Annotated in this window: 51 protein-coding genes and 3 tRNA genes (1 of these 54 running past the window's edge); 27 read left to right on the top strand and 27 right to left on the bottom strand. The window is 45.8% G+C overall.

Annotated elements, in window-relative coordinates; all coding sequences use genetic code 11:
* The 3 genes from C943_RS21195 to C943_RS00265 form a co-directional block, all read left to right on the top strand.
* Positions 1–3,377, top strand: the 3' portion of a protein-coding gene (locus C943_RS21195; protein WP_008623226.1) for an ATP-binding protein. It extends 1,963 nt beyond the left edge of the window; 3,377 of the gene's 5,340 nt are visible here — the last part of the coding sequence; its start codon lies beyond the left edge, outside the window; its stop codon occupies positions 3,375–3,377.
* The gene (locus C943_RS00270) at positions 3,374–6,742 is read left to right on the top strand and encodes a sensor histidine kinase (protein ID WP_081610425.1); all 3,369 of its coding nucleotides are present in this window, start codon (positions 3,374–3,376) and stop codon (positions 6,740–6,742) included. The genes C943_RS21195 and C943_RS00270 overlap by 4 nt, the downstream gene beginning before the upstream one ends.
* Before the next feature lie 429 nt (positions 6,743–7,171).
* Positions 7,172–9,265: a tetratricopeptide repeat-containing sensor histidine kinase gene (locus tag C943_RS00265; RefSeq protein WP_245545486.1), complete on the top strand. Its 2,094-nt coding sequence runs from the start codon at positions 7,172–7,174 to the stop codon at positions 9,263–9,265.
* Between the two features lie 79 nt (positions 9,266–9,344).
* Here C943_RS00265 and C943_RS00260 read toward each other — a convergent pair whose 3' ends face one another.
* On the bottom strand, positions 9,345–10,244 hold the full coding sequence (locus tag C943_RS00260) for a Ppx/GppA phosphatase family protein (RefSeq protein WP_008623218.1): 900 nt from the start codon (positions 10,242–10,244) through the stop codon (positions 9,345–9,347).
* A gap of 133 nt (positions 10,245–10,377) precedes the next feature.
* Entirely contained in the window at positions 10,378–10,659 is a 282-nt protein-coding gene (locus C943_RS00255; RefSeq protein ID WP_008623216.1) for a DUF202 domain-containing protein, read from the bottom strand.
* A 151-nt stretch (positions 10,660–10,810) separates the two neighbouring features.
* On the opposite strand from C943_RS00255, the gene C943_RS00250 reads away from it, so the two are divergent.
* Positions 10,811–11,974, top strand: coding sequence for a THUMP domain-containing class I SAM-dependent RNA methyltransferase (locus tag C943_RS00250; RefSeq protein ID WP_008623214.1), 1,164 nt, complete (start codon positions 10,811–10,813; stop codon positions 11,972–11,974).
* A gap of 106 nt (positions 11,975–12,080) precedes the next feature.
* Here C943_RS00250 and C943_RS00245 read toward each other — a convergent pair whose 3' ends face one another.
* A complete protein-coding gene (locus C943_RS00245) occupies positions 12,081–14,180 on the bottom strand; it encodes a M28 family peptidase (RefSeq protein ID WP_008623212.1) in 2,100 nt (699 codons plus the stop codon).
* A 445-nt stretch (positions 14,181–14,625) separates the two neighbouring features.
* Here C943_RS00245 and C943_RS00240 point away from each other — a divergent pair, with 445 nt between their 5' ends.
* Positions 14,626–15,381: an NUDIX hydrolase gene (locus tag C943_RS00240; RefSeq protein WP_008623209.1), complete on the top strand. Its 756-nt coding sequence runs from the start codon at positions 14,626–14,628 to the stop codon at positions 15,379–15,381.
* Between the two features lie 38 nt (positions 15,382–15,419).
* Entirely contained in the window at positions 15,420–16,511 is a 1,092-nt protein-coding gene (locus tag C943_RS00235; RefSeq protein WP_008623207.1) for an AI-2E family transporter, read from the top strand.
* Positions 16,512–16,573: 62 nt separating this feature from the next.
* On the opposite strand, the gene C943_RS00230 is transcribed toward C943_RS00235, so the two are convergent.
* The 3 genes from C943_RS00230 to C943_RS00220 form a co-directional block, all read right to left on the bottom strand.
* Positions 16,574–16,654, bottom strand: a tRNA-Leu gene (locus tag C943_RS00230).
* Positions 16,655–16,722: 68 nt separating this feature from the next.
* Positions 16,723–16,796 (bottom strand) — tRNA-Pro (locus C943_RS00225).
* A 65-nt stretch (positions 16,797–16,861) separates the two neighbouring features.
* A tRNA-Ser gene (locus C943_RS00220) sits at positions 16,862–16,950 on the bottom strand.
* 504 nt (positions 16,951–17,454) lie between these two features.
* On the opposite strand from C943_RS00220, the gene C943_RS00215 reads away from it, so the two are divergent.
* From C943_RS00215 to C943_RS00205, 3 genes are all read left to right on the top strand, one after another.
* A complete protein-coding gene (locus C943_RS00215; protein ID WP_008623203.1) occupies positions 17,455–17,727 on the top strand; it encodes a hypothetical protein in 273 nt (90 codons plus the stop codon).
* A gap of 255 nt (positions 17,728–17,982) precedes the next feature.
* Entirely contained in the window at positions 17,983–19,290 is a 1,308-nt protein-coding gene (locus C943_RS00210) for a PAS domain-containing protein (protein WP_040478352.1), read from the top strand.
* A 66-nt stretch (positions 19,291–19,356) separates the two neighbouring features.
* A complete protein-coding gene (locus C943_RS00205; RefSeq protein WP_008623199.1) occupies positions 19,357–19,773 on the top strand; it encodes a LytR/AlgR family response regulator transcription factor in 417 nt (138 codons plus the stop codon).
* A gap of 25 nt (positions 19,774–19,798) precedes the next feature.
* Here the strand turns inward: C943_RS00205 and C943_RS00200 are convergent, their stop codons facing one another.
* A complete protein-coding gene (locus C943_RS00200) occupies positions 19,799–21,022 on the bottom strand; it encodes an S-adenosylmethionine:tRNA ribosyltransferase-isomerase (protein ID WP_085988924.1) in 1,224 nt (407 codons plus the stop codon).
* A 33-nt stretch (positions 21,023–21,055) separates the two neighbouring features.
* Between C943_RS00200 and C943_RS00195 the strand changes: the two genes are divergently transcribed.
* The gene (locus C943_RS00195) at positions 21,056–22,153 is read left to right on the top strand and encodes an o-succinylbenzoate synthase (protein ID WP_008623196.1); all 1,098 of its coding nucleotides are present in this window, start codon (positions 21,056–21,058) and stop codon (positions 22,151–22,153) included.
* A 62-nt stretch (positions 22,154–22,215) separates the two neighbouring features.
* Here the strand turns inward: C943_RS00195 and C943_RS00190 are convergent, their stop codons facing one another.
* Positions 22,216–22,407 (bottom strand): cold-shock protein, encoded by a 192-nt coding sequence (locus C943_RS00190; RefSeq protein WP_008623186.1) that lies wholly within the window; start codon positions 22,405–22,407, stop codon positions 22,216–22,218.
* A gap of 195 nt (positions 22,408–22,602) precedes the next feature.
* Between C943_RS00190 and C943_RS00185 the strand changes: the two genes are divergently transcribed.
* Positions 22,603–24,057, top strand: a complete 1,455-nt coding sequence (locus C943_RS00185) for a hypothetical protein (RefSeq protein ID WP_040478444.1) — start codon at positions 22,603–22,605, stop codon at positions 24,055–24,057.
* A gap of 36 nt (positions 24,058–24,093) precedes the next feature.
* On the opposite strand, the gene C943_RS00180 is transcribed toward C943_RS00185, so the two are convergent.
* From C943_RS00180 to C943_RS00145, 8 genes are read right to left on the bottom strand one after another with little or no spacing between them, the layout of a single operon-like run.
* Complete coding sequence (locus tag C943_RS00180) at positions 24,094–25,257, bottom strand: lactonase family protein (protein WP_245545485.1); 1,164 nt, start codon at positions 25,255–25,257, stop codon at positions 24,094–24,096.
* Positions 25,226–25,633, bottom strand: coding sequence for a monovalent cation/H(+) antiporter subunit G (mnhG, locus tag C943_RS00175; protein WP_008623180.1), 408 nt, complete (start codon positions 25,631–25,633; stop codon positions 25,226–25,228). Before mnhG ends, C943_RS00180 begins: the two co-directional genes overlap by 32 nt.
* Positions 25,630–25,902, bottom strand: coding sequence for an MrpF/PhaF family protein (locus C943_RS00170; protein WP_008623177.1), 273 nt, complete (start codon positions 25,900–25,902; stop codon positions 25,630–25,632). Before C943_RS00170 ends, mnhG begins: the two co-directional genes overlap by 4 nt.
* A complete protein-coding gene (locus tag C943_RS00165) occupies positions 25,899–26,378 on the bottom strand; it encodes a Na+/H+ antiporter subunit E (RefSeq protein ID WP_008623175.1) in 480 nt (159 codons plus the stop codon). The genes C943_RS00170 and C943_RS00165 overlap by 4 nt, the downstream gene beginning before the upstream one ends.
* On the bottom strand, positions 26,375–27,898 hold the full coding sequence (locus C943_RS00160) for a proton-conducting transporter transmembrane domain-containing protein (protein ID WP_008623173.1): 1,524 nt from the start codon (positions 27,896–27,898) through the stop codon (positions 26,375–26,377). Before C943_RS00160 ends, C943_RS00165 begins: the two co-directional genes overlap by 4 nt.
* A complete protein-coding gene (locus C943_RS00155; RefSeq protein ID WP_008623166.1) occupies positions 27,895–28,248 on the bottom strand; it encodes a Na+/H+ antiporter subunit C in 354 nt (117 codons plus the stop codon). The genes C943_RS00160 and C943_RS00155 overlap by 4 nt, the downstream gene beginning before the upstream one ends.
* Before the next feature lies 1 nt (position 28,249).
* Positions 28,250–28,660, bottom strand: coding sequence for a Na+/H+ antiporter subunit B (locus C943_RS00150; RefSeq protein WP_008623164.1), 411 nt, complete (start codon positions 28,658–28,660; stop codon positions 28,250–28,252).
* Position 28,661: 1 nt separating this feature from the next.
* Positions 28,662–30,965 (bottom strand): putative monovalent cation/H+ antiporter subunit A, encoded by a 2,304-nt coding sequence (locus C943_RS00145; protein WP_040478439.1) that lies wholly within the window; start codon positions 30,963–30,965, stop codon positions 28,662–28,664.
* Between the two features lie 227 nt (positions 30,966–31,192).
* On the opposite strand from C943_RS00145, the gene purL reads away from it, so the two are divergent.
* A complete protein-coding gene (purL, locus tag C943_RS00140; RefSeq protein WP_040478432.1) occupies positions 31,193–34,873 on the top strand; it encodes a phosphoribosylformylglycinamidine synthase in 3,681 nt (1,226 codons plus the stop codon).
* A gap of 430 nt (positions 34,874–35,303) precedes the next feature.
* Here purL and C943_RS00135 read toward each other — a convergent pair whose 3' ends face one another.
* Positions 35,304–36,203, bottom strand: coding sequence for a TolB-like translocation protein (locus tag C943_RS00135; RefSeq protein ID WP_008623160.1), 900 nt, complete (start codon positions 36,201–36,203; stop codon positions 35,304–35,306).
* 50 nt (positions 36,204–36,253) lie between these two features.
* On the opposite strand from C943_RS00135, the gene C943_RS00130 reads away from it, so the two are divergent.
* The 6 genes from C943_RS00130 to C943_RS00100 all read left to right on the top strand — a co-directional run bounded on the left by C943_RS00130 (position 36,254) and on the right by C943_RS00100 (position 42,034).
* Positions 36,254–37,339, top strand: coding sequence for an oxygenase MpaB family protein (locus tag C943_RS00130; protein WP_008623158.1), 1,086 nt, complete (start codon positions 36,254–36,256; stop codon positions 37,337–37,339).
* A gap of 109 nt (positions 37,340–37,448) precedes the next feature.
* Positions 37,449–37,754, top strand: a complete 306-nt coding sequence (locus C943_RS00125; RefSeq protein ID WP_040478430.1) for a DUF2752 domain-containing protein — start codon at positions 37,449–37,451, stop codon at positions 37,752–37,754.
* On the top strand, positions 37,747–38,133 hold the full coding sequence (locus C943_RS00120; RefSeq protein ID WP_008623151.1) for a TM2 domain-containing protein: 387 nt from the start codon (positions 37,747–37,749) through the stop codon (positions 38,131–38,133). The genes C943_RS00125 and C943_RS00120 overlap by 8 nt, the downstream gene beginning before the upstream one ends.
* Positions 38,126–39,097: a DUF4097 family beta strand repeat-containing protein gene (locus tag C943_RS00115; protein WP_008623149.1), complete on the top strand. Its 972-nt coding sequence runs from the start codon at positions 38,126–38,128 to the stop codon at positions 39,095–39,097. The genes C943_RS00120 and C943_RS00115 overlap by 8 nt, the downstream gene beginning before the upstream one ends.
* A 431-nt stretch (positions 39,098–39,528) precedes the next feature.
* Positions 39,529–41,178, top strand: a complete 1,650-nt coding sequence (locus C943_RS21190; protein WP_008623146.1) for an Ig-like domain-containing protein — start codon at positions 39,529–39,531, stop codon at positions 41,176–41,178.
* Positions 41,179–41,428: 250 nt separating this feature from the next.
* Positions 41,429–42,034: a hypothetical protein gene (locus tag C943_RS00100; protein ID WP_008623142.1), complete on the top strand. Its 606-nt coding sequence runs from the start codon at positions 41,429–41,431 to the stop codon at positions 42,032–42,034.
* 56 nt (positions 42,035–42,090) lie between these two features.
* Here the strand turns inward: C943_RS00100 and C943_RS00095 are convergent, their stop codons facing one another.
* From C943_RS00095 to moaA, 5 genes are all read right to left on the bottom strand, one after another.
* Positions 42,091–43,305, bottom strand: coding sequence for an arginine deiminase (locus C943_RS00095; RefSeq protein WP_040478344.1), 1,215 nt, complete (start codon positions 43,303–43,305; stop codon positions 42,091–42,093).
* Positions 43,306–43,427: 122 nt separating this feature from the next.
* On the bottom strand, positions 43,428–43,658 hold the full coding sequence (locus tag C943_RS00090; RefSeq protein WP_040478426.1) for a MoaD/ThiS family protein: 231 nt from the start codon (positions 43,656–43,658) through the stop codon (positions 43,428–43,430).
* A gap of 38 nt (positions 43,659–43,696) precedes the next feature.
* A complete protein-coding gene (locus C943_RS00085) occupies positions 43,697–44,434 on the bottom strand; it encodes a sulfite exporter TauE/SafE family protein (RefSeq protein ID WP_008623138.1) in 738 nt (245 codons plus the stop codon).
* Between the two features lie 3 nt (positions 44,435–44,437).
* Positions 44,438–45,631 (bottom strand): molybdopterin molybdotransferase MoeA, encoded by a 1,194-nt coding sequence (locus C943_RS00080; protein ID WP_008623137.1) that lies wholly within the window; start codon positions 45,629–45,631, stop codon positions 44,438–44,440.
* The gene (gene moaA / locus C943_RS00075) at positions 45,628–46,608 is read right to left on the bottom strand and encodes a GTP 3',8-cyclase MoaA (protein WP_040478342.1); all 981 of its coding nucleotides are present in this window, start codon (positions 46,606–46,608) and stop codon (positions 45,628–45,630) included. Before moaA ends, C943_RS00080 begins: the two co-directional genes overlap by 4 nt.
* A gap of 156 nt (positions 46,609–46,764) precedes the next feature.
* On the opposite strand from moaA, the gene C943_RS00070 reads away from it, so the two are divergent.
* The 8 genes from C943_RS00070 to C943_RS00035 all read left to right on the top strand — a co-directional run bounded on the left by C943_RS00070 (position 46,765) and on the right by C943_RS00035 (position 53,432).
* Positions 46,765–47,208, top strand: a complete 444-nt coding sequence (locus C943_RS00070) for an RrF2 family transcriptional regulator (RefSeq protein WP_008623134.1) — start codon at positions 46,765–46,767, stop codon at positions 47,206–47,208.
* Between the two features lie 141 nt (positions 47,209–47,349).
* On the top strand, positions 47,350–47,904 hold the full coding sequence (locus tag C943_RS00065; protein ID WP_008623132.1) for a fasciclin domain-containing protein: 555 nt from the start codon (positions 47,350–47,352) through the stop codon (positions 47,902–47,904).
* Positions 47,905–48,045: 141 nt separating this feature from the next.
* Complete coding sequence (locus C943_RS00060; RefSeq protein ID WP_040478340.1) at positions 48,046–48,798, top strand: DUF6503 family protein; 753 nt, start codon at positions 48,046–48,048, stop codon at positions 48,796–48,798.
* Between the two features lie 31 nt (positions 48,799–48,829).
* Positions 48,830–49,867 carry a glycoside hydrolase family 113 gene (locus C943_RS00055; RefSeq protein ID WP_008623127.1) on the top strand — a complete coding sequence of 346 codons (1,038 nt, stop codon included), beginning with the start codon at positions 48,830–48,832 and terminating at the stop codon, positions 49,865–49,867.
* Positions 49,868–50,158: 291 nt separating this feature from the next.
* Positions 50,159–50,632 carry a DUF2062 domain-containing protein gene (locus C943_RS21185; protein WP_008623119.1) on the top strand — a complete coding sequence of 158 codons (474 nt, stop codon included), beginning with the start codon at positions 50,159–50,161 and terminating at the stop codon, positions 50,630–50,632.
* Positions 50,633–50,800: 168 nt separating this feature from the next.
* Positions 50,801–51,010, top strand: a complete 210-nt coding sequence (locus C943_RS00045; RefSeq protein WP_008623117.1) for a YgaP family membrane protein — start codon at positions 50,801–50,803, stop codon at positions 51,008–51,010.
* A 157-nt stretch (positions 51,011–51,167) separates the two neighbouring features.
* The gene (locus C943_RS00040) at positions 51,168–52,577 is read left to right on the top strand and encodes a Gfo/Idh/MocA family protein (protein ID WP_008623115.1); all 1,410 of its coding nucleotides are present in this window, start codon (positions 51,168–51,170) and stop codon (positions 52,575–52,577) included.
* A gap of 255 nt (positions 52,578–52,832) precedes the next feature.
* Positions 52,833–53,432 carry a hypothetical protein gene (locus C943_RS00035; RefSeq protein ID WP_081610424.1) on the top strand — a complete coding sequence of 200 codons (600 nt, stop codon included), beginning with the start codon at positions 52,833–52,835 and terminating at the stop codon, positions 53,430–53,432.
* Between the two features lie 18 nt (positions 53,433–53,450).
* Here the strand turns inward: C943_RS00035 and C943_RS00030 are convergent, their stop codons facing one another.
* From C943_RS00030 to C943_RS00010, 5 genes are read right to left on the bottom strand one after another with little or no spacing between them, the layout of a single operon-like run.
* Positions 53,451–53,909 (bottom strand): DUF4268 domain-containing protein, encoded by a 459-nt coding sequence (locus tag C943_RS00030; protein WP_008623105.1) that lies wholly within the window; start codon positions 53,907–53,909, stop codon positions 53,451–53,453.
* A gap of 3 nt (positions 53,910–53,912) precedes the next feature.
* Entirely contained in the window at positions 53,913–54,776 is an 864-nt protein-coding gene (locus C943_RS00025; protein WP_040478337.1) for a ChaN family lipoprotein, read from the bottom strand.
* Positions 54,769–55,134: a dihydroneopterin aldolase gene (folB, locus tag C943_RS00020; protein WP_008623100.1), complete on the bottom strand. Its 366-nt coding sequence runs from the start codon at positions 55,132–55,134 to the stop codon at positions 54,769–54,771. The genes C943_RS00025 and folB overlap by 8 nt, the downstream gene beginning before the upstream one ends.
* Positions 55,134–55,991 (bottom strand): DivIVA domain-containing protein, encoded by an 858-nt coding sequence (locus C943_RS00015; protein ID WP_008623098.1) that lies wholly within the window; start codon positions 55,989–55,991, stop codon positions 55,134–55,136. Before C943_RS00015 ends, folB begins: the two co-directional genes overlap by 1 nt.
* Positions 55,992–55,997: 6 nt before the next feature.
* Positions 55,998–56,906, bottom strand: a complete 909-nt coding sequence (locus tag C943_RS00010; RefSeq protein ID WP_008623096.1) for a WD40 repeat domain-containing protein — start codon at positions 56,904–56,906, stop codon at positions 55,998–56,000.
* 38 nt (positions 56,907–56,944) lie between these two features.
* Between C943_RS00010 and C943_RS00005 the strand changes: the two genes are divergently transcribed.
* Positions 56,945–57,574 (top strand): 4'-phosphopantetheinyl transferase family protein, encoded by a 630-nt coding sequence (locus C943_RS00005; RefSeq protein ID WP_008623095.1) that lies wholly within the window; start codon positions 56,945–56,947, stop codon positions 57,572–57,574.
* The last annotated feature ends 97 nt before the right edge of the window (positions 57,575–57,671 follow it).

Here is a 57,671-nt window from a genome sequence, read left to right as displayed (position 1 = left end):
GGTACATGCGGGGACTGCCTGTCGTGGGAGAGATTTTGGATTCCATTATAGAAGCAGGGCATCCATTACCCACCTTTCAGATCATGCATCAGGCTTATTTCTCCAAAGGGTTTCTGCTTTTTATTACCTATGAACCAGTTCCGGAATCGCATGATGTTTTCAAGCGTTTTGCCAAAGTCTTTGACCAAACTTACACCCGCTTTCTCGATCTCCAAAAAGCTGAGGCGCAGGCACGAGAAGCACAGATTGAAGCGGCCTTGGAACGGGTGCGAAGTAAAGCCATGGCCATGCACAACAGTTCCGATTTGCCTTCCACTGCCATTATTGCATTTTCTGAATTAAAGAAACTCGGGTTTGTACCCATCCGTGGTGGCATTAGCATCCAAAACAAAGAGAATAGAAAGAACCTGCTCTATTCCGCAACCAGTTCTGATAAAGCTGATAACCTTTCAGTAGTCGGTTGGGCTACCTTGGATAATCACCCCATCCTTTCTGAGATTTATAATCAATGGCTACTTGGCAATGATTACTATCCCTCCATGAAAGGAAAAGTCTTGCAAGCCTATTACAAGCAAATACAACCCACCTTCAACATTCCGCTTCAATTTCCGGACGAAGAGCAATTTGGCTACTTCATGCACTTTACGCACGGTACATTTTACGGCTGGTGCAAACAAGCGGTGACCGAAGAAGAAAAGAAATTGCTGAAGCGTTTCGCTGCTGTGGTTGACCTTACCTTTAAGCGCTATTTTGACCTCCAAAAAGCCGAGGAGCAAGCAAAGGAAGCAAAAATAGAAGCCGCTCTAGAAAGAGTCAGGGCAAAAGCCATGGCCATGCATTCTTCGAATGAATTGCGTGAAGTAGTGCATGAATTGAGGAAGCAGATGGGTATTCTCGGTCAAAAGAACCTTGAAACCTGCGTCATCCATCTGCACGATGAATCCCATGAGTATATCCAATCATGGGCAGGGATCAAGCCACCTGACGAAGAAGGGGATATTTTGGAGTCCATAGCCAATGTTCCTAAAAGGGGCTTGAGCATTATTGAAGAAGCATTGGATGCCTACAATTCCAATCTTCAGGATTATGTTCTCCTCAATGAAGGCGAGAAACTCAGGCAATGGTTTTCATTTTTGGAAAGGGAATCGCCGGAGGGATTTACCAAGCTAGTGGACTCTGTTCATGGAAATATTGAGGAGCTGCGGTCCTATTGGTCGTTTGCGGATTTTGCCGGAGGATCCTTGCTGATGGTTACCCGGGATGGGCCGGATGAGCTTACAAGGGGCCTGCTTCGAAGATTTTCCAATGTCTTTGGTCTTGCCTACCGAAGGTTTGCCGATTTGAAAAATGCCGAAGCCCAGGCAAGGGAAGCGCGAATAGAGGCGGCACTGGAGCGGGTGAGAAGCCGCTCTATGGCCATGCACAAGAGTGAGGAGCTGAAGGAAGTCATTCAGGTCGTATATGAACAAATCGTTCAATTGAAGATCCCAACCGAGCATGCGGGTTTTATCATGGATTACAAAAGAAGGGATGATTTCGATTCCTGGATAGCGGACCAGTTTGGAAGCCCCTCACAGCTCACGATCCCATATTTTGACTGCATTTATTACAATCGATTCAATGAAGCAAAGGCGAAAGGCGAAGATTTCTTTACCACCATTCTTTCTTTCGAAGAAAAGAACCGATTTTACGAAGAACTTTTTGAGCACATTCCAAACTTTCCGGAGGAGTCAAAAAACATCATTTTCAGTCAACCGGGTTTTACCATCTCCACAGTATTATTGGAGAACGTAGCACTGTACATTGAGAACTTCACAGGCATTTCATTTTCAGAGGAAGAAAATGCCATTTTGATGCGCTTTGGCAAGGTTTTCCAGCAAACTTACACCCGCTTTCTTGATCTCCAAAAAGCAGAAGCACAGGCAAGAGAGGCTGAAATCCAGTTGGCCTTGGAACGTGTGAGAGCAAAAACTATGGCCATGCAGTCCTCCGAGGAATTGGCTGATGCGGCCTACGTGCTTTTCGAGCAGTTGAGGTCGCTGGGTGTCACCCACGAACGCATCAATATTGGGATCGTCAACGAAGAAAGTCAAACGATTGATTTTTGGATAACAGAACAAGGCGGGGACAAGCTGAACACCAAATTCTCAGGCCGCATTTCTGAGCCTACGACGCTTTCCAAAGCCTATACAGCTTGGAAGAATGGAGAGAAATCCCTGATGATTGATTTGCAGGGAGATGCGTTGAAAAGCTGGTTATCCTATCTGAGCGATGAAATCAAAATCCCCTTCAACAAAGCATTCCTGCATGACAGGCGTGTGCAGACCGCGGGATTTTTTTCGAAAGGAATGCTCATTTTGACCAGTCCCGAACCCTTGCAGCAAGAGGCCCTGTACCTTTTGGAAAAGTTTGCAGGCGTCTTCGACTTGACATACACCCGCTTTTCCGATTTGAAACTGGCAGAGGCTCAGGCCCTTCAGGCCGAGAAGGATTTGATTGAAATCAAGATCGCAAGACAAAAAGCGGAAGAGGCCCTCGCCGAACTCAAATCTACCCAAGCCCAACTTATCCAGCAGGAAAAGCTCGCCTCGCTTGGCCAACTTACCGCGGGCATCGCCCACGAGATCAAGAACCCGCTGAATTTTGTGAATAACTTTTCGGAAGTGAGCATTGAGATGATTGAGGAGGTAATAGATTCAAGACTCAAGACTCAAGATACAAGACCCAAAACGGAGGCTGATGAAATAGAGGATGAGATTTTGGAGGATATAAAGGCCAATTTGGAGAAAATCCATGAACACGGCAGCCGTGCCAATGGCATCGTCACCTCCATGCTGCAGCATTCCCGCGGAGGTTCGGGCAAAAAGGAACCCACCGATCTCAATCCATTGATTAAGGAATATGTTAACCTGAGCTTTCACGGCATGCGGGCCGGCAAGAACCCGATCGATGTGGAGATTGCCTTGGAATTGGCTGATACGATCAGGGAGATTCCCTTGGTCCGGGAAGATTTTACCAGGGTTATTATCAATCTGTGTAACAATGCCTTTGATGCGATGAGAGGGAAAACCCATTCTGAATTCAGAATTCAGAATTCAGAATTTTATCACCCCAAACTCACCGTCCGCACCAATTCCGAAAAGGACCATATACTCATTTCAGTTGCCGACAATGGCCCCGGCATTCCCGATGAAATCAAGGACAAAATCCTGCAGCCATTCTTTACCACCAAGAAGGGGACAGAAGGAACCGGTCTTGGGCTGAGTATTACGCATGATATCGTTAAGGCGCATGGGGGAGAGTTGAAGATTTTGACAAAAGTCGGTGAGGGGACTGAATTTCAGATACTGTTACCTTTTAATCAAACCGAAAAATGAGGTCAACATCTAAGGGAATAATATTTAGAACGAGCATTCTGCTTGCGATGCTGGTGCTTATGTGCACCCAAGCAGCCTATTCCCAACTTTCCGTGAAAAACCTGACCTGGTACACCGAAAAGGATGGATTGCCAGGCACCCAGGTAAATAAGATCATTGTTGACCGATTTGGGTATGTATGGATCGGAACCATCAATGGTTTGGCGCGCTATGACGGTTACAGTTTCAAACGCTTTTACCAAAATCCCAATGACCCGGGATCTATCAAAGGACTGGTGGTCTGGTCGATTTTCGAAGACAGCAAGGGGAGGATTTGGGTGGGTTCGCAGGCAGGGGTTTTAAACCTTTATCATCCTTCCACACAATCATTTCGCAATTTCACCTATGGGGATTTGTTTGATTCGGAAGCGAATGTCGAGGCAGGGATTGTCGATATCGTGGAGGATAAGTCAGGAAGGATATTCTTTGGATTGACATCCACCTATGGGGAGAGCATTACTTCCACGGTGCTCTACTTTGATGAAAAAGAGGAAAAATTGAAAAATGTTCCAGCTTCGAAGGGATTGACCATCAACAACGTAAAAAGCATGGCCGCCGATAGTGAAGGCGGAATCTGGGTCAGCTGTTGGAGCGGGTTACACAAGTTGGATAGTTCGGGCACCTTGGTCGATATCAATCCACAACTGGACGCAGGGAGTGTTTTCTTGAGCGATGAATTTGATACCCAATTGCGTGGGGATGATTATGGAAATGTCTGGGGTGTTACTAATGTGGGTCGATTGTTTCGGATCGATGTGGGGACCAATCGATTGGAAATCGTGGCTGCTGCCGGTGATTTGGGTAACTATTTTTTCAACAATCTGGTGATCGATAGGAACGGGACAATTTGGTTGGGCACAGACCGTGGTATCTTCAAGTTTGACCCCAAAACCAAGGAGATGATTGGGTTGGATGACACAGAGAGTCGGGATTTCCAGTATTCTGCAGTCAATATGCTTGCCTTGGATTCATTTGGATCTTTATGGATCGGCACAAATTCAACCGGATTGTTCAAGTACGAGGAAAGGGCGATGTTCAGGTCGTTTTCAAATAGGCGCGATGATCCAATGTCCTTGACAGGTGGCTGGGTCAATAATATCCATGAGCTTAAAGATGGTAAAATACTTGTCACGACTTCGAACGGGGGATTCAATATTGTTGATTTACAAAAAAATGAAATCAAACCACTGCCCTATGAAGCTATCCTTCCGCGAACACATACTGCATTCGGCCTGATCGAGCATTCGCCTGGAGAAATCATTTTTAGTTCGAATGACGGTTTTTTTCAGTTTAGCTACCCAAGCAATCAAGTAAAAAGAATCAACCTTCCAGGAATTCCGGCAAACACTATCATCCAATATTTCTTAAATGATCGGCAAGGGTATCAGTGGGCATTCACCATGCAGGGGATATATCGAAAACGTACAGTAGACGCTGAATTCAAGGAAGCAAAAATTGGCATCGATCCGGATGATGAAAACAGCATGAAATCCGCTACACAAGCCATCGAAAGCCAAAAGTACGGCCTTTGGATCAATACAAATGATGGTCTTTTTCTATATGACTACAAATCCAACCGGGTCAACCGTATGGGGCGTGATCCCGCAAAGGGCGACGTATTTGTCACGCAAGACGTGAATGCACTTTATGAAGACTCTGCTGGTACTGTCTGGGTGGGTACTTGGCAGGGCGGCTTGAGCCGTTTTGATGTGAAAGAGGGGAAAATAAAGACCTATACCATTGATGATGGGCTGCCGTCGATGAGCATACAGGCGATTATCGCAGATGAGAAAAACCAATCATTCTGGCTCAGTACATTTGAGGGCTTGAGCCGTTTCGATGTCGAAACCGAGAAGTTCTACAATTATTCAATCGATGAGGGCATACAGGGCCAACAGTTTGCCGATAGGTCCTACTTGAAGACAAGTGATGGGAAATTTCTTTTCGGTGGTTCGAATGGCATCACAGTATTCGATCCCGAATCCGTTAGGAAAGACTCAAAACCCCCCATCGTTTTCCTAACCGATTTTAAATTGTTCAACAAATCGATCGTCGTTGGAGAAAACTCCCTCCTCAGCAAACCGATATATGAGACAAATTCGATCGCCTTGGCACATGATCAAAACAACATTTCGATAGAGTTTACTGCCCTGCACTTCAGCAACCCGGCGAAAAATCGGTTTGCCTATAAGCTAGAAAATTACGACTCCGAGTGGAGAGAAATCGCGTCCTTGCAAAGTGCTTATTATCCCAATCTTCCTCCTGGAGAATATGTGTTCCGCGTGAAAGCCGCCAATAACAACGGCGTGTGGAATGAAGAAGGAGCCACATTGGCCATTTTGGTTAGAGAGCCATGGTGGAACACGATATGGGCTTATGGTCTTTATGGTGTACTTTTCCTTGCGGGTGTTTTTGGCGCAGATAGTTACTTCAGAAACCGTGTCATTCAGAAGGAAAGGGAGCGTACCCAAGCCAGAGAACTGGAACATGCCCGCGAAATTGAAAAAGCCTATTCCGAACTCAAGTCCACTCAAGCCCAACTCATCCAACAGGAAAAGCTCGCCTCATTAGGGCAACTTACCGCAGGCATTGCCCACGAGATCAAGAACCCGCTGAATTTTGTGAATAACTTTTCGGAAGTGAGTTTGGAATTGGTTGAGGAGATTAAAGACATAAGGCGCAAGACACAAGATGTGAATCTGACCGGTGAAGAGGATGATATTTTGGAGGATATAAAAGCCAATTTGGAGAAGATCCACGAGCACGGTTCACGTGCCAACAGCATCGTTTCTTCCATGTTGCAGCATTCCCGCGGAGGTTCGGGCAAGAAGGAACCCACCGACCTCAATGCACTGATCAAGGAATATGTCAATCTGAGTTTTCACGGCATGCGCGCGGGCAAGAACCCTATCGATGTGGAGATTGCTTTGGAATTGGATGATACGATCAAGGAGATTCCCTTGGTCCGGGAAGACTTTACCAGGGTCATTATCAATCTTTGTAACAATGCCTTCGATGCCATGCGGCAAAAATTTAATTCGGAATTGAAATTTATGAATTCTGAATTATTCCACCCCAAAATCACCGTCCGCACCAAATCCGAAAAGGACCGCATCCTCATTTCAGTCGAGGACAATGGCCCTGGCATTCCTGATGAGATCAAGGACAAAATCCTGCAGCCCTTCTTCACCACCAAAAAGGGAACAGAAGGGACGGGGCTTGGGCTGAGCATCACCCATGATATCGTGAAGGCGCATGGGGGCAGCATCTCCATCAACTCAACAGTCGCGTTGGGCACTCAATTCATAATCGACCTTTCAATTTGACAATGGGTTTGGGGAACGGGGATTTGATTTTTTTCAAAAGCTTGCCTATTGCCATCCGAACGAGGGGAAATTCTTGACTGAATTTGTTACATTTGGCTAGTAGGGCGTTTGAAAAGAGAGGCGTTTTTATTCGATTGTGGAGGGTGGATAAATGATACTGTGATGTGAAAGCATTGGAATATTCCTCAGGTCTTTAATGTCAACTAAGATAATGATTATTTTTATGAAAAAACATAGTTGGTTTTCTGATTTTCAGCTTTTTGCAATTGGTGTGAAATTGTTCGCATTGGGTTATTCATTGATTTTCGGCATAAACTCCCTTCTGGCAATCGTATGAGGTTTTTTAATAGAATCGTCTTTTTTTCTTTGTTTCAAATTGGAGTTTTTGGATTCGTATTGGCCCAGACTCCAAAGGCTGATAGTCTTTTGATGATTATTCAAAACTCTTCGGTCGATACTATCAAGGCCAAGGCATTTGCGGATCTCGGTGCCGAATTGATGGGGGAGGACGTGTCCAAATCAGAATCTTACTTGGATGAAGCCATTCGAATTGCCAACCTTTCTCAAAACAACAAGGGACTTGCCTATGCCTACAATATCAAGGGGAGACTGTTTGCCCAGCAGGGAAAACTCCAAGAGGCGATGCAGGTTTTTGAGATTGCACTCAATCAGTTCAGATCGATCGGCGACAAGACCGGTGAGGCCAATGTCCTCAGCAACCTTGGTTCGATTTATTTTAGGATGGGCAATAACAAAAAAGCTCTTGAACATCACTTCCAGTCACTGAAGATCTCGGAAGAGATCGGAAATACTTTGCGTATCGCCACCTCATACAACAACATCGGCACGGTATACCAGCAAGCGGAGGCAACGATAGAGGATGCACTAGCTTCATATAAGAAAGCGCTTGAAGGATTCACTAAAATCGACAACCAACCCGGGATGGCAACTGTTGCCATGAATATTGGGGAGATTTATTTTTTGGAGTCTAAGCTCGATTCTGCGATTCAATACCATGAACTTGCGCTCGGCCTTTGTGATGGTACGCTCGACGCCACTTTTCCGCTGACGCAATTGGGCGAAATATATGGTGCCAAGGGAGAATTCAACACCGCTTTTTCGTACCATAGACGGGCCCTGTCCATCGCGGAAAGCCTTGATGCCAAATATGAAGTCGCGCAATCCCTCATTGGCTACGCCAAAACGCTCAAGAGACAGGGAGATATCGACGGCACGATCGCGGCACTGGAGAGGGCTAGGAGCATCTCCATGGAAATCGACGCGAAAAGCGAACTTCTAAACGCCTTCATGGTGCTTTCCGAGATGTACGCGCTCAAGGGTGATTTCAAAACTGCCTATCTGTATGAGCTGGAGGTCAAAAAAGTGAGCGATGAAATCTCAAAATCCAGCACCGAACAAATGGTCAAGCAGCTTCAGTTTGATTTTGAATTAAGCCAGAAACAGGCGGAAATCGAGTTATTGCAGAAAGATACCGAGTTAAAAAATGCTGCTGTCTTCAACCAACGAATTATCATTTTCACTGCTTTGGGGGGATTGGTCCTTTTCATCGCGATCAGTATTTTCCTTTTCAGGAATAACTTAAGCAAGCAAAAGGCCAACAGCCTCCTGCAAGCCCAAAAAGAGGAAATCCGCGAACAGCGGGAAAAAGTGGAGTCAGCCTTTGACCAATTGAAATCCGCGCAGGCCCAACTGATCCAATCCGAAAAGATGGCATCTTTGGGTGAATTGACGGCCGGAATCGCCCATGAAATCAGGAATCCGCTGAATTTTGTCAACAATTTTTCTGAAGTCAGCAACGAACTCATCGTCGAAGTGCTGGATGAGCGGACCAAGCCGGTCGAGCGTCGCAACGAGAAACTCATCACTGATATTTTGGGCGACATCAAGGAAAACTTGGAGAAAATCAACCACCATGGAAAACGTGCAGATGCGATAGTTCAAGGCATGCTGCAACACAGCAGGACAAGCACTGGCGAAAAAGCAATGACTGATATCAATTCCTTGGCCGCTGAATACCTGAGACTTTCTTACCATGGAATGCAAGCAAAAGACAATGCGTTTAACGTCCAATCAAAATCCTTTTTTGATCCAAATCTTCCTAAAATGAAAGTGATTCCCCAAGATATTGGTCGGGTATTCTTAAACATCATCAACAATGCCTTTCAAGCTTGTGTCAACTACAAGCCTGAGGCTGTTGCCGGGCAAAACGGAAAGCCCGAGGATATTTACTTGCCGACCGTGACCGTCAAAACATCTCTGGTCAAATCCGCAGCGGGTGGTCTGTTGGCACAAGTTTCTATCGCCGACAATGGACCTGGAATTCCTGAATCCATCAAGGACAAGATTTTTCAGCCTTTTTTCACTACAAAACCAACTGGACAGGGAACGGGCCTGGGGCTTAGTTTGAGCTATGATATCATCAAGGCCCATGGTGGAGAGATCAGCGTTGACTCAACCGTCGGAAAAGGTACTGTGTTCACCCTTTCGCTTCCTGTTGTTTAGGTTTTTGGGATGGCTGGGATGAGGGTGGAGAATCGTAGCCCAGAATGCCAATGAGTTTCAGTTCTTTGGGTAAAGTGGGTTATTCCGTGCCGGCCCGTGGCTTTTTGTTTCGGTTTTTTCGATAAAGTACATGCATGATTCCATCCTTCAGTCCGACATCGGGTACGATCATTTTCTTGGACGATGCGGCTTCCATCGCGGCAAGGTAGATTTTGGATGCGGGAATGATTACATCCGCGCGATCTGGGTTTAGATTTAACTTATTGACCCGCTCGTCGATGGAAAACGATTCAAGGTAGGATTGGACTTCCTTGATTTTTTCGATGGTGAGAAACCGCTTGTTTTTACTTGGATTCGAAAGTTCAAAAATCTTGCTGATGTTGCCGCCGGTACCTATGGAGATGATTTGGTCTTTTTTGGTGACATGGTCGCCTATGAACTTGCTCATGCTTTTCCAAACTGGAAGGGGAATGGTATCTTCCAAGGCACGTACAGAACCGATTTTGAATGATTTGGTGGCGATTTTTTCCCGATTGATATAGATGTTCAATTCGGTACTTCCTCCGCCCACGTCGATGTGCAGGTAGGATTTGTCATCGATGTAATTGCCAAGGGCAAGGTTGATCAACTCTGCCTCGTGATTTCCGTCGATGATGTTGATTTTTAGTCCAATATCCTCACGCACTTCCTCGACGATTTCTTTCCCGTTGATGGATTCCCGCATGGCCGAAGTCGCGCAAGCCATATAATCGTCCACTTCGTACAGGTCGATCAACAGTTTGAAGGCTTTCATCAACTTTACAAACTTGCGTTTGTTTTTGTCGGAAATCTTCTGCTCATGAAACACATCAAGCCCAAGCCGCAATGGAAAACGCAGGTATTCCAGTTTCTTGAAGTTGGTATTGCCTTCGTAGTGCGTCACGTGGGTGATTTGGAGGCGGATGGCATTGGAACCTATGTCGACGGCGGCAAGTTTCAAAGGGTATAGGATTGGTTTTTTACAAATATCCTGAGTTCAATTTAACCCAAGTTCTCCAAATATTCGAGAGGATTGTGATTTAAGTGCTCAAATAAAAAAGGGGTGATTTTTCACCCCAGCCAATTTCCCTCGATCACATTTCTTGATAATAGTGTTTTTTGAGCTTCTTTTTTACTCTGAAGAAGCTATAAACGCCAATAATCAGTGTTGCCAAACTCAGTGCAAAAGCCAAATAGCCTAGTTCGCGGATGTGTTCCAACGCATTCACTTCCATCAATGCGGTGCCACTTACCAAAAAATAAAGTGAAGTCCGAATAAAGGAAAGCAGGGTCCGGTCATTAGCCAAGTAGGTTCTCTGACGAGCCAAATAATCCCTCACAATCAACTCCTGTTCGGTAAAGTTTTCTTTTTCCATCTTTTCAATTTTTTTGCAAAGATAATTGTTTGTCATTTTTGCCAATGTGACAAAGATACCTAACCCCTGGGATCACCTGTATGTTCAATTCCTAATGATTCCTCTGACGAGTTCCATCTTCTGTTCCCATTCAAATCACTACCTTTGACCCATGATGGATTTTAGGACCAAGGGTAAGGTGGTCGTCACCTGCAAGGATAAGTTTGCACCCTTTTTAAAAAGAGAATTGTTAGAATTGGGGTACAAGCCCCTTTTGACCGGAAATACGCACGTGGAGTTGGAAGGCACCTTGTTGGATTGCATTGTACTCAATCTACACCTCAGGACGGCAAGCCATGTTTTGTTTGAAATTCGCTCCTTTTACCTACACCATGCTGATGATATTTATCGAAGGATCAAGGCCATTCCCTGGGAAGAGTATATTACTGAGAATACCTATTTTTCTGTGATTTCTTCGGTGGATCATCCCAGTGTCAACAATCCGCTTTTTGTCAACGTCCGCATCAAGGATGCCATTGCGGATCGATTTCGTGAAAGGACGGGTGTCCGTCCGGATTCCGGTTCGGAGTTGAGAGGAGCTGTTTTCCAAATGTTTTGGAAGGATACCCGGGCAAGTCTGTATTTCAATACTTCCGGAGAAACCCTTGCCAAACACGGTTACCGAAAGATTCCCGGTAAGGCACCCATGTTGGAGGCCCTTGCCTCATCCGTTATCATGGCGACCGAATGGGATATGTACAGCCCCTTCGTAAATCCGATGTGTGGCTCCGGAACCTTGGCGATCGAGGCGGCCATGATGGCAACAAATAGGTTTCCGGGTAGTCTGAGGGAATACTTTGCGTTTCAACATATTCTTGGCTATGAGGAGGAATTCCTCGAAAGGCAGCGAAGAAAGATGGAGGACAAAGTGACCAAAAAGCCAAACCTAAAGATCATCGCTTCTGACATCAGTACCCAAGCGATTTTGTTTGCTCGGGAAAATGCCATGCTAGCTGGAGTGGAAGATTTGATTGACTTTCAGGTTTGTGATTTTGAGGAGACGGAGTTTCCCGAAAATGCAGATGGAGTCGTGATTTTCAACCCAGAATATGGCGAACGGCTAGGAGAGGAGGGCGATTTGGCAGACACCTACAAGAGAATGGGGGATTTTATGAAACAGCGCTGCGCCGGATACACGGGCTATATTTTCACGGGAAACCCAAGTTTGGGAAAACGAGTGGGACTTCGTGCTTCGCGAAAAATTGAATTCTACAACGGCACCATCGACTGCAGGTTGATGAAGTTTGAATTGTACAAGGGAAAAAGCAATGCCTGATGGGCGCAGGGTTTGGAATATAATCGGATAAGATTGGCTCCTTGAAACGAAAAAAGGCTTCCGGAATCGAATCGGAAGCCTTTTTTGTTTTCTGGTACCCTCAGGATCAAAGCATCTTCAATACATTGTCGATTTTGGACTTGAGATCTATAATCGCCTTGCTGTAGCGCTCGTCCCATTCTGTGAGTCTTGCTGTGGATTTTGACTCTGTTTCGTATTTGATACCCGGCAAAATCCAAGAGGCATAACCGCTAAATGGGTCCGTGGACACGTAGAGCGAACGGTACCAATTTCCAAAATACATGCCTTTGGGATCGATGAAGCTTTTTTCCAGACTCAGCATAGCCTTGTTGATTTCCTTCGACTTTTTGCTTTCTATTTGATCACTTGCTAGTGCTGCCGCTAATTTCTGATCCAAGGTTTCGGCACTTGCTTTTAATGCTTCGAGCGCTTGGGTTGATTTTTCAAAGCCTTTGAACCCGCTTTCGTATGATTTTACATTCTTTTCTGCCTGAGCGAAGTGTTCCTTGAGGTCTTTGGCATAGCGGCCTGCTTCATAAGGAATGATATCAGCATTTGCCAATCTAATCGCTGCAATACCTACAACCTGTTCGACGGTGCCACCCATCTTGAAGCTCGGGTCAGCGAATTTTTCATAAAAATATAGGTCATCATAGTTGGTGTGGTAGAGCGAGGGACCGCCGGCACCGCCACTCATGGACGGCACGCCCACATGCATGTAGAACGCGATATGGTCGGATCCGCCGCCAAGGCTCCCGATTACAGGTTCCTCCTGTTTTCCAGCCCAGACTTCGTAAACGGTCTTGGATGAATCCGGAAAAGCGACGGTTTTGGCTGATTCCATGATGATTTTCTTCAAGGTTGGAGCCGCAGCAAATCCAAAATTCCTCCCTGAAACAGCCGCATCCAAGTTGATATAGGCAACAGCCTTGGCACTGAGTTCGTCGCGCAGTTGCTCCACCCATTCCGTCGAGCCGATGACGCCATGTTCCTCAGCATCCCAATGGGCGATCATGATCGACCGTGCCGGTCTTTTTCCTTCTTTTGCAAGTTTTCCTAAGGTCTCACTCATGCTAAGAAGCATTGCGGTCCCTGAGTTTGGATCTGTGGAGCCAAAATTCCATGCATCGTAGTGACAGCCGAGGATCACCCATTCGTCGGGATTCGTGGCGCCCTTGAGTGTACCGACCACATTGTAGGCACGGGTGATACCTTTTTCCTGGTTGACTTTGAGGCGTACGGTGAGTTCGTTGCCTCCCTCCAACCGATAGGTGAACGGAAGACCGCCCTGCCATCCAGCCGGAACAGGCTTCCCTTTCATCTTGCCAATGATTTCCTTGGCAGATCCATAGGAAATCGGAGTCACGGGAATGGTATGCAATCCGACTTCCTCGGGCTTCAGTCTATTGATTTTGGTTTTCCCATCCATTGGCAATGCAGGTTCGAAGGGCGTAAGTGGATCGCCGGTCCAGTCCACGGTCAATAAAGATCCCCGTTGGATAGAACTTTCACTGAATCCCGTTCCTTCCGGAAAAACCAATCCCCTCATGTATCCCGCGTCGGCTGGGTCTGTAAAGATGATCAATCCCGCCGCACCATATTGCTCGGCAAATTTTGCCTTATATCCACGAAAGTTACCTCCATATCTTGCAAGCACTATCTTCCCCTTGATATCCACGCCCATTTCGACGAGTTTTTCAAAGTCTGCCTTGGTGCCATAGTTGGCATAGACTACCTCCGCCGTCACGTCACCACTTCCAGAATATGCATTCCAGCCTTTCCATAAGTTTGGATTGGCAGAATAAGGGTCCTCTGGCAAAATATTCTCCTGCTGGTTCAAAGGTTGCCGAATTGGTGTTACTAATTCGACGAGCGATTCCCCTGGCCCCTTTGAAAGGTAGAGGTCATATGGGTATACATTCACTTCCCAACCTGCGGCTTTCATTGCTTCAGCCATGTAGTCCCGTACCTTTTCGTTGGCAGGCGTGCCGGCGACATGGGGTTCGGAGGTAATCGCGAACAAATGCGTCTTGAATCTGCTAAAGTCGACAGATGATTGGAATGATTTTTCAAAGGCAACCTGTGCTGGTCGGTTTTTTGCGCTGAATCCGTCTAAATTTTGGCCCTTTGCCACAGAACCAAAAAGGACCAACAATGCCAAGAAAAGAAAATTTCGCTTTTTCATAAGGTGGTGGAATGTAATTCGTGTTTACGCAAAGATATTCAAAGGACCATTTGCAGTGCCCTAATCTTGTTGAATGGTATTTATTTTCCTTGGTCGAAAAAAGAAATCCCCACATGATTCATGCGGGGATTTCGACGGTTTAAGTTCAAGGGTAATAAATTCTTGGAGTATTTTTTAATTTCTAAGTCGGATGATTGAGTTAATTGATGGCTGACAAATAAACTATTGATTTTCTGTATTCCGAACGAATCCTTGATTTTTTTCGTGACTTTTCAATTGTCAACGTATTCAAATTTCAAGCCACTTATCCGATACCAATTCCCTTAAAAGAGGTACCATGAGAGAAGAGTAGCAGCCTGGAATCTTTTTTGGAAACTATTTTGTTCAAAGGTAAGCATTTTCAACATCAATATGTAAAATTTACATATTGAAAATTTTATCGCAAATGATCGTTTCCAATCCCGAGTTACTGGCTATTCAAAATTCGGAAGTTGTTCCCCAATTGACCTTGGATTGTGTGATTTTCGGCTTTCATGCTGGTCAACTCAAAGTCCTTTTGGTCAAGTGGAAGGGCACCAATTTTTGGAGTTTGCCGGGTGGGGTCGTCAGGCAGAGCGAATCCTTGAACGATGCCGCCACTAGGATTCTGACCCAAAGGACAGGATTGGTTGATATTTTCTTGCGACAGTTCCATACTTTTGGTGATAGTAATAGGTATGATAAGGAGTCTGTATCCGAGAAGCTTGCGTCCGTTGTGCCGAAGCACATGTGGTATGACCGGGCTATTTCAGTTGGGTACTACGCTTTGGTGAATTATGCGCAGGTTTTCCCGACACCCGATGAGATGTCGGATTCCTGCGAGTGGAGGGGCCTGGACGAGCTGCCCGAGTTGCTTTTTGATCACTCTGAGATATTGAAAACCGCATTGGATTATTTGCGAAAGGAAATTGCCCATCAACCCGTTGGACTTAATTTGTTGCCTCTTAAATTTACCATGCCGGAAATGATGCGCATGTACGAGGCGATCTTGGGTAGAAAGATTGATCCAAGGAATTTCCAAAAGAAAATACTCAAGTCAGGAATCGTGATCAAGTCGAAAGAAGTGAAGAAAGGCACGGCCCACAGATCTCCTTTTTTTTACTATTTCGACAACAAAAAATATGGGGAAGTGCTTCAATCTGGCAGCCTGTTTTTTATTTGAAGCGTGATTGATACCTTGTGTGTAGAACTGCCTACAATATGCCTTACAGCCTACCGAAGATCCAAAAAATAGCCTTTACGCTGGTCACGATAGTTTTTGGTGTTTTTATCCTCTATGTCGGTGATTTCATTTTTGTACCGCTTTTGTGGGGGACTTTCTTTTCGTTTTTGTTGTATCCAATCACTAATTGGCTTGAAAGTAAGCGCATACCAAGGGCCGTTGCCATATGGGTGACGATTGTGGTTATGGCGGCTTTGGTGGGTCTGATTTTTTACCTTTTGATTAATCAGGTATTGCAGTTGATTTTGGAAGTCCCGAATTTGAAGGTGGCATTTCAGGAAAAGATCAGTCGATATTTGGCTGATTTTTCTGAGATATTTGGCATTTCTTCCGAAACGGCAAATGGAGGGCAGTTTTTGACTTTCGAAAGGATCAACAGCGGGCTTCTTGAGACGGGGAAGTCGCTGGTACTAATCGGAATTATTCCACTCTATATTTTTCTGCTTTTGTACTACAAGGACTTTTTTATTGAGTTTTTGAAACGGATATCTGGGGCGCGTTTTGAGTCGGTTCAGTTTTGGGTCAATGATTCGGGTGAGGTTATCAAATCCTACATCGTAGGGATGATCTTTGTAACATTCATTGTGTCCTGCATGGCCGGTCTACTTTTTTATTCGATCGGCGTCAAGTTCTATTTGTTGTTTGCGGTATTTATCGCGGTCATGAATTTGATTCCTTACGTGGGCGTATTGATCAGCTCATTTTTGGTCGTGTTTTATGTGCTTTTGACTACTGATAGTGTATTTTATCCATTGTTTACGCTTTTTATGCTTTGGGTCATGCAGGGCGTGGAAAACAATATCATTACTCCATTTGTCGTGGGTACCAAAGTCAAAGTCAATGCACTTGCAGTCGTGCTGGCAATCCTGGCTGGTGGCGCTTTGTGGGGCGTCTCAGGGATGATACTTTTTATTCCCATGGTTGGTGTATTGAAAATCACCCTCGATAGAATTCCGGGCTTGGCCCCATACGGGTATTTGCTCGGGGACAACGTGCCTGTGTTTGAACGCCGGGAGAATTTTTGGAAGATAATTTTGAGGAAACTTGGCAAAAAGCAAAAAGACAAGTAGAGAGTTTCAGGTTTGTTTGCGCATTTAGCAATAAAAAAAAAGAGGCCTGAAGACCTCTTGAGTGCGCACGAGAAGATTCGAACTTCCACGCCAAGGGCGCTGCCGCCTGAAGACAGTGCGTCTACCAATTTCGCCACGTGCGCAAGAATTAAATAGTCGGGCAGGCATCTAGATAGCTATCGGAAGAACCTACGACCGTTTTAACTTATTGTCGGGGTGGCAGGATTCGAACCTACGACCTCCACATCCCAAATGTGGCGCGATACCGGGCTACGCTACACCCCGAACTGGTATCTGGATTTATCCCCAAACTTGCTGGAGAAACCGGATTTTTCACACCCGTCAAATCGCAGAGAGTGGGGGATTCGAACCCCCGGTACAGTTTAACCCGTACGACAGTTTAGCAAACTGTTGGTTTCAGCCACTCACCCAACTCTCTTTTTCAGCTTTTGCTTCCGCTTTCCAATATTTAAACTTTCTGCCCCAAACGGACGCATTTTTGGAAAGCGATGCAAATATAAACGATAATTTGCCACATTCACAAAGTACGATATTAATAAAACGCTCCTATTCGCGGGCGTTTCAGCGTTGGATTTTTAATTGATTGGAAATCAGAGTGAATCTGGAAGCTACAAGGCTTTACTTTTTTTGAGTGAATTCAATTTGTTCTACTGTTAAGTCAGCGCTGGGGTTTGATTGTTCATTTAAATGATATTCTGTAAATGTCTGATTTTTAAATTGATATTATCAAATTCATGCATCTCTACAATGTAATGAAACTCCAAGTTGTCAATTGGAGAAAAAATACCCTGTTTAGGGTATTTTTTGACTTCGCGCTTATGTCTAGATTTATCAGCGTCAAATGGGCAACAGCAATAGGGCAAGCTCGGTCCCAAAAATTGGCGAAAAAAACAGATTAGCACAGGATTAAAAATTTACCGCTATGATTATTCATTCTTTGTTTGGGAATTTTTGCGTAGTTGCAAATTCAAGGAAACCAGATGGTTTGTTGCTGCAATCCCGGTCAAGAATTGCCCTAAACAGAATTTTTGACGATAAGCGTGTAAGAGATAATGAATCAGGCGATTATCCTTTTTTTGTCGAGCTAGGCAGGCAGGAGTTTGCCCATGTGTTGATCACATTGACGAAGGATATTTCCTATGAGAATTTCGACAAGGATATATCGGAACTTGAAGTGATATCATCGAGAGTGTAAGTCCGATAGCTTTATTTTTGGGGAAATTCTTCCAAGGGTCTAAAAAAAATAGATTCATCGAATTGTGTTTTTTGTACTGTAAAATGTATTTTATTGTCATTTTTTGCATTTTTTGATCAAATCATTACACTCAGGTTGGTTAAAATTTATTATTTGGGTGATTTTGAAATTTGATTATTCAGTATATTTCAACCCTGATCACCCCAAAATTCCCTTAACTGAAGTCAAGTTTCTCTCCTTCATTCGTCAAAAACCATGTTGAGGTCCAAAGAAATCGAGATGTACATGCCTTCGTATCTTTACGATTCGAAAAATCTATTGGTGTGTGTATTGGATGCTGATGGACAAATATTGCATGGTGGTGAGCTGTTTAAGTCTTTTTTTTCTCTTCCAAAGTTTCCCTTATTCACTTCCTTTTACAGTTTGACTCAGGATTCACAAAAATCTTATTTTGAGGATATTATGTTGGAAGTAATGGGGAGTCCTTATGAGATTTTTTCAGCAGTCCAGTATTATCCACGCGGCAACGTACAATGGGAATTTTCACTTTTGAAAAACAACGATGGCGATTTTTTGGGGATTATGGGAATCGGTACAGTTCGGAAGGAGTCTGATTCGAATATTTTGGCAACAACCGAGAATATTCGCCCAGAGAAGGATATCCATTTTCAACTCGATCAAAATTGGGAGATAATCCACCTGAACGATGCTGCGGAGGCCTTTTTTGGAGGAAATCGGCACGGACTTCTGAATCAAAAGGTTTGGCAGGTATTTCCCAACAGTAAGATATATGAGTATGCCTTGGAATTCAAAAAGGTAAAAGAAGACAAGCGGGAAAGGATTTTCGAGGATTTCATTCCAGAATTGGGGCGGTGGTACCAGATTCATATCGACCCACGTTTGGAGCATTTGGACATTTTCTTCAAAGACACCTCCGAGGTGCAATTGTTGGAGAATGAGCTTTCCAGATTGGGTTATTCCTTAGATGCGGTGCTAAATGGCTCAGAGGAAGCGATGATTTTGTTGAGCCATGATTTGCGGGTGCTGCGTTTTAATCCGAAAGCTGTAGAACAAATAGCCATTTTCTTGGACAAAGAAATCCGAGTGGGTGACAAATTCCTGCAAAATCTCCTTCCCGGCATAGAGCAAAAAATCCTCGGGCAGTTGGAGTCAATCATAAGCGGACACGAGATTTGCTTCGAAAAAGAAATCGGCGCGATTGGCAATCCAAATAACAGGCTTTTCCAACACCGGATTTTCCCCGTACGCGACAACACGGGCAAATTGATTGGCTTCGTTTATGCCAACAGGGATGTGCATGAAAATAGAGATTTGGTGGTCAAATTGTCAAAAGACTACCACAATCTACGGGAGATTGCCTATCAACAATTTTTGGAACTCCGTTCGCCTTTGTCTTCGATCTTAGGCCTTTTGGAGCTTCTTGACAAGGAACAACTGGACAAGGAGAATCAAAAGTACCTGTCGTATATCCGGATTTTGGCCGACGAATTGGATCAGATCATCCGTAAGAACTCGCAAAAAATCAACGATTCCCTTCATTGATTTTCCCATATCCTCAAACATTTTTTTAGACAAACTGTTCCCTCCCTGAATTCAAACTTTGGGGAGATGAAAGAATTGTTGATTGAAGTGAAAAAGAATGGGAATGGTCACCGCCGGATAGAAGCTGTGGACCAAATCAAACCACTCCTGATTTCGAATGGGCTTTTCATCAGACACAAGGGAAACCTGGTCAAAATCAAATGGTCAGATATCCTTTGGCTGAAGGGTGATGGAAACTACACCACAATGGTGACACGAAATCAAGTGTATTCCTTACGGAATATCCTGAAGGAATTTGAATCTATCTTGCCGGAGAATGAGTTTTTCAGAATCCATAAAAGCTACATCGTGCGGCTAGACGAAATCGTAAGTATCAATCCCCGCGAGATCGTAGTCGGCTCGGATGCCGTCCCGGTTGGTCGGTCCTATTTCCAAGATTTGCTCCAGGGGATCAAAAAGCTTGGAACCAACGGCGCAGAGTAGACTCACCGGCCATTTCGTAGCTCAATCAATACCAAAGGATACTGCTGTCGCCGTAACTCAAAAACCTGTAATCGTTGTCAAGTGCGGCATGGTAGACTTCACGCCACTTCCCTTTTGTAAAAGCAGCCACCAATAGGATCAATGTTGAAGAGGGCTGATGGAAATTTGTGATGAGTCCGTCACAAACTTTGAATTCATAGCCGGGCATGATCATGATTTCCGTGTGGCCTGTTATTTCATGTAGGCCTCTTTTTTCCATCATTTTCAAGATTGCTTCAAAACTCTGTTGCCTATTCGGTAGGGCACTATGGCTGTCGTAGGGGTATAATTTTGGGATCCAAAACTGCGCATTAGCTTCCGATCCCAGCATTACGCCAAACCAATACAGGCTCTCCAGAGTCCTCATGGATGTGGTACCTACAGCGATGATTTTCTCAGAGTGCCTGGCCAAGGCTGCAACAGTCTCCTTATTTACAACCATCTGCTCGCTATGCATGGCATGGTTGGCGACCTGATCTACTTTGACAGGAGCGAAGGTCCCCGCGCTTACATGAAGGGTCAAAAATTCCTCTTTAACTCCTTTCCTTTTCAGGTTTTCCAGTACATCCTGCGTGAAATGCAGACCAGCGGTAGGTGCTGCCACCGCCCCTTCCTTTTCGGAATAGACAGTTTGGTAGCGCGGCTTGTCCAACTCGGTGGGTTTTCGGTTGAGATAGGGTGGAAGGGGAACTTCTCCAGCGGCCTCTACGATACTGACAAAGGGGATTTTCTCATCATTCCATTCAAAAGCGACAGCCTTGGAATCTCTATATTCGAGATTTGCAAACACGGTGCAGGATTGTCCGTTGATGAGGATTTCACCGCGTAGCTTTTCGTTACTTTTCCATTTTTTCAGGTTACCGATCATGCATTCCCACACGACGCGCTTTGTTTCGAGCATGACTTCGTTAATCAGACTGCTTGGATATACTGGCTTGAGTAGAAAAATTTCAATTTTGGCCCCGCTTTCCCTTTGGAAGATCAACCGTGCCGGTATCACCTTTGTGTTGTTAAAGACCATCATGCAATCGCCGGGCACTAAGTCAGGTAGGTCAAAAAAGTGATGGTGACTGATTTTTCCGTCCTTCAACTGCAATAGTTTAGAATGGTCTCTCTTTTCCAAGGGAAACTTTGCAATTCTCTCCTCGGGGAGGATATATTCGTAATCAGAGAGCCTGATCTCGGCTATGGATTTTGCCAACGGGTGCATATCTTCAGTTATCAGGCGGCAAATATAACCTCCATGTCAGAATATCTCCACGATATCCAATTTTCCTTCCAGCCCTATGTGCTGAAGTTCAAGTTTGAGGCGGGTACCTCGCGAGGGGTGATGACGGAAAAGACGAGCTATCTTTTTCAAGCCATAGAAAATGAAAAACCGATAGTCATTGGATGGGGGGAAGCAGGGCCGCTGCCGAAATTGAGTGTGGACGACTTGCCGGATTTTGGATCCGTGATGGCGAATTATGTGGAGAAACTTTCAGGTAGCTCTATTCCTTGTGATCCAAATTCGGTACTGGACTGGTGCAGCACCCAAATCCCCGAGAATCTCCCAAGCATACGTTTTGCCTTTGAAACAGCACTTTTGGACTTGGTCAATGGTGGCAAAAGGAAAATTTTTGACACGGGATTTTTTCATGGAAAAATGGCAATTCCGATCAACGGATTGATTTGGATGGGCAAAAAGGAGATGATGCTGGATCAAATTGAAAAGAAGCTATCCGAAGGCTATTACTGCATCAAGATGAAAATCGGAGCGATTGGATTTTCTGAAGAGCTGGAATTGATTGCCCATATTCGTAGTCGGTTCGGTGCCGACAAGATTGTTTTGCGCGTAGACGCAAACGGTGCGTTTTCTCCTGAAGAAGCTAGTGAAAAATTGAGAAAACTTGCAGATTGGGACATTCATTCCATTGAGCAACCGATACGTCAAGGTCAGGTAGAAGCCATGGCGGAACTCTGTAGAAGCAGAATTCTCCCGATTGCATTGGATGAGGAGTTGATCGGGGTGATAGGGAAGAGCGCAAAAAGGAACCTGCTCGAAAGAATCAATCCGCAGTACATCATTTTGAAACCAACGCTACACGGTGGGATAAAGTCCTGCCAAGAGTGGATTCAGTTGGCCGAGGAACTGGGCATAGGCTGGTGGATGACATCGGCCTTGGAAAGCAATATCGGATTGAATGCCGTCGCCCAATTCACTTCAACCTACCCAATCAACATCCCACAGGGCCTAGGAACGGGACAGTTGTACCACAACAATTTCGCCTCGCCATTGACGATTGCAAAGGGCTACCTGCACTATATGCCGAGCACAACTGCTTGGGATATAAAAGTATAGAAACGAAAAAGCCCCGGGGCGACCGAGGCTTTTTCACTAGATGTCAATGTGGTGTATATAGATTAAACAACCTTTACATTCACTGCATTTAGGCCTTTTCTTCCTTCTTTCAGGTCGAATGTTACTTCGTCATTTTCCCTGATTTCGTCAACGAGACCAGTCACGTGTACGAAATACTCTTTGGAAGACTCATTGTCAACGATGAAACCGAAACCTTTGGTCTCATTAAAAAATTTTACTTTTCCTTTGTTCATGATAATTGTAATTGAATGAATAATTTGGGACAAATGTAAGGATACTTTTCGCATATCAAGCAGATATTCAGAAATATTGTTTATAATGATTCCTTTTTGGCTTCCAGCTCAATCCGAACGCTTGGCTATTGCCATTGGACTGATTTAGTTTTACCTTGGATGTGGCTTGTGGCTGAATTTTTCAGGCTTGATTGTATGAGAAGAACTCGGTGGATTTTGATGTGTTTTGGATTTGCTTTCCTGATTGGATCGCAGGTATGTGCGCAGGAGAAAGCCGATACGCTGCCGGAAAAATCGCAGTATGGTTTTTCTGGCGATGAAGCGGGCGAGGAATCCAGGCCATTGGTGATCAAGCTGTCGGACGACGGGAAAAAATATGTGCGGTTTATACTTTGGGGGCAGATTTGGGCAAGGGCTCTGCAAAACAATCCCGGAACGCTGGGCGTAGATGGACAGCCTGTTGATTGGACCACAGATATCGGGATCAGGCGGGCGAGGATGCTAGCCTATGCGTCCGTTTCTCCGAGGTTTTTGATCATGCTGCATTTCGGGATCAATAACCAGACCTTTATGAATGGGGGTGTTCCGGGAGGAGGGGATTCCGGTAATGCCGGTTTGTTACCTATCGATCCGAATGTTCCAATCCTATTCAACGACATGAGTTCTGCCAAGAAACCGCAGATGTTCATCCATGATATCTGGAATGAGTTTAAAGTGACTCCTGAATTGTACATCGGCGCCGGCCTTCATTACTGGAATGGGGTTTCGAGATTGTCGAGCGCAGGAACCCTGAATTTCCTTGCACTGGATGCCCCGATTTTCAATTGGGGAAACATCGAGCTCACAGACCAGTTTGCCAGGCAGTTTGGTTTCTATGCAAAAGGACAAATAAGGAACTGGGATTATCGAGTTGCCTTGAACAAGCCTTTTTCTGTCGGGAGCGGTGGCACCTTTGATCCGGTCAGAGAGCGATCAATTGCGTTCAACGATCAAAATGACAACTGGGCGACGCAGGGTTATATAGCCTATCAATTTTGGGAGCATGAAAACAACAAATTGCCATTTTTTGTGGGCAGCTATTTGGGAGACAAGAAAGTATTCAATGTAGGCGGGGGATGGCACCATCATCCTCAGGCAACCAGCTCCATCGATCAGTCCGGAGGAAAAAGCCGCCATGATATCGGACTTTTGGGATTGGATGTCTTTTTGGATTTGCCTTTACGAACAGCCTTGGGTAAAGCGGCTTTCACATTTTACGGAGTTGCCTATCGTTATGATTTTGGGCCAAATTACATCCGAAACATCGGCATCATGAACACAGGTCTCGGCCGGGGAACGACCCAAAACGGACCGGGAAACAGCCAGCCGATGATTGGCACGGGGAATATTTTCTATTTCCAAAGCGGCTACATGCTCCCAAAAAACCTAATGGGAAACCTAGGGGGATTTCAGCCATTCGGTTCGTTGACAATCAGTGATTTTGAGTATTTCGATCAAAGCACGACGCAATACAGCCTCGGCTTCAATTACCTGATTTCGGATCACCGCGCCAAACTGAGTTTGGAATATCGGAGGAGGCCCTATTTCGAGAATTTCATCCGGACTGGTGGTGCGGGGGAACTTATTCTCCAAACACACATCATCCTGTGAAGAGCGCAGACGGCCAAAGTCTTGTTTCTCTCAGTGTCAATCCAATCCAAAGAAATAAACAGGTTTGTTGATTTCTGCTTCCAAGGAAAGCTTGGTGAGTTTTCCTGTTTGAACGTTTCTTTCAAAAACCGTGATTTTGTTGGATGCTTGGTGGGCGGCGAGGAGGTATTTCCCGTCCTTTGTGAGGATAAAATTTCTCGGCATGTTTCCCCCCGTTTTTACCCTTTCTACCCACTCTAGATTTCCATCGCCCAATATTTTAAAAACGCTGATTTCATTGGCATCGCCGCGGTTGGAAACGTAAAGGTTCCTTGCGTCTGGCGAAATCCTAACTTCGGCAGCACTAACGTTGCCAACAAAATCATTTGCGGTGAGTGGAAAGGACTCGACGTACCCAACCTGGCCATTCTCAAAGGAATATACCCCAATTTCTGCCGTGAGCTCATGTACCAAGTAGACTCTGCTACCATTTGGATGTATTGTCAAATGCCTCGGTCCTGAACCCGGAGCCACTTCAAAATAGGCCGGATCGGAATGGTTGAACGGAACGGCATAGCTGGGATTGAACTTGTAGATATGGATTTTGTCAGTCCCGAGATCTCCAACGAGTAAATATTTGCCATCGGGATGAAAGACAGTGCTATGGACGTGTGCCTTTTCTTGTCTATCGATATTGATACTTTGCCCCTCGTGCTGAATCGTCTGGACAGGTATGAGTTTTCCACCATCGATTTTAAAAGTCGAGAAATTTCCCCCGCTATAATTCCCAACCACCAAAAACCTCTCTTCTTCATCCATGGCAAGGTAGCAGGGGTGGTCGCCCTTTGTATCCTGCACGTCAATTTGTTCCAGCGAATTGTTTTGGCGGTCAAACCTGAATGACTTCACCTTTCCGCCATTTTCACCTGCTGTCTCTTCGACAGTATAGATCAATGTTTGGGCATTGTTGGCGATTACAAATGATGGATTATTTACACCAGAAGCCACCACAGACACATCCAAAACGTTTTTGTCTGGATCGAAATTGAGCAAGCCAATGCCTTGGCTTTCGTTTTCCGTGTAGGTTCCGATCAGGAAAGCATATGGTGTTTCCACTTTTTCTTCTTGGGGTTTATTGTCGCAAGCGATTGTGAGGCAGAGTGCGACAAGGATGCTGCCAACGATTTGCTTATTCCAGTTTTCCATCGGGCTTTTTGTCAAGTTTTGCTGGGTTTTTATCAGGAGATTCACTGTAAAGGACGTGGGTTTCCGGATCGTACTTTCCTGCCAATTCATCGATTTTTGTTCCTTTCCAAACAGGAATGTTGGTAATATAAGCCGCCTTTGCCAACATATGTCCTGCGATCGTCACTGTCAAAAATATAAAAACAATGATTGCCAAAATCCTGGAAACCACAGGAAATGCTTCGAAATAAATGGCCGCAGCCAAGAGAATCATGCCGACACCCAAAGTGGATGCTTTGGCCGTCACCGAAATGCGGAGATAAACATCCGGCTGGCGCAGCATGGCCACCGAGGTGGAAAGGATAAATAAAGCGCCCACCGTTGAGCAAATCATGATAATTACTTCCTTCATCTCTTGTTCTTTTGTTCGATGTAATAGGCGTATACAGTGGTACTGAAAAAGGCAATCAAGGCAAAGAGCATCGCAATATCCAGGAATGTACTTTGGTCAAATAACATACTGAAAATGGCAATGATACAAATCGAAACCAAGAAAAGCATATCCAATGCAATCACACGGTCAGCCATACTCGGTCCCTTCAGAAATCTGACGAATACCAAAATGACCGAAACTGCCAAGATTGGCACGATCACCCAATAGAAGTAGTTTTCGAAGCTCATGCGAATAATTCTACTAGTTTGTTTTCAAAATCTTCCTTCAACTCCCGGATGAATTTGTCCTTGTCCTCTAGGTGCATGACGTGTATGTACATGACTTTCTTATCATCAGAAATGTCCATTACCATCGTTCCCGGAGTCAGTGACACCAAATTTGCCAGGGTGACTATATGAAACTCATCCTTGAGTGTCAGGGGTACTTTCACAATTCCTGGTTCGAGCTTGGATTTGGAATAAAGCGATTCTTTCACTGTTGAAATATTGGAGAGGATGAGTTTCCAAACCAAGAACAAGAGAAAATACACGAGTTTTGGAAGGATGACAAAATATTTTCGGTCCGATTTTTTTGTCGCCGTGATCCAAAGAATCCCAAGACCAATGATGAAGCCAAAAATGAAGTTCTCGGCAGTCGCTACTCCGGTGGCAATCACCCAAATTACTGCCAGCAGGAAATTGTTCAGAAGAAGTGACTTGTTCATGGTTGTGTGATTTGATTGCCCAAAACAGCCTGGATATAGGGACCTGTATCCATCAGGTCAGAGGAAATTTTCCTTGACACTTCGATGATATGTTCAGCCCCCAGGCCAATAAACAGAGAAACTGATGCTAGGAAAAAGATTGGAAAAACCATCAACCATCGGTTGGCTGCGCTCATTTGGTGAAAGTATTTCCCATCGGCTTGCTTTGGGAGGTTTTCTGCTTTTTTCCAGAAAACCTCTAGCCAGATTTTCCCTACGACCCAAAGCGTGAGGAAACTACCCAAAATAATCGCTCCTATGAGGAAGAATTCCCGCGATTCGAGACCTCCTTGGATCAGGAATATTTTGGACCAAAAACCGGATAGGGGCGGAAATCCAACCAGGGAAAACAGTGGAATGGCCAAAAGAAGCGAAAGCAAGGCGTGGTTTCGATACATTCCGCCCAATTCATGGATATTCTCTGTCCCGTTCATTTTTAAAACCAAGCCTGAGATCATGAATAGGTTTGTCTTGACCACGATATCATGAATGAGGTAAAATACCGCACCCATGATGGCCAATTCGGTAAACATTCCGAATCCTGCCATGATGAATCCAATATGACAAATGATCAGGTATCCGAATGTTTTGTTCATGCTTTTCTGCAAAAGCGCGCCCATACCGCCCGTCAAAATCGTCAGTCCTGCGACCACGGAAAACAAAGGTCCGAGAAATTCGTCGCCACCAAACATCAGCGTGAAGCAGCGGATGATCGAGTAAACCCCAAGCTTTGTCATCAAACCACCGAAAATGGCGGAAACCGCAGCCGGAGGTGTATGATAAGCTGCCGGCAACCAAAAATATAGAGGGAATATTGCTGACTTGATCCCAAATGCAACAAAGAAGATTCCAGCCGTTGCATTGACCAAGCCTCGGTTGGGGATTTCAGCGATTTTGAGCGCTACATCGGCAAAGTTCAATGTCCCTGTCAATCCATAGATAAACCCGATTCCAACTAGAAACAGAGATGAAGCCAAGAGGTTGAGTGACACGTATTTCATCGCACCTTCCAATTGCTTTTTCTTTCCACCTAAAGTCAATAATACAAACGAGGAAATGATTACAACTTCGAACCAAACATAAAGATTGAAGATGTCGCCTGCTAGAAAAGCACCCATCAATCCCATCAGTAGATAATGGAGGATTGGGAAAAAACCAAATTGTATCCGTTCCTTTCTTAAGCTTCCCGAAGCAAACATTGAAACCGCAAGTCCGGATAGGGATGCCAATAGTACCATGGTGGCGCCAAAAACATCGGACACGAAACTAATCCCAAAAGGCGAATCCCAATTTCCGGCATGGCTGATTTGGATGCCTTGCTTCCACGTAGTGTCAAACATCCAAATTGCGATTCCCACCGAAATGAGCGAAAGCAGGATACTCAGCGTTTTTTGGATACCGATTTTTCCCCAACAGAAAAGCAGAATGATCCCTGCCAAAAATTGGAACACAATAGGCAATATCGTCAGGTTGTTGATCATATTTCCTCTTCGCTAGAATTCAGCTCATCCAGGTCATCCGTTTCGAGCACCTTGTACACTTTCTTGATCAAAATAATCGCAAATGACTGCAAGCCAAAGCCAATCACAATCGCCGTCAAAATCACCGCCTGCGGCAAGGGATCGGCATAGATATCGGTAAACACTTTCATCCCATCTGCCATCACCGGTGGATGTCCTTTGACCAATCTTCCCAAGAGAAAAATCAGTAGGTTGGCCCCATTTCCCAATAGAATCAATCCGATAATCATCTTGAACATGCTGCGGCGCAGCAGCATGTATACGCCGCCGGCATGCATCAATCCGATCAAAAAAACGAGCAACAACTCCATATCACACAGATTCAGAAATTGAAAAGAAAATCGTCAAAGTAGTTCCGATCACGACCAGATAAACCCCAATATCAAATACCAGCACGGAACTGACAGCACCGATAAACCTCAGTGGTTCGGAAAACCACAATCCGGTCAGAAACGGCAGCCCAACAAACCAAGGCGCGATTCCAGCCACCAAAGCCAACAAGAGTCCTACAGGCATAAGGTATCCAGGATTTACCCTGATGATTTTCCTCGTCTGGGTCAGTCCATATGCAAATGAATGGATCAAGAATGCCATGGATGCCACCAATCCGCCTACAAATCCACCACCGGGTTCGTAGTGCCCCCTCAGGAGCAGGAAAATGGAGAACAGGAGCAGCAGCGGCAGAAGGTAATCTGAGGCTGTCCGGAAGATCAGTGATTTCATATCAGGGATTTTTTTGGGGATTAAGGTCCAACTTCATCAATGTGTATACGCCTATAGCAGCGATGACAAGCACGACCGTCTCGACGATGGTATCAGAAGCCCTGAAGTCCACCAAAATGACGTTTACGACGTTCCGGCCCTTAGCTAGGAGATAGGCGTTTTCCGCATGGAAAGTCGAGACATCTGTTTGTGATGGCGACTCAAAAACCTCCAAGGTCAGAATTGCAATAAATGCCCCAAAAACCAAGGAAATTATACCGTCACGGATTCGGATGGGATTGGAGGAAAGCTTTTTGTTTTTGGGTAGCCTGAAGAGCACCAGCATAAACAGAACCACCGTCAGCGTATCGATCGAGAACTGTGTCATCGCCAAGTCGGGTGCAGAAAAGAAGAGGAAAAAGAGACAATTGACAAAGCCAACAATACCCAAAGCGAGGATGGCCATGGTTCGCGAATGTGTCAGGACGGCAATCCCAATAGAAACTGCCATCATGGCCGTCAAAATGACCTCGTAAAAGCTAACGGATGAGATTTGCTCCCAATCGATATGGATGTCCACACCGCCTAAAAGCCGGTAACCCGTCACCAAAATAAGGAATGCGAGGATGGTGATGAAATAGTTTCGTAAATAGCCATTTTGGAAGAAATCCGTCCAGAATCTGGAAAACCGCAGGAATAGATTTCCGCCGCTTTCGAACAAGGACTCCGGAGATGTCGACTCGAACCGAAACGTTTTGGCGAATTTGGTATCGCTGGGTTTCCAGAAAAAATACAAAGCAACACCCGCCCCGAGCGTGATTAAACTGAGCAATAGGACAAGGTTAAAGCCATGCCAGAGTTTTAGGGTATAAATTTCATTACTCCCGCTGATCGCATGAAATAACGGTTGCACGAAACTGCTGTCGATAAGTGCCGGGTAAACGCCGGTGATTATGGTGCAGATTCCCAAAAGAACCGGGGGAATCCAAAGCGTAGGAGGCGGACCTTTGACTGAAGCCAATTCGGTGGGTAAGTGCCCAACAAAGGGCTTGATCCCGGCCCAAAATCCAGCTACGAGCAGAAATATTTTTGTGAGCACCAAGATCGCGACAGCAACGATCGTCAAATTTCCGAGCGCCAAAACGCCTTCGTACATCACTTCCTTACTGAGAAAACCCAAGAACAGCGGAAATCCGGCGCTACTCAATGCAGCCACCACACCACCAAAAGCCACCATAGGCATTACTTTCCCCAATCCCTTAAGGCCGGGTACATTTCGGGTTCCAGTTTGATGATCAATAATGCCCGTGACGAGGAACAGAGCAGCTTTGTACAACGCATGGGCCAGAATGAACAATCCTGCTCCCAAAAGCGCTTTTTCGGTACCGACGCCCAGTAGGAAAACCAAAATCCCCAAAGCCGAGATGGTGGAATAAGCCAATATGCTTTTCAAATCCACGCGGAACAAACTATGCGCCGCCGCATAAAACATCGTGATGCCGCCGACCCACAGAAGGGTATCATTCCAGATCGGATTAGCCCCCAACACAGGAGTCATCCTTGCCAAAAGGTAGATTCCCGCCTTGACCATCGTCGCCGAGTGCAGGTAAGTGCTGACAGGAGTTGGAGCCTTCATGGCACCGGGCAGCCAAAAATGGAAGGGAAATTGGGCGGATTTGGTAAAGGCACCGATCATAAAGAGGCCCACAATCCAGACGTAACTGGGACTATTTTGGATAGTTTCGGATAATGGGACTAAGGCCGAAAAGGAGAAACTCCCGCCGACAGTGCCTATCAGTACGACTCCCGCCAATAACACCAGTCCCCCAAAACCCGTGATACCCAAGGCCGTCAGTGCAGACTTGCGGGAGGACTTTTCCTCATGGTTGAAGCCGATCAAAAAGAAAGAGCTGATACTGGTCAGCTCCCAGAAAATGAACATCGCCATCAGGTTGTCCGATAGCACCAGTCCCAACATAGATGCCATAAACATGGACAGAAAGCCATAAAAGCGATCAAGCGCCGGATGTCCCTTGAGGTAATAGGTCGAATAGAAGAAAACCAAACTACCTATGCCCGTGATTAAGAGTGCAAACAACAGCGACAATCCATCGATCCTGAAATCCAAATTGATTCCATAGCTCGGAATCCATGGATATCCGACCACTTGTGGACCGTTAGACAGTCCCGGCAGCCAGCCAAGGAAATACACAAACAATCCCAAAGGCAGTAGGGAATAAACCCAAGGAAAAACACTTTGGCCGAGTTTTCTTAATACAGGTGTAAAGGCCGCAAAGATAAAGCCCAAAAAAACCGCTGTGATCATCCCGAATGCTTTCGATAATATGAAAATTCCATCGCCTAAAATACGAATTAATTTTTCCCGTATGGACTCGCCTAAAAAAATCTCCAAGGTTTGATGTTGGGGCAATGTCGATCAATTTTTCCTTGAAAAACATACCAAGTCTGCCAGCCATTTCACGCCTTTCTTTTCCACTTTTGCCCCAAATCCCTACCTTTGTGCCTTCTTCATCAAGGCTTCTACCGACACGCATGATCTTCTTTTTCCAATCCCCCCAGCACTTGGTCTATGCCGTCCAAGCGCAGTTCCCCATTTCCGCTACCGACACCGACAAATTGGTGTGGCTTTTTGGTGGCGCGACACCGCTCAGCGGACCTTCAGTTGCGGGTCGGTTTGCTGGTCCGAGAAAGGAAATGATTACGCCTTGGTCCACCAATGCCGTGGAAATCACGGTTAACATGGGCATCGCGGGTATTCTGCGGATCGAGGAGTATTTCCCCTTGGGTGAAAAAGACAGCATTGATCCCATGCTGCAAAAGGTCTACGCGGGTTTGGATCAGGATATTTTCGATATCCATCTGCAGCCCGAGCCTATCAGGGCAGTGGAAGATATCGGAGCCTATAATACCAAAGAAGGCTTGGCGCTGAGCCAGGAAGAAGTAGATTATTTGGAAAATGTGGCCAACCAATTGGGCAGGCCACTCACAGATTCCGAAGTTTTTGGATTTAGCCAGGTCAATTCTGAGCATTGCCGTCACAAGATTTTCAATGGGACGTTTGTGATTGACGGGGAGGAAAAGGAAAAGACGCTTTTTCAATTGATTAAGGAAACCTCCAAGCGGAACCCGAACAAAATCGTCTCTGCCTACAAAGATAACGTAGCCTTCATCGAGGGTCCAGCGGTACAGCAGTTTGCGCCCAAAACGCAGGATAAGGCCGATTTTTTCGAGCCTGAGCCTATTGAGACAGTAATTTCGCTCAAAGCCGAAACACACAATTTTCCAACCACGGTCGAACCATTCAACGGTGCCGCAACGGGTTCCGGCGGTGAAATACGAGACCGCCTCGCCGGTGGTACCGCATCCATTCCACTCGCAGGAACTGCTGTTTATATGACTTCCTATGCGCGTTCTGAGGAGGGGAGAAGCTGGGAAAAGAATCTTCAGCCAAGGAAGTGGCTTTACCAGACACCCATGGACATCCTGATCAAAGCCTCTAATGGGGCCTCGGATTTCGGAAATAAATTTGGCCAACCTTTGATCTGTGGATCGGTCTTGACCTTTGAGCATGAGGAAGCAGACAAATCCCATGGCTTTGACAAAGTCATTATGCTGGCAGGTGGTGTTGGATTTACTCGAAAAGAATTTGCGAAAAAACATGAGCCCGGCAAAGGGGACAAAATCATCGTCATGGGTGGTGATAATTACCGGATCGGCATGGGCGGCGGTGCTGTTTCCTCGGTAAATACAGGTGAATTTTCAAACGCCATCGAGCTGAACGCGATCCAGCGCTCCAATCCCGAGATGCAAAAGCGGGTTTCCAACGTCATTCGCGCTATGGCTGAAAGTGCCGACAATCCGATCATTTCCATCCACGACCATGGTGCAGGTGGACATTTGAACTGCCTCTCCGAATTGGTTGAAAGTACGGGCGGGACGATCCATTTGGACCAATTGCCGGTGGGCGATCCGACACTTTCCGCCAAGGAAATCATCGGCAACGAATCCCAAGAGCGTATGGGATTGGTCGTTCACGAGAAAGACGTTGCAACCTTGCAGCGTATCGCCGAACGTGAGCGGGCTCCTTTCTATGTCGTCGGAGAGACGACTGGAGATATGCATTTCAAGTTTGAAAACAGAAAAACAGGGGAAAAGCCTGTGGATTGGGACTTGGCATACATGTTTGGAAGTTCGCCGAAAACTATTTTGGAAGACAAAACCCAAAGCCAATCGCTTGAAACCCCAAGTTACCAAGCTGAAAACTTACAGTATTATATAGAGCAAGTTCTCCAACTCGAGGCGGTTGCCTGCAAGGATTGGTTGACCAACAAGGTGGATCGGTCTGTTACCGGACGGGTTGCCAAGCAGCAAACGGTGGGCGAAATCCAACTTCCCTTGAACAATGTGGCTGTGATGGCGCTGGATTTTACAGGAGAAAAAGGCATAGCGACTTCTATTGGCCATGCGCCTGTCGCAGCATTGGCCAATCCCGAGGCAGGGTCAAGGTTGGCGATAGCCGAGGCTTTGACCAATTTGGTCTGGGCACCGCTGACACACGGGCTTGCGGGTGTTTCGCTTTCCGCCAACTGGATGTGGCCTGCCAAGAATTCCGGCGAAAATGATAGGCTTTACCGTGCGGTCAAGGCGATTTCCGATTTTTCAATTGCCCTCGGCATCAACGTGCCGACCGGAAAGGACTCGCTTTCGATGACGCAAAAGTATCCGGGTGGCAAAACGGTTTATTCTCCAGGTACCGTCATCATTTCGACGGTAGCAGAATGTGCTGCTCCCGCTAAAACAGTTTCTCCAAACCTGCAGCCGATTTTGGGCAGCAAGGTATTCTACGTTGATTTTTCAAAAACATCCGCCCAAATCGGTGGGTCGAGTTTTGCCCAAATCCTGAACAAAGTGGGCAATGAAACGCCTGACGTACAGGATCACCAATATTTCTCAAAGGCATTTGGCGCTATCCAAGCACTTATCGGAAAGGGTCAGATCCTTGCAGGCCATGATATTTCTTCTGGCGGTTTGATTTCTGCCTTGCTCGAAATGTGCTTTCCTTCCTCAAAAGTTGGTTTGTCGGTACATGTAAACCGATTGGAAGAAAAGGATATCGTGAAAGCTTTGTTTGCCGAAAACCCGGGAGTGTTGATCCAGGTCATGAATCCTGAAGTGTTAAAGGGGTTCCTGGATAATCTTGGTATTACCTATATCTCCGTCGCAGACGTGACAATGGATGGCAAGGTAGATTTGCAGGGTGCGAACCTGAGCTTGGAAATAGCGGCAATGCGGGATATTTGGTTCAGATCTTCGTATTTGTTGGACAAAAAGCAAACCGGCGAGAAACTCGCATTTGAGCGCTTCCAGAACTACAAGCATCAAACGCTTTCCTATAGATTCGGCAATGGCTTTTCGGGCAAATTTTCGAATTGGGCTTTGGACCCTTTCCGCAAGACAAAGTCAGGTGTCAACGCTGCCATCATACGCGAGAAGGGTGTAAATGGCGACAGGGAAATGGCCTATTCGCTATGGCTTGCAGGATTTGACGTGAAGGATGTCCATATGACCGATCTGATCAGCGGAAGGGAAAACCTCGCCGATGTACAGATGATCGTGTTTGTGGGAGGCTTTTCAAATTCCGACGTGTTGGGCTCGGCTAAAGGTTGGGCTGGGGCCTTTCTCTACAATGAAAAGGCAAAACAAGCCCTCGACAATTTCTATGCACGGAAGGACACTTTGAGTTTGGGCGTCTGCAACGGATGCCAATTGATGGTGGAGTTGGGACTCGTCACTCCGGAGCATGACCGGAAGCCGAAGATGCTGCACAACGCCAGCCACAAGTTTGAGTCCTGCTTTGTCAATGTGGAAGTGCCTCAAAACAATTCCGTGATGTTGGGTTCGCTTTCGGGCCAGCGCTTGGGCGTATGGGTTGCCCATGGTGAAGGCAAATTCAGCCTACCAAAGTCCGAATCGGATTACCATATTGGCATGAAATACAGCTATGGTGCCTACCCAGGCAATCCTAATGGATCGGATTATGCCGTGGCAGGGATTGCCTCAGCAGACGGAAGACATTTGGCAATCATGCCGCATATCGAACGCTCGCTGAAGCCCTGGAACTGGCCATTTTATCCAACAGAGAGAAATTCAGACGAAGTCAGCCCTTGGATGGAGGCCTTTGTGAATGCTTTCAATTGGGTGAAAGCGCATTAAGAGCGCGCAAAGAAAAATAAGGTGCAAAGCGCGCGAACAAGTTGATGGCACGCAAAGGCGCAAAGCCGCCAAGAAAACGCAATAGCGCCTGCAGCCACTTTGTACTCGTTGCCTTTCAGCGGTTTGCCGAGAAAAAAAATAGCCACGAATTCGCGAATGGTGTTCCTCTGTCAACTGCCACTGATCTCTGTATTCTATTAGTTGGCGTTCTTCGCTCCTTTGCCGTCTTTGCGAGAAAAAAATTGCCACGAATTCACGAATGGTATTCCTCTCCCACCTGCCACTGATCTCTGTGTTTTATTAGTTGGCGTTCTTCGCGCCTTTGCTGTCTTTGCGAGAAAAGAATGGCCCTGAATGTCTGCCAACTGCCACTGAACACTGCCTTCTATTTCTTCGCTCCTTCGCGGTCTTTGCGAGCGGCGCGAAAACACTATTCTTTTTTTCTTTCCATCACGACCACCAGCTTCTTCAATGGCTCGGAGTAGGCAAGGCGAGTGATATTCTGGTATCCAACGACCTCGACGCTGCCGAGTGATTCCCAGCTTTCCTTTCCAATTTTTCGGATAAAAAGCTCATTGCCTATTCCCATCAGGAGTGTATTGGCATCCAGCCAGATAAAATCCTGTGATCCGGGCAGACTCATTCCGAGGTCGATGTATTCCCTTTTCTCGATATCAAATCCCACAATACTGTAAGACTTGTGCCCATTCGATTCGGTCATTTTATCTAAGTCCAAATAGGCAATCGTGCTGGATTTTGGCCGCTTTTTGATGGATCGACCGACATTCTTGTCGATCGTGTGCAATTCGGACTTGCCGTAGGGATAGACCAAGCTATTGGGTTTGCCAAGGACAAACATCGCCGCCTTGTTGTCATACCAGTCATAATAACCGACAGGCTCTATATCGTCATACAGCAATTCGGGTTCTCCAAAATTGGTGGGGTAGAGCCAAAGCCGCTGCTTTCCGTCCGGTTCAACGGTCACCGCCGATACATAGAGGCCACAGTCGGTCAACGAAGGTGAAAACTCATTGCGATCTGCGGATTTCGTCAGGTTCGTGAATTTCCTCGATTCGAAGTTGTAAATGATGATGTCATGGTTGCCTTTGTCGTCGGCTGCCGAGAAGGCCATTTGCTTATCGTTGATAAAGGCGGGTTGATTGTCGTAAAGGTCGCGGTCCGTGATCTTTTCAACGCTGTTGATACTCAAGGTCCATTTGCCCGTTTGTTTTTTCAGGTCGACAGCAATCAGGTCAAAACTACCCTGGGCGATTAGTTGCGGGATACAAATGAGATAGGTAAAAAGGGTAACAAAGAATCTACGATACATAAATCAATTGCTTTTCGGAAACCAAATTACAAAATGAAGGTTAGAATGGGGTGGGAAAATTGAAATTATATACTGATGCCCGATTGGACTTGTTGCGGAAAAGGGGGGATGACCTTGCAGATCGGCTCGTGGTTTTTTTGATCCAAAATCCTGAATGGATTGAAAGGATCAATTCTTGGGAGCAAATCCCTGCGGTACAGGAGGTATCGGATTTCCCGAAATTGGTCAAGGAATATTTCCTGTTTTTCCATTCAAAGCCCGATTTTATCGATCTGACGAAGACTGCCGCAGCGCAGGATTTTTTCCAGAAAAACTCCAACCTCTATCTCTCCCTCCTCGGATTTTATTCGCTTCCCTACTGCTATGCATTCGCCGATGGGGCGCAGGTTTTGGTGCGGTCCAAGCGGATTACGGAAGAAATTGGGGTCAGGCTTTCTGAAACAGCGCTTTTCCTGTTGGATGCTTTTTTCCCTGGGACATTCATGAACAACGACGAGAAGCTCATGACGTTGGCGAAAGTACGGTTGATTCATGCATTCAGCAGGTATTTTGTATCGCGGCACGCTAGGGATTGGGATGATGATTGGGGCATTCCGATCAACCAAGAGGATCTTGTCGGTACGAATTTGGCGTTTAGCCTGATGGTCATGCGGGGCATGGAAAAGCTGGACAGATTTCCAGGCAAGGATTCCCTCGAGGACTTGCTGCACTATTGGAAGCTGATTGGTTTTTACCTTGGTTTGGAGATTGACTATTGGCCTGAGACTGCCAAGGAGGCTTTTGAACTGGAGAAATTGATCCGGAAGCGACATCTTAAGCCATCTGAGGCTGGGCGGATTTTAATGGATTCGCTTTTGAGATACTACAAAACGTCGATTCCGGATACCGCAATCACATCCGTAATGGATCAGTTTATTGGATATTTTTTGGGAAAAGAGGCCTCTGCGGCATTGGGTATTTTAGCTGTTGGCAAATTGCCAAAGCAGGTCTATGGTCTGGTTTTGGATTTCAGCTTTTGGAAACAGGGGCGCACCCATTCAGGGTATGGGGGATTAAGAAGGGATTTGAAGCAGCGCTTTAAGAGTGAATTTGGTCGTGACCTTGTCCTTAACCTCCCCATTCCAAAGCGTTCATAATCGTACACTTTTTGTCCGTGTGCGCGTCAGCGCTATTTCGAATGGTGCATTTTTGGCGTGATTTAAGGGTTTTTGGCATATGGCATCCTTTTCGTATTTTGAAGGACATATGAGAAATGTAAGTAACATTTTCCGCAAGTTTCCTTTGGAATTGGTCTTTTGGCTTGGTGCGATTGTTGGCATCTTTCTGATAGACCCTTATGGACCCCAACATTTCAGCCTATGCCCGTTGAGTAACCTAGGATTCGACTGGTGCCCCGGCTGTGGATTGGGGAGGTCCATGAGCTTGTTGACCAAAGGAGATATACAAGCATCCTGGTCCATGCATCCGCTGGCCATGTTTGCTTTCGCGGCGATTGGTTACCGCATCTATCAACTCATAAAACTCATCAAAACTTCTAATCACTATGGCTAATGTATTGAGACACCTTCCTGAATTGGAAGGAATGGAATTGGGTTACATCCAGGGAATCCTTAAAAACATGGATGACGATCAGGCTAACCTTTTCGCACAGGTTTACCGAGCAAGGAGGAAGGACAATCAGATGGTATTGATACTCTGTCTGTTGGGCTTCTTCGGATTTGCGGGTCTGCATCGCTTTGTTTTGGGGCAGATCGGATTGGGTATCCTGTATATATTGACAGTAGGTCTTTGCTTTATCGGTACGATTGTGGACTTGGTCAACTACAAGAGTCTTGCATACGAATACAACATCAAAGTAGCCCACGAAACGCTCTCAATGATGTCAAACGGTGGTATGGGCACCACATCAACCACCGCCTCAAATGTATAAGGATATAAAAGCAGTGTTTTTCGTAGCGGCCCTAGGCTTAATGCTTGGTGGCTGCTACGCAACTTCTGAAAAGACTGTTACCACAGATTATGAGGAAACCTTCTCGGGAATCGAGGAAATCGTATTGGAAGGCAAATTCCTTGAAGTGTCTTATGAAGGGCGGGAAAATTCAACAGAAGTACATCTCAATGGCTATGTCGAGGCTCCGGAAAGTTCCGGTCTGCAAATCAAGTACCGAAAATCGGGTTCCAAGCTGATTGTCGAAGTTGTAGGTGACACAGAAATAATCGGCTGGAATTTCGGGAACAGATTTGACGGATTTATCAGCTTGACCGGACCCGAGAACATCAAGCTCGATTTTCAAAACGGCTCGGGTTCGATTGAGGTATTGAATGTCGTTCACGAGGTAATCGACCTGAAGGTTAATTCGGGTAGCATCAAGGCGATGGGCATAGAGTCAAACACCATAAACCTTCATGCATCCTCCGGAAGTATAACGGGCGAAGCTTTGACCGGGAAAGTCCTGGCCGAAGTCAATTCTGGTTCGGTCAAATTGACGGAGATAGAAGGAGACGTGAGGGCCAACGCATCTTCCGGTTCCCTTAAGTTCGAAAATATCCAAGGAAAGGTAGACGCCAAGGTAAATTCCGGCAATATCCGGCTATCTGAAGTCAAGGAACTTGGACAGTTAGAGGCAAGTTCAGGCAGTATCAAGGCGGAAAGATCAGGTCTCGGACCAAATTCCAACTTCAAAGCCAACTCTGGCAGTGTATCGATCCAAACAACCTCTGATTTGAATGCTTTCAATTATAACCTTTCGGCCACAAGTGGTTCGGTGAGGGTAGGTGACCAGGATTCAGGCAAAAAGTTGGACATCGATAATGGCGCAAGTGCTACTGTTGAAGGCAGGGTATCCAGCGGATCCATCAAAATTATCGGTGAAGGTTCTGAATCCCCTGAGTAGGTACTGTAAAATCAGTATCGATTACTTTCCCTGATGGTCTCGCGGTCATCAGGGACTTTTTTTTTTTATAAAAGCAGGATGGGATCAGAATCTCGAGATCTGCAACCAATAATTGAATTTCGATTCCAATGCGACTTGAATACTGCTTTGAAAAACTTGGGAATTTCCCACCATTGTCATGATAGCAATTCTAACGGCTGTGGATTACGGATTTTACGATCAAACAGGAATATATTTTAAAATAGAGCAACAGATTCTATTGGAATCATCGTTCCTGAACTTCAAAAATAGTAATACTAAAAACATAAAAGAAACAAGTAAAACGACTGTAATTAGTTTAAATGCAAAAAAAATGTAACAAAGTGCAAAAAAATGTTGACATAAATATTTTTTATGAATATCTTTCATTGAACTTTTAACCTTTCCCAATTATGAAAAATTTAACCAAAGCCCTGAGTACTTTTACAGGCCAAAGTTCTTTCAAAATCCAGCTAGGTTTCTTTGTTGCCTTGTTGTTTTTTTTGAACGCCTGTACGGAAAGTCTGCTGAAGGATGAAGACATCAGCAACGACTTGAGTTTGCTTTCACAAAACCTTGCGAAGGAGTTTGGAAAGCTAGGTATTTCGGACGCTGCCAACGGCGGCAGTGTGGACGAGTTTTATTTTCTGGCGCCGACTGTTGCCAAGGCTCCGAAGTATCACAAAAACTTTCACCCCAACCTCAGTCCAATTGTCGAAATCAGCGACGACTTGGGTTTTAAGAACTACCACGCTGTCTTCAACCGTGATGGTGCCGCAGACGGCAAAGTCGTAGTCAATAAGGCGGAGGAGAATTACTTTGTCGATTGGAATCCGAGTGAGACGAAGGCACAAATCGGGAAAATCTACCGTATTCGCGTTCGCATCGGGGAAAAAGTACTTGGCCACTTGGATGTGGGCGTAGTACCTTCCAATCAGACCAAATCGCTCCAGGATGGTTTGATTCCTGTAGTTCAAAACCAGAATTTCAGAATCGCATTTCGGGTAGAGGAAAAAGAATGCCCGGCGCGTATTGAAATCAAGCCGGCTGAAGCAACAGTTCTTGTCGACGGTGAGCAGCAATATGAGGCAATCGTCTATAACTTTTACGGAGAAGTGCTGACAGATTTTGCGTTTTTGAATATCAAATGGTCTGTAGCGGATGGCGAGGTCGCCTCCATTGACCAAGATGGTTTGGCCAAAGGCAAGAAATTCGGTGTCACCGGTATCAAAGCCAAGTCTTTTGATGTAGAAGGAACAGCCACGCTTTTCGTACAGGAAGCAATTGCACCAAGGCCTGGTCGTGACGTCGTGGTATTCAACGACGTAAACCATTTGGATAATACGGGCCTAAACAACCCGAATAATAGACTTTTGGTACGTAATCTGATCGATTATCAAACTATCGGAAATCGTGCCAATGGAAAAACAGTATGGATGGACTGCGGCAGGAATTCCGGATATCCTCAGGCATGCCAAGGAAACAATACACATACGGCGTTGCATCAGTTTATTCAGAATTCTGGATATAGTCTCACATTTATCAATTCGACTAATACACCTTTGACCAATATTGATCCTGACGTGAAGATCCTTTTTTTGTGGTTGCCAAAAGTCCAGTTCTCTGTGGCTGAAATCAACGCAATGAAGGATTTTGCCAATGAAGGTGGGCGTATAATTTTCATCGGCGAGTGGGATGGTTTTTATACCAATGTCGGGCTTGCCGTAGAAAATCAATTCCTGATCAACATGGGCGCTGTCATGCGTAATGTGGGCAACGCAGTTGATTGCGGCTATAATACGCTTCCATTTGCATCGTTGAGGCCGCATCCAATTACGAGGGACATGACGGATATCACCATTGCCTGTGCGTCAGTTATCCAATTAGGTCCAAATGATTTTGCATTGTTCTACAACAGCACGAACTCACTTGTCCTTGGCGGCGTGGCCCAAATTGATACCAATCCGATAACAGAACTTCAGAATGCAAGGGTGGCGCCTAGCGATCAGTCAAGATTGAGGATTCTTGGCGAACTTGATCCAAGAAAAACTACAGGATTTTAACGGTTTCACTAAATAGCTTTTTTCAGTTGGACAGAGGGGAAATTTTTTCTCCTCTGTTTTTTTATTTTTGACGGTCCAAGTATCTATTCATATGTCTTCGTCCCACTTGTTTTCCAAATCGATTCGAATCCTACTGATTTGTTTTGCTCTACTTTCATGTAAGCCCACCTCAGAAAGAACGGCAATCAACCTGATATCCAAATCGATCGAAGCACATGGAGGATCAGTGCGATGGGAAAATGTTGAGTCGTTGACATTTGCGAAGGAAACGAGGCTTTACCAGGCGGATTCCAGCCTTGAAAATGAGCTTTTTCAAGAAATCGAGATCAGGTTTCAGCCGAATTGGGAAATTCGGATGAGCTGGGAAAAAGACAGCATCCGAAACAAAGCATTGTTTGACGGTAAAAGAATAAGGTATTGGCTAGGGGAAAACGAAATTCAGAATGCCGACTTCCTGAAATCCAAAAAACGGGATTTGGATGCAGCGGGATATGTCATGACGAAGCCCTTTGACCTATTGGAAGGCGAAAAACAACTGGAATACTTAGGTCTCAAACGCCTGCCGGACGGGAAAGAATATGAATCCGTGCAGGTAATTGATGGTTTGCCAGAGACCGGCAATTTGGACGTTTGGGTTTATTATTTTGATCCAAGCGACAGTAGGCTGATGGCTTATTCAGTCAAAACTTCCGACCATACGAGTCTGGTAATGAACGGTGATTTCGAACTTTTTGAAGGATTGCTTTTTCCAAAATCCAGGATCAGTTACCGATTGCAGGAAAATGGGCAAATCGAATACCTTAGGGCAGAGTACCGATACGCCGATTTCAATGTCAAATTGAGGAAAACGCCCTAGAAAAACCAAAGAACCTGCCTCCAAGAAAGCAACATTTCACTGGTTTTGGGGATGGATTAGATCTTTGCCCTGCTAATCGGCATCGTCATGCATCGCGGACCACCCAGACCCCTCGACAATTCTGAGGAAGGGATTTCCAGCACTTCAACTCCCATATTTCGGAGGGCATTGTTGGTGTGCTTATTGCGATTGTAGGATATCACTCTTCTTGGTCCAATAGCAAATACGTTTGCTCCATCAAACCATTGTTCACGCATGGAATAATCAGGATTGCCGTCTGCGGTAGAAAGTATTTCAAGGTGCGGGATTTCTTTTTCCAACACAGTCAACAAAGATTCATTCAGGACCTGACGTTTGATATTTACTTTTTCGTCCTTAATTTCTTTCAAGGTATAGAGCGATGTTTGCAAAACAGCATTCAAGGCATCTGGGTAGGTGAGCACAAGATTTTCGTCCAAAATTGTAAACACCGTATCGAGATGCATGTAGTTTCGCTTTTTGGGCAGGTGGACTTCGTAGACCCGCTCTACTGTCCCTTCTGCCAATAGTGCCTTGGCAACCTGATAAATGGCCTTTTCATCCGTTCTTTCACTGTTGCCGATGGCAATAGCTTTCTTGGAAAGTACGATGATGTCCCCACCTTCTATGCTTGGCGGGTTGTCGTTTCCGTTGATGGGATAGATCGGATTTACGTGATCCTTAAAATCGGGGTGGTTTTCAAAAATCGCCCTCAGAATGTCCGCCTCACGCTGACGTCCCTCCATCTTCATGCTGGAGAAAATGATGCCTCCCGGTGTGATCGCCATCGGATCGCGTTGAAAGTACAGGTTTGGACTCGGCGGAATCACGAAGGCGGAATCCATCAGCTCACCAGCAGGCAGATTCGGTATTTTTCTCTTGAGCTCATGCACTTTGACTCCTGCGGTAAGTGCCGTGGCGCATTCCGCTGTCGACAATCGGTCTAGGATATACTCTTGGAAATGTGTCAAACGCGACTTGACCAGCGCACTGTGCATCAGCTTTTCCAAAATTTCCCGGTTTGACAGGACCTGGATCAAGAGCTCGTGGAGGCGGTAGACGGTCGCGCCAGTGGTTTGTTTGATAAGGTCGGTGAAGAAGTCATGCTCCTTTTGCATGGCCTCCAAGTAGGGGACATCTTCAAAAAGCAAATATTCCTTGTTGTAGGGGGTAAGACGGTCAATTTCCTTTCCAGGTCTGTGCATCAATACGGCCCTCAATGTGCCAAATTCAGAGTTTAATCGGAGATTCATGTCAAAAAAACACCATGTTTGCCGGAAAGATATTCAAAATTTAAATTACTAAGCCCTAAAAAGAACTAATTTGACAATAATTTAAAAAATACCCTTTCTAAATCTACATACGGGTGGATTCTTCAGCCGCCTGAGAAAGGAGGCAACAGTGCCACTTCCGCTCCATGGGGAATAGCCGTATTGCCGACGGTCTGCTTTCTATTTACCGCAATACTGAACTTCATGTGTCGCAGTTCGGGATATTGTTGGTGCAGGTAACCCAACAGTGTATCCGTAGTCGGAATTCCATCGATCATCAATTCCGAGGTTTTTATTTTCTCGGCAATAATTCCAAACGCCTTTACCGTGATCATTTCGCAACAATTCTGAATTGAAAGGTAACCAAAATTGATCAGCCTGTCCATATTAATTTGACAGCCGCGACTACCAAGACCGCGGTTAGCAAATATTTGATGACCTTTGGCTGGAACTTGAATGCCCCCAAGTATGCACCAAGCGCGCCGCCCGCGATTGTCAGCGGCATCACTATCCATAGATTTGGATCGATCTGTGCGGCAAACCCACTTGCTCCCAGAAAACCCGAGACGGAATTCAGGAAGATAAACAAGGCCGATACCGCAGCGGTCTCCTTGATGTCTGTCCAGCCCAACATCAGAAGGATAGGAGAGAGGATGATGCCACCACCGATACCTATCAAGCCGGAGACAAAACCGATTCCCAGCCCCAAAACAGGCGCCATCCACCATTGTCTTTCTGAGGTTTGCTTTGGGCTGACGGGAAATACATTGAGAAATTTTAGGACAGGGAAAAACAACAGAATACCCAAAATCCTTTTGTACCATTCGGCATCGATACTGAGGCTTCCCCCAACATAGGCCGCTGGGATCGAGAAAAGCCCAAGTGAAATGAAAATCGCCCAAGGGAAATCGACCTTTTTACGAAAGGACAAAAAAGCCATCATCGAGACAAACATGTTCATGATCAATGCTGTAGGACGTATCTGTTCGGGGGGGAATTGCAACAATGCCAATACCATCAAGTAACTGCTCGCTCCGCCATGTCCGACCGAGGCATAGAGAAAGGCTGTTGTAGGCAGCAGCAGGTACAGCAATATTTCTTCGAATCCCATATTTTACCAGGAATAGAATCTCACCATTGTCCCTTTTGGCAAAAAATCCAAATCTTTTGGGATTTCGGCAATGCCGTTTGCATTGCCATAGGCAATCAAATTGAAGGATTCCTGGCCGGGGAGGACTTTGATACTTCCGTTTTCCAATTTGGCTTTTAGGAAAAAGGTCAAAGCACCCTTTTTGGAGAAATCGGTTTGCAGAGGGAAAGTTCCCATCGGTTGGAAAGTATTTTTTTTACCCATCCAAGCTTCTAAGCATGGTTTGACGTATTGGTTGAAGCAGGTGAGCGTGGAGGCGGGATTTCCCGGTAGGGCAAATACCCATTGCGTTTCGGTCCTACCTACCCACAGTGGCTTGCCCGGTTTTTGGGATACTTTGTAAAAAAGCTCCTCGACACCCTCGTTTTCCAAACCTTTTTTCACAAAATCATAATCACCGACCGAAATCCCACCCGAAATGACCAGCACATCCACTTCCTCCAAAAGCTCGTGCAATATGATTTGCAGCCGCTCCGGTTCATCGACCGCTTTGTAAATGGAAATATTGGAAATGCCCAAATCCCTGAAATAGGTGTTCAAGATGGGGCCATTGGCGTTGTAGATCTTCCCAAAGGAAAGTGGCTGCCCGACTTCCACCAACTCATCGCCTGTCAAAAGCAAACCTACCTTTGGCGCCGCATAAACAGGAACTTCTGAGATTCCCACTGACGCCAGCAGTCCCACCATTCCAGGCGAAACGACCGTTCCTTTTTCAGCAATCAAATCGCCTTGACGGTTTTGGGCGCCTATTTTTCTGAAATTTGCGCCTTTTTCAAATCGCTCCCAATCAAAGTGAATACTTCCGTTTTGGACGGTGACATATTCTTGTGGGATGATGGTATCAGCGCCGGTCGGCGTTGGTGCTCCCGTAAAAATTCTGATGGCTTCGCCTGTTTGTATTGTGGTGTGATTGGTTTCACCGGCTCGCATCATGGATTGGGTTTGTAGCTTCCTGCTGCCGTTTCCCTGTTCCCAGCGGATCGCATAGCCATCCATCGCAGAATTGTCAAAGGAAGGAATGTCAATCGGTGAAAAAATATCTTCTGATAATACGAATCCCAGCGATTCCAAAAGCGGGCACAAGGTGATTTTTCCATCAATCAAATTGGCTTCAAGAATGTTTTTAGCTGTTTCGACGGAAACCATGTACGACATCATCCACCTATTTTGATCATGCTTCTATTCTCGATTTCGTCGGCTTTTGCTTTGAGATAATCGGGACTGAATTGGCCGCCCAACATGGCGTGTTTGCGCTTTACTGATTCCATGATCAGCGATTCGACGTCCTGTCCTTTGCGGAGAGCGCCCAACAGGTCCATTTCTTCTTTTCCAAAGAGGCAGTTCTTCATCTTGCCATCGGCTGTAAGCCGCATCCTGTTGCAGTCACCGCAAAAGTGCTCGCTCATAGTCGTGATGAATGCAAAAGTACCCAGGAATCCCGGAACTTGGTATTTTTTGGCAGTGGCGTGTTTCTCATCCTGCAGTTTGACAATCGGAAAATTGCTGGAAACGAATTCCAGCATTTGCTTCGCAGTGATGACTTTTTCGCTCTTCCAATGATTGCCTTGAAATGGCATGAATTCAATAAAACGAACATGGAGCGGGAGCTTTTCCGTTATTCTGACAAAATCCAAAATCTCCTCTTCAATGATTCCCGCCAAGGCCACGGCATTGATTTTGACCCGAAAACCCTGATCCAATAGCAACAGGATGTTATCCCAAACCTTCTGGAATTGATCCCTTTTGGTAAGGTTGTGAAAAGTCTCACGGTTGAGTGAATCCAAACTCACATTGATCGAGCGCATGCCTGCTGTTTTCATCAGCTCGATATGCTTGTGGACCAAAATCCCGTTGGTGGTCATGGTCAACTCAACAGGCAATTTTGAAAGTCTGTGGAGGATATCTGGAAATTCTTTTCTCACCAAAGGTTCTCCGCCGGTAAGACGGATTTTTTTTACTCCCAAACCTACAAAAGTCTTCGCCAGCGCCTCAATCTCCCCAGTCTGCATGAGGTGGGAGTGAGGCATTACTTCAATCTCCTCGTTGGGCATGCAGTAGGCGCAGCGGAAATTGCAACTATCCGTAAGGGATATTCTCAGATAATCATGAATTCTTTGAAATGAGTCGTAAAGCATTGCAACCAGTTACGAAATCGAATTCTAAATATCGCAAATGAGATTGGAAAAGCATCCGTTTGCTTGAGAAGTGGTTGGATTTACTTTTGAAATAATAAGATATCGGTGTCTTTTATCAGATACGGATTTGATCTATTTTTGGCGAAAATCCGCTATATGTTTTCCAGGGCCTGCCAATACGGTATCCGTGCCGTCATTTATATCTGTGGTGAAAGTCAAAAAGGCAACAAAGTTGGTGCGAAGCAAATTTCGGAAAAAACGGGCGTTCCTGAACCTTTTATCGCCAAGATACTCCAAGACCTTGCCCGCAAGAAGATCATTGGATCCACAAAAGGACCGACTGGTGGCTTTTTTGTAGACGGTAGGCACCAAGAATTGACACTAAAGCAGCTAGTGGATGCAATAGATGGCGAAGAACTTTTTACGGGATGCAGCCTTGGGTTGGAAAATTGCTCGGAAGCAAACCCCTGCCCGCTGCATGGCGAGATCAAACAGATCAGGTTAAGTATTGTCAGGATGCTCACCCAAAAGAGTATCAAGGAGTTTGCGGAGGAAGTTGAAAAGGGAGAGACTGTCCTCAGTAGGATGATTCAAACCTGATTTTCCGCGAATTCGGCCTTCCGCCGTACCGTTTCAAATATTTTTCCGAAAAGATTTAAAATTCACGTTTTTCATGATTTTTATCATAAAGGATAAAATTATCCTCTATTATCTTGCTCCCGCATTCAAAACCCAATCCATATGAAATCTCTATTTAAAAACTTTACCATTTTGGCGTTTTCAGCCATTCTTTTGTCTTGTGGTGGAAATCAACAGGCAAGCACCACGGCAGCTTCTTCTGCTGAACCCTCCGCCGGGCAGTCTGCAGTGAAAGATGATGTTTCCAATCCCAACATTGTACAAGTGGCGGTTGCTTCGCCAGATCACACGACATTGGTTGCTGCACTGAAGGCTGCTGAGTACGTAGACGCCTTGACCAATGTGGGTCCGTTTACGGTATTCGCACCTACGGATGCCGCATTTAGCGCATTGCCAGCCGGTACGGTAGAATCTTTGGTGAAGCCAGAGAATCAGAGGAAACTCCGGGACATTTTGGAGTACCATGTTTTATTGGGAGTCTACAAAGCTGAGAGTTTTGTCAACGGCCAAAAAATTGGCACAGCCGAAGGAGGTTCCGTGACTTTGGAAGTACAGTCTGACGGAACAGTGCTCGTCAATGGCGCAAAAGTTATCGGATCGGTCCAAACTTCAAACGGTATGATCCACGTGGTAGACAAAGTGTTGTTGCCAGAATAAGATTAGCTTAAATTTAAGGTTGAATGGGTACAAAAATGCCGGGTCCATTGGATGCCGGCTTTTTTAATTTGACGCGGCGAAATCACTGATCACTAGCCTATTTTCACGAATTGGCTTATCTTTCCATCTCAACTTGATGCCATGTCAACAAACAATGCCATTTTCCGATTCATACTGCCGCTGTCGCTGGTTTTTGGTTTTTTTTCCTGTCAAGCCCCCGATCCTGCGCAAGGCATTGTGGACCAAAGTATCGTCGCACACGGAGGAAAAGCCTTTGAATCCAGCGTGATCAGCTTTGATTTCAGGGATCGACACTACCGGATTTTCAAGTCGTCGCAATCCTTTGAATACATTCGGGAATTTTCAGACAGCACGGGTCAGGTAAGGGATGTTTTGAATAATTCAGGTTTCGTCAGGACCATCAATGGCTCCAAGGTCGACTTGCCTGAAGAGCGAGTCGGTGCATTCAGTCGATCTGTGAACTCGGTTGCCTATTTTGCATTTCTGCCTTACGGACTCAATGATCCCGCGGTGAGAAAGACACTTGTAGGAGAGTCAGAATTGGAAGGGAAGAAGTACGATCTAATCCGGGTGACATTTGCACAGGAAGGAGGCGGTGAGGATTATGATGATGTTTTCCTATACTGGATCAATCAAGAAACGAAGCGTATAGATTTTTTGGCGTATTCATATCACACAGATGGAGGTGGTGTTCGATTCAGAAAAGCAGTGAAAACCCACGAGGTAGGTGGATTGGTCTTGCAGGATTATGAAAATTATGGTTTAGAAAGCAAAGAAACTCCCGTTGAGGAAATGGAAAGTCTCTATAAATCAGGTAAATTGGAGCTGCTTTCGACGATTGAATTGGAAAATATCCAAGTCGTAAAACGATAGCAGCGACAAAAATCAGATTTACTTCCCTCCCTTGAAAAAGCCCATTTTTATTATTTCCATCTTTTTGATTGCTTTGGCCATTTGGACAATGCAGAATCAGGCAGCGGAGTTGGAGCTGGATTTTATTGTAGGGCAAAAACACAAAGGAGTTTGCTGGGTCGCTGGGCCGCGGCCACTCGAAGGCTGGGAACTGGATTCGCTGCGGTCATTTGGAGCCACGCATATTTCCCAAACACCCTTTGGCTGGCAGCAGGACCCAAAGCAACCCGAAATCCGCTGGGAAAAGCATTCTGACCGCATGTGGTGGGGAGAGCGCCTGGCCGGATTGGAAGCAACGTTGACAGATGGGCGAAATTCTGGCTTGGAAAGTATCCTGAAGCCCCACCTTTGGGTCCATGATGCATGGCCGGGAGAGATTGAAATGCAGTCGGAAGATGATTGGTCATTATGGTTTGCCCAGTATGCGGAGTTCCTTACCTACTTTGCGGACTTCGCGGAAAAACACAAAATCCCGGTACTTTGTATTGGAACCGAATTGGAAAAGACCATTCACCGAGAGGATGATTGGAGGGAAATTATCCGGATCGTCCGAAGCCGCTATAACGGCCGGCTTGTCTACGCTGCCAACTTCACGGAGTACGACAAAATCAAGTTTTGGGATGCCTTGGACTATATCGGCATACAGGCCTATTTTCCCTTAGCCTCAACCGTAAACCCAGAACAAAATGATTTAGATAAGGCTTGGTCAAAAGTGATCCCTCAGATCGAAAGGGTGGTTTCCAAATTTCAAAAGCCTGTGATCTTTACCGAAATTGGCTATTGCAATACCGCCGATGCGGCTGTGTCTCCTTGGGTGTGGCCAAATGAAAGAAAAGGATCAGAGATCTCTGAAGCGGTACAGGCGAAGTGCTACCATGCTTTTTTTGAAAACGTCTGGAAAAAGGATTGGTTGGCAGGAGTCTATTTTTGGAAATGGTATCCCCAGGTTCGCAGATCCGAGATTGACTTTACCCCGCAGGGAAAAGCGGCGGCGGAAGTGATGCGTCGTGGATTTTTGGGGGAGATATAAGTGCGTGGAGTAGAGAAGGGTGGAGGTTGAAGGAGGAAGAGACGAGAAGCAAGAAGCAAGAGACGAGAAGCGAGAAGCAAGACTCGGCCTTGGGGACCGAATAACCTGAATGCAAGCAGCCTTTGGGTTCAATAGATGGGCCTTTACATGGATATCTTGACCTTGAATTCGCAAAGTTCGCGCACCGCGATAAAGATATATTCGTACATTCATGGCTGACGCATTTTTTAAAATGACTTCATTAACCAAAACTTAATCCCATACCTATCTGCTTTTTGGTATTTTTGGAACATGCCAATTCGTCGGATCATACAAAAAGCCAAAGGATTCCTTAGCCAAGGGTTGCAGCCCAGGGAATTGGCGGCAAGTATAGCGATCGGGACGCTGATTGGCGTTTTTCCAATTTATGGGACTACCACGGCGATCTTGGTTTTTTTGGCGTGGCGGATGTCCCTGAACTTGCCCTTGATGCTGTTTGTGAGTTACCTCCTTACACCCCTGCAACTGTTGCTCGTGATTCCGCTGATGCGGGTAGGAGAGTGGCTGTTTGGATTTGACTATCTGGAATTGGACTTGGCTTCTTTGCAGCTTTCATTTCAGAACGGGATTTTCGAGACATTCTCCACGTTTTCGGGCAGGTTGGTGCTTTCTATCGTGGGATGGGGATTGCTTTTTGGTCCATTTGCATTAGGGCTCTTTATTCTACTTTTTCAGATCTTCAGGTATTTCCATAGGAGGAAAATGTTGGAGCGAATGGCCGAGTAGCGGATTTTTTTAAAGGAAAGGGCTACTCGATTTTGATCTTGATTTCTCGGTTCTATTTGTGACAAATGTGACAGTCATTTTTTGAGGAGGGTTGTACTTTCAGCTTGTCTTAGGGAATAATTACCCCACCGACATTACATTCTTCCATTTACCATCAAACAAATGATTATGAAAAAGAACATGGGAAGTGCTGACAGGATTGTACGCATCCTGATCGCGCTATTGGCCGCTTATCTGTACTACGCCGGCATCGTCACAGGTACCTGGGGTATCGTGCTCATTGTCGTTTCCGTGATTTTCCTTTTGACGAGTGCGGTGGGTTTTTGCCCGCTTTATGCCGTCTTCGGCATCAGAACCTGCCCAGTGAAAAAGGCATAAATCAAACAGACTACTGTTTTATGTGAGACCTTGCGGAATAAAACCCGCAAGGTTTTTTCATTTTTTTGGGAGCGGACTGGATACAAAGCGAATAAAGTATAAATTCAAGCTTTACAAACTTTGGTTTATTATCGTCGCATCCTGATATCCTATACCCATGAGCAATAACCGCAGAGACTTCCTCAAAATCGCCGGCCTTGGCTTGGTTGGCGCGAGCATCCCCCAAATCGGCAAGGCAGAAAGCCTAGAACAAGTACACCAACTGAGTATGAAAAGCCATGTGCAGCAGTTCAATATGTGCAACTTCGCGGCTCCCAAGATTCCGGTCGTGCGCGTAGGTGTTGTTGGCTTGGGTATGAGGGGACCGGGGGCAGTTGAGCGGCTGAGCAAGATTGAAGGAGTAGAAATCAAAGCCTTATGCGATTTGATTCCCGAGCGTGTGGACAAGGCAAAAAAGCTTCTGGAAGGTACCAAGCATGCCCCTGAATCCTATTCAGGCTCTGTTTATGCCTGGAAAAAGATGGTGGACCGCAAAGACCTAGACCTGATTTATATTGCCACGCCCTGGGATTGGCATACGCCCATGGCTGTCTATGCCATGGAAAATGGCAAACACGCAGCAGTGGAAGTGCCCGCCGCCAAGACACTGGAAGAGTGCTGGCAACTCGTGGAAACCTCCGAGCGTACCAAAAAGCACTGTATGATGCTGGAAAACTGCTGTTATGACTTTTTTGAGCTGATGACCCTGAGCATGAAGCGGGACGGGTTTTTTGGGGAAATTGTCCATACGGAAGGTGCCTATATCCACGATCTGCTTTGGCTCAACTTTATGAAGGATTCGGAAGGCGGCTATCAGGATATGTGGCGACTCAAGGAGAACTATCGCAACGGCAACCTGTATGCCACGCATGGCCTTGGCCCGATTTGTCAAATCATGGACATCAACCGGGGCGACCAAATGGACTACCTGACTTCGCTTTCCTCTGCGGATTTCCAAATGGCCGACAAAGCCCGCGAATTGGCCGAAGCAGATTCGTTTTTCGGTCCGTTTGCAGAAAAGAAGTACCGCGGAAACATGAACACCACGCTCGTCAAGACCAAAAAGGGCCGCTCTATCATGATCCAACACGATGTAACCTCACCAAGGCCGTACTCGCGTCTGCATGTGATCAGCGGCACCGAAGGCTTTGCACAAAAGTACCCCAATCCGAAGGTCGCCAAGGGCCATAGCTGGATGAAGGATGAGGAGTTCAAAGCGCTCGAGGAAAAGTATACGCCCGAGATCGTCCGCAAGGTCGGCGAACTCGCCAAGCAAATCGGCGGTCACGGAGGTATGGATTTTATGATGGACTGGAGGTTGATAGACTGCCTAAGAAACGGGCTTCCGCTCGATCAGGACGTCTATGATGCTGCGCTGTGGTCGGCAATCTCCCCGCTGAGTGAATGGTCCGTGGCCAACCGCTCCAATGCTATTGACGTGCCTGACTTTACCGCAGGCGCTTGGAAATCCAACAAACCTATCGAAATCACCCTGAAAGGTGGTGGGACGACGAAGGTGATTGTGTAGTGAGAATGCTGCCGAGATTTTTGTGATGGCAGAGGACTTTGATCCAGCTTCCATGGACGAATTTCCTTTTTCCCAACAAAAAGAAATATTCAAAAACATGTCTTGAAAGACGGTGGCGTATGAAGCGCGTTTCAAGCAACTTAATCAAATCAAGCATCTCCGCTTGGCGTTTGAAATTTACGCCTTCCTGTGTTTGTGGAAGTTTATTTACAAATTTCAACTAAATTTAACTGGATTTGATTTTGCAGAATTGAAATGGAGAATGTAGAATTCAGGATTTTTAAAAAGGGTAGAGGCCCTATTATCACTGCAAATCGTGTTGTTTACGGGTTAGGTTTGATTTCGGCAAGCTTTATTTATCTGATTCCCAAATACCTTCAAGAAGGCGTAACTGAGAAAATTGGAGTTTTTGGAATGTTTTTAACATTAGTTTTGATGGTTATCTTTGGATTCACTAAGTTTTTTACAAGAAAATCGCTATCGGGTACATTGGATCAAGTTTTGAAGTTCTGTGAAAACGAGATTGGAGTCGGTGACCAGAGATTTAGCCTAAAAGACATCAACAAGATAGAGTTTACGGTTGGAGACTATTTTGACCAAATGGAATATTCAGAATCGAATCTCAATCCGGCTAGATCGAATGGAACCTCAAATACTTGCCGACTTATTTTGACAAACGGCACCCGTATTGAAGTGAAGTTTCAATTGATTGAAAAATTTGAATTCAGGAAAATGAGGGAATTACTTATCCATTACCATACTAGTGGGAAAATCCACTTTCTTAGTCTTATTGATTATTTAGGAATTAAAGACTACAAAGAGATCCAAGAGTTCAAAAAATCATTACCAAGATAACGGCTAGGATGTATGTTGTCACCCATCCTCAAAAGCCGGCTTGATATTGGTCCAGAAGGCGTCGAGGGCGATGATGCGGGGCTTCAGGAAAGAGATGATTTCGGGCCAGGTATCCTTGTCCATCACGTTGGGGCCGGGCTTTACGGTTTGGATGCGGGAGATAAGTCGGCCCTCTGAATTCGGCACGTGCATTTCCCAAGTCCAAGATTCGCCAAGTTCGGCTTCGAGGAGCTTTTTGAATTCCAGAAACTGCTCAAAATACAGTTGCTGCATTTCCAGGTCCTTGTGGCAAATTTCGATCCCAATGGACGCAAAATCCCGCTCGGCACGCATCCTGAAGTAGATATCTTTGATGCCTGTCTTGTAGTTTTGCCCGTTGGTACGAAAACCCGTGGCCGAAGGGACCGGCTTCATGTACATACCGAAAGCCGTCCAAAAATCCTGTCTGACTTGGGAGTTTTCCGACCGACTGTACATGTCTTAGTAGCTTTTGTGACTATCCAAAGGTAGGACAATGATGAAATCGGCTGAACTTTGGTTTTTCGGATCCAAGGTGTGGATATTGTCCTGTTCTACGGTATTGATCGTCATGATTCGGACGGTGGGAAATTTCCGCTTGAGGTACCAAACGATACCTTCATAGTTGTTGGAATGGTAGGAACCGTTGACATGGAAGATGGTTTTGCCTTTGTTGATATAGTCAAAAAGCGAATAGGCCATCGTCGCGTCCTTGACAGCCTGCGCCTCGATCATGTAGTCTAGGTTCATGCCGCTGCCATGCATCATTTCCTTCATGCCAACATACCCGGGAAGTGTCTTATCTACTTCGATAGGAAGCGGTGCGATATAGCTTTTGGCTTGCTCGCTCAAGCTGTCCAAGCCCGCCAAACCCTGTCTACTGACAAGGGAAGCATATTTTCGGGGGATATTGGAAGCGACAAAGGGGATTTGGTTTTTTTTGGCATAGAGCATCAAAGGCTTGTAATCGGTCGCATAGTTTTTCCACAGTTTCGCTTCCGCCTCAAAATTGCTGTCCCTCATTTTCCCCGCAAGCCATTCGTCGATGTTGAGTTGGTCGTCACGTTCAAAGAACTCGGCTCCGAGGACGACTTTTTTCCCAGATTCATGAAGTGATTTCAGCAATTGCAGCTGCAGCCAATGTGCCAGCGAGTTATTGTGCAGCTCGCCAAAAAAGATGACCTCGTGCTGCTCGGCAATCTCCGCCATGGCTTCGAAGCGGACTTCATTCCCCTGATTGTTGTATATTTTGTAGGGCGAAGTTTGCGCAATCGCCATTGCCGACAATAGGAACCCTGTGATTATGAGGCTGATTCTTTTAGACATAGTCTTGGGGATATTGTACCGTGACGACGGAGTAGTTGACTACGCCGCCGAGCGCGGGATTGTGTTTTTTGATCGTGATGGAGACGTGTTTGAGTGCTGGATAGGTTTTGAGGATATCCTGGATCATCAGGTGGGCGAGGTGCTCAAGCAGCTTCACCGGTTCTTTCATGTGGGCCTGTGCGATTTTGTACAGCCTGCCGTAGTCGACGGTCTCTTTCAGGTCATCCTCGAGCATGGCTTTTTTGAAGTCAGTCTCGACGTGGATATCGACCGTAAACCTGTTGCCGAGGATTTTCTCCTCCGAGAACACGCCATGGTATGCATGGAACTCAATTCCTTCCAAGGAAACCTTTCCCATCAGTCAAATTGGTCAAAAAATGAACTGCCCTTGTCGGGTTTGGCTTTTGGCTCTTCTGTTTTTGGAGTTTCGTCCTCGCTTGGGCTTTCCTCGGTTTCAGCCTCTGCAAGTGGTTCTGAAGGAGCCTCAGCTACTTCATCCTCTACAGAATCCACTACTGAAACAGGCTCTTCTTTTGGGATTTCGACGGTTTCGGAGACTACCTCCGCGACAGGCTGTTCCACCAATGTGGTTGGTTCAGGTGTGGCGATTTCAGTTTCAGGAAGGTTGGCGAGCGTAAATGCCTTTGCCTTCTCCAATTCGCTGACCAAGTTGGCATGCGTTTGTACGTTTACCTTTTTGAAGGATTCCTGCGATACTTCGATGCTATGTTGGATATCTTCAGAGACTTTCTTGAGGTTTTTGAGTACCAAATCCCGCTCTTTCAGAAGTGATTCGTAGTCTTTGACCAATTTTTGGACATCGGCTTTCAGGTCTGCGAGGACCGTTTTTGCTTTGGCTTCGGAAATCTCCAGCAATTGGTTTGACCGCCTTCTGGCATCGGCTAGCATGGCCTCTGCGTTGTTTTTGGCATCAGCGAGAATATCGTTAGCGGCTTGGTTGGCTTCTTCGATGATGCTTACGCCGGTATCTTCGGCGGTTTTCAAGGTTCTGAAAAGCGATTCCTCCACATCCTTGAGTTTTTTGGCCTCACGTCGGCTGATTTCGAGATCACGCTCGAGCGCGGCTTTTTCATCTTCCAGCTTGTCCCAAGCATCTGCTACGAGGCCTAGGTAGGCTGTGACTTCGTCCTTGTCATAGCCGCGGAAGTTTTTTTCGAATGTTTTTTGAAGGATGTCTTTGGAGGTTATTTTCATGTTTTTCTAAAATTCTAGGTTCCAAATGGAAATTTTTCTGTCGTCGCTGATGGAAATGATTTGTTGGTTGTAGGTACTCCAGAGGACTTTGTTGATGGAGGTGCCGTGCCCCGCATACCGTGCCTTATCAATGACTTTGAGGAGTTTAAGCGTTTCGGTGTCCCAGACCTTGATGGATTTGTCCATGCTGCAGGTAACAAAATACCTGCCATCTTCCCGGAAGGAGAGGTAATTGATGGCATACATATGGGCTACGATGGATTCTTTGAGTGAGAAATCAGAAGTATCCCAAATCTTAAGGTGTGCATCCCTTCCACCGCTGACCATGATCTTTGCATTGGGAGCAAAACCAAGTGCAAATACCGAGTTGGTGTGGGCGTTTAGGCTATGCAGTGGCTGCAGGGTTTGCAGGTCAAATACCTTGACGCTGTGGTCGCTCAATCCCGCCGCGAGGTAATTTCGGGATGGATCAATGGCCAATACGCGAACGCTTTTTTCCGAAATCTTGATATGTTTTCTGACGGACCTTTTGATACGGTCCACCACTGTAATCACCCCATCCGCTGTGGCGACAAATATATCGTTGCCAAATATTTTGATGTCGAAAATCGACTGGGAGGTAAGGTTGACGGACCAGAGTTCTTTTTGATTTTCGAGGTCTATCACATGGATTCCCTCGAAATTGTGCCCAATGATCAGGTGGTTTTTTTCGATATCCACTTCAAGTGCATACACCGAATGTCCGACTTTGGCTACCAATCGCCCATCGGCCGGATTGTCCAAATCCCAAGCTACGACCATCCCATCTCCTGACCCTGTAAAAAAATACCTTGGATCGGGGGCTTCTGCCAAGGCATAAATGCAGTCGTTGTGTCCGGTGAGGGTATATAATTTATTTACTTGGATTTTCAGCATATTTTGATGTGATTAGCGCTCATTCCCGCGTTGCGTCTATGCAAACAAAAATAGAAAAAATAAGTCCTTTGTCAGCCTTGGCTGTCAATAATATTGAGGAAGTCTCGCAGAATGGAACGGATTTTTTAAGTTTTAGGGAGAAGCTTGCGTATGCCAATATCTCCCGACCAGACAAGCAAAAGGAGTGGAAAGGCGCACGCCTCGCCATCAAGTTTGCTTTGGAATTGATCTCCCTGCCCTATCCCGGCTTCTTCAAAGATGAGCATGGTAAATCCCACCCAATGGATGGATATGGGTTTGTTTCCCTGACACATACCAAAGGTTTGGCAGCGGCCATTTTCCACAAAGAAATGCCCGTGGGAATCGATTTGGATTTCGTACGGGAGAAAGTTATTCGCCTGGGGCCGAAATTCCTGGACGAAGCTGAGATGGAATTTTTGGCCAACGACCCCCTGCTGTACACGATTGCATGGTCTGCCAAAGAATCCATATTCAAATGCCAGGGAAGAAAGGGAATCAGTCTCAGGCAGAATATCCGCTTGGAACCATTCACGATCGCGGATACTGTAGTGAAAGGTCGGGTCGAGCAATCCGAATTTTCGGACCATCATTACCAAGTGAAAGTGGAACATGAAAATGACATCGTTCTGACTTACACCATTTGGTAGGGAGATTGTATATTTGAATAAAGAGGGCTGAGGTACAAAGTACGATGTACCAAGTACAAAGTGCGGAATGTGCATGCCTGATATAGGTTGACAAAAA

The organism is Mariniradius saccharolyticus AK6 (genome assembly GCF_000330725.2).
GTDB lineage: Bacteria > Bacteroidota > Bacteroidia > Cytophagales > Cyclobacteriaceae > Mariniradius > Mariniradius saccharolyticus.
Note: the sequence above shows the minus strand (reverse complement) of the source record. Positions and strands in the feature narration are given on the sequence as shown.

Bases quoted from the DNA above. Each gene is read 5' to 3' on its own strand.
- C943_RS00010 (WP_008623096.1), bottom strand. From the start codon at position 56,906: ATGCTGAAAATCCAAGTAAATAAATTATATACCCTCACCGGACACAAC.
- C943_RS00240 (WP_008623209.1), top strand. From the start codon at position 14,626: ATGATCGTTTCCAATCCCGAGTTACTGGCTATTCAAAATTCGGAAGTT.
- C943_RS21185 (WP_008623119.1), top strand. From the start codon at position 50,159: ATGCCAATTCGTCGGATCATACAAAAAGCCAAAGGATTCCTTAGCCAA.
- C943_RS00250 (WP_008623214.1), top strand. From the start codon at position 10,811: ATGATGGATTTTAGGACCAAGGGTAAGGTGGTCGTCACCTGCAAGGAT.
- C943_RS00060 (WP_040478340.1), top strand. From the start codon at position 48,046: ATGTCAACAAACAATGCCATTTTCCGATTCATACTGCCGCTGTCGCTG.
- C943_RS00120 (WP_008623151.1), top strand. From the start codon at position 37,747: ATGGCTAATGTATTGAGACACCTTCCTGAATTGGAAGGAATGGAATTG.
- C943_RS00210 (WP_040478352.1), top strand. From the start codon at position 17,983: ATGTTGAGGTCCAAAGAAATCGAGATGTACATGCCTTCGTATCTTTAC.
- C943_RS00015 (WP_008623098.1), bottom strand. From the start codon at position 55,991: ATGAAAATAACCTCCAAAGACATCCTTCAAAAAACATTCGAAAAAAAC.
- C943_RS00150 (WP_008623164.1), bottom strand. From the start codon at position 28,660: ATGAAATCACTGATCTTCCGGACAGCCTCAGATTACCTTCTGCCGCTG.
- folB (WP_008623100.1), bottom strand. From the start codon at position 55,134: ATGGGAAAGGTTTCCTTGGAAGGAATTGAGTTCCATGCATACCATGGC.
- C943_RS00035 (WP_081610424.1), top strand. From the start codon at position 52,833: ATGGAGAATGTAGAATTCAGGATTTTTAAAAAGGGTAGAGGCCCTATT.
- C943_RS00090 (WP_040478426.1), bottom strand. From the start codon at position 43,658: ATGATCACGGTAAAGGCGTTTGGAATTATTGCCGAGAAAATAAAAACC.
- purL (WP_040478432.1), top strand. From the start codon at position 31,193: ATGATCTTCTTTTTCCAATCCCCCCAGCACTTGGTCTATGCCGTCCAA.
- C943_RS00095 (WP_040478344.1), bottom strand. From the start codon at position 43,305: ATGAATCTCCGATTAAACTCTGAATTTGGCACATTGAGGGCCGTATTG.
- C943_RS00115 (WP_008623149.1), top strand. From the start codon at position 38,126: ATGTATAAGGATATAAAAGCAGTGTTTTTCGTAGCGGCCCTAGGCTTA.
- C943_RS00045 (WP_008623117.1), top strand. From the start codon at position 50,801: ATGAAAAAGAACATGGGAAGTGCTGACAGGATTGTACGCATCCTGATC.
- C943_RS00005 (WP_008623095.1), top strand. From the start codon at position 56,945: ATGCAAACAAAAATAGAAAAAATAAGTCCTTTGTCAGCCTTGGCTGTC.
- C943_RS00235 (WP_008623207.1), top strand. From the start codon at position 15,420: ATGCCTTACAGCCTACCGAAGATCCAAAAAATAGCCTTTACGCTGGTC.
- C943_RS00070 (WP_008623134.1), top strand. From the start codon at position 46,765: ATGTTTTCCAGGGCCTGCCAATACGGTATCCGTGCCGTCATTTATATC.
- C943_RS00165 (WP_008623175.1), bottom strand. From the start codon at position 26,378: ATGAACAAGTCACTTCTTCTGAACAATTTCCTGCTGGCAGTAATTTGG.
- C943_RS00155 (WP_008623166.1), bottom strand. From the start codon at position 28,248: ATGGAGTTGTTGCTCGTTTTTTTGATCGGATTGATGCATGCCGGCGGC.
- C943_RS00030 (WP_008623105.1), bottom strand. From the start codon at position 53,909: ATGTACAGTCGGTCGGAAAACTCCCAAGTCAGACAGGATTTTTGGACG.
- C943_RS00205 (WP_008623199.1), top strand. From the start codon at position 19,357: ATGAAAGAATTGTTGATTGAAGTGAAAAAGAATGGGAATGGTCACCGC.
- C943_RS00195 (WP_008623196.1), top strand. From the start codon at position 21,056: ATGTCAGAATATCTCCACGATATCCAATTTTCCTTCCAGCCCTATGTG.
- C943_RS00215 (WP_008623203.1), top strand. From the start codon at position 17,455: ATGATTATTCATTCTTTGTTTGGGAATTTTTGCGTAGTTGCAAATTCA.
- C943_RS00135 (WP_008623160.1), bottom strand. From the start codon at position 36,203: ATGTATCGTAGATTCTTTGTTACCCTTTTTACCTATCTCATTTGTATC.
- C943_RS00185 (WP_040478444.1), top strand. From the start codon at position 22,603: ATGAGAAGAACTCGGTGGATTTTGATGTGTTTTGGATTTGCTTTCCTG.
- C943_RS00270 (WP_081610425.1), top strand. From the start codon at position 3,374: ATGAGGTCAACATCTAAGGGAATAATATTTAGAACGAGCATTCTGCTT.
- C943_RS00145 (WP_040478439.1), bottom strand. From the start codon at position 30,965: ATGATCACAGCGGTTTTTTTGGGCTTTATCTTTGCGGCCTTTACACCT.
- C943_RS00025 (WP_040478337.1), bottom strand. From the start codon at position 54,776: ATGTCTAAAAGAATCAGCCTCATAATCACAGGGTTCCTATTGTCGGCA.
- C943_RS00245 (WP_008623212.1), bottom strand. From the start codon at position 14,180: ATGAAAAAGCGAAATTTTCTTTTCTTGGCATTGTTGGTCCTTTTTGGT.
- C943_RS00255 (WP_008623216.1), bottom strand. From the start codon at position 10,659: ATGGAAAAAGAAAACTTTACCGAACAGGAGTTGATTGTGAGGGATTAT.
- C943_RS00040 (WP_008623115.1), top strand. From the start codon at position 51,168: ATGAGCAATAACCGCAGAGACTTCCTCAAAATCGCCGGCCTTGGCTTG.
- C943_RS00125 (WP_040478430.1), top strand. From the start codon at position 37,449: ATGAGAAATGTAAGTAACATTTTCCGCAAGTTTCCTTTGGAATTGGTC.
- moaA (WP_040478342.1), bottom strand. From the start codon at position 46,608: ATGCTTTACGACTCATTTCAAAGAATTCATGATTATCTGAGAATATCC.
- C943_RS00265 (WP_245545486.1), top strand. From the start codon at position 7,172: ATGATTATTCAAAACTCTTCGGTCGATACTATCAAGGCCAAGGCATTT.
- C943_RS00200 (WP_085988924.1), bottom strand. From the start codon at position 21,022: ATGCACCCGTTGGCAAAATCCATAGCCGAGATCAGGCTCTCTGATTAC.
- C943_RS00080 (WP_008623137.1), bottom strand. From the start codon at position 45,631: ATGATGTCGTACATGGTTTCCGTCGAAACAGCTAAAAACATTCTTGAA.
- C943_RS21190 (WP_008623146.1), top strand. From the start codon at position 39,529: ATGAAAAATTTAACCAAAGCCCTGAGTACTTTTACAGGCCAAAGTTCT.
- C943_RS00170 (WP_008623177.1), bottom strand. From the start codon at position 25,902: ATGAGCTTCGAAAACTACTTCTATTGGGTGATCGTGCCAATCTTGGCA.
- mnhG (WP_008623180.1), bottom strand. From the start codon at position 25,633: ATGAAGGAAGTAATTATCATGATTTGCTCAACGGTGGGCGCTTTATTT.
- C943_RS00190 (WP_008623186.1), bottom strand. From the start codon at position 22,407: ATGAACAAAGGAAAAGTAAAATTTTTTAATGAGACCAAAGGTTTCGGT.
- C943_RS00160 (WP_008623173.1), bottom strand. From the start codon at position 27,898: ATGATCAACAACCTGACGATATTGCCTATTGTGTTCCAATTTTTGGCA.
- C943_RS00065 (WP_008623132.1), top strand. From the start codon at position 47,350: ATGAAATCTCTATTTAAAAACTTTACCATTTTGGCGTTTTCAGCCATT.
- C943_RS00085 (WP_008623138.1), bottom strand. From the start codon at position 44,434: ATGGGATTCGAAGAAATATTGCTGTACCTGCTGCTGCCTACAACAGCC.